The sequence below is a fragment of the Prevotella sp. AM42-24 genome, assembly GCF_003461825.1.
GTDB lineage: Bacteria > Bacteroidota > Bacteroidia > Bacteroidales > Bacteroidaceae > Prevotella > Prevotella hominis.
The window spans coordinates 1-57,671 of record NZ_QTXV01000006.1 but is presented as its reverse complement, the minus strand read 5'-3'; the positions used below and the strand labels follow the sequence as shown (position 1 = coordinate 57,671).

Sequence of the window (57,671 nt, the reverse complement as noted above, 5' to 3'; positions counted from 1 at the left end):
ACTTACGGTCATACGACCATAGATATGAGTAGCACCGCTCAACCAGACCTTGTTGGTCTTCACGACTGCATCTGCTGCAAAAGCAGGTGTAGCGTAGCCCATACAGGCTACGCTCAACATGATGATTGCTTTTTGATATATCTTTCTCATTTTTATTATTTAGTCGGTTTGTTAAAGATACTTTGCATATTACTTGTTCAGATGTTTCTTACCATCCTGGATATAGATACCCTGAGTAGGTTTCTTGCCAAGCTTGACACCATCAAGTCTGTAGATAGGGGAAGAATTTCCTTCCTTCTTATCACCCAGAACTCCTTGGATACCCGTCTCAGCATCCAGGTAGGTCAGTTTGAAGTTGTCGAAACAGCACCAGTCATAGTTGAACATCTGATTGCTCCTGATGCCTAATTTCAAAGTACCATCCGTTACCACACATTCCAATGTATTATGATAGAGGTCATGGGTATTGAATGCCGCATTCGCCTCTGTCACATTGTCTGGATAGGTATAAGGAGAAACGGTATAGATATCCGCATCATAAAGAGAGCATACCGACTTCTCCTCATTGTTGGCATAGAAAAGGGCATTGATGGTCTCTGAACCATTCTTATGAGCAGCCGAAGCATCCTCCTTACCGCCTGCACGGTAGAAACTCTGCACCTCTACACGATAACGGCCATTTGGCAGACCGGAGAGTTGCTGATAGAAATCGAATGTCTTGTAATAATGCTCAGCTACGCCCTGGGCAGCAGCCGTAAAGCCAGTTCCACTCCAGCCTTGGCCTCCCTGAGAGAAGTCTGGATTCTGGAGCAGGAAGGTCATATCAGACAGTTTACCCTCTGCTGCCAACTGGCGGAGATATTCATCATAACCCGCCAAAGCTTTCTGTAAGGCAATATAAGCCTTTTGCATTGCCTCGTATTCTTCATCGAAAGTACCCGATTCGTTCAAAGCCTGTTCTCCCAAGGCGATGGCTTCTGCCAGCATATCAATCGGGCGAACAGCCTGCAACTTCTTTGCCTCATCCAGTGCATTGACCACCTTTTCCCATGTTTCGAGATGGGTATATTCTCGCTCAGTCAACTTCAGGAACGAACCATGCTGAGGGTTTACACTGCCCTTGATATTGGTCATTCCGGTAGGATTCTGACAATGCTCATCCAGATCCAACATACGATAACCACCACCACTATAGTTCACATAAGCCAACTTCCAGGTACGGCTGTTGATCGGTCTGAACAAACTTGGCGCTTCGATAGACTTATTAGGCTCATAGACATCAAAGTTTGGATCCAGCTGCCACTGGCAGGTACCCGTAGTCTGGTCTGTAGGCACCAGGAATTTTGCTCTTGCCTGTTTGAGATGATGCTCCCCACTCTCCGTCTTGTAGATCATGACATATTCGCCATCCACCTTATTATATACGATATCGGCATCAATGATGTCATAGCCCGGATCGAAATAAAGCTTAGGTGCAGAAATCTCAGTCAGATCCTCATTGACCAAAGAGTAATAGATACGATGACGGTCAGGGAAGCCAACAGAATAATAAACCACATACTTCCGGGTCACAGGATCATAGATTACCTGCGGTGCCCAGGCTGCAGTCATATCCTTTACATCAGTCAGACCAAGAGCCTTCATATTTTCCTCACTCTCGAGATCGATGCTAATGCTCTTGTCCCAATGAACGAGGTCGTTGCTGAGCATCAGAACCATGATATGGTTACTGTTCCACCCCAATCGGGAAGTCATATCAGTACCAGCCAACATGTACTTGCCACTTTCCGTACGCATCACATACGCATCACGCATACCTCCCGTCTGCGTAAACTTCTTGGTATCGAAGACCTCACCACCATTGAAGAGATCACGGTAACTATTGCCATAGCGGCTCAGGGCGAAAGAGGTTATTTCCTGAGAACCATGCATGTGGGCATAGAGATAACCATACTTATCTGCATCCTCTGCCAAGACATCGTCCTTCACCTCATCAGCCACCTCACTCACTTTCAACTTGAATACGTTGAGGGAGAAAGCCGGAATCTCCAAGGACTTGACATCAGACAGACTGACTTCTTCTGTAGGAACCACATTGAAAGGTTCGTCCATTGTATTCTCATCTGTACCACTGGCAGAGGTCAGTCGCACCACAGTACCCCCATCAGCCTTCATATTCTTGAGATTCAGCTGGAGCGTGGTTGCCGCCTGATTAGGATTTACCACTTTCAGATAGAGGATACCATTCTCCTCATCCAACTGTGCAGACTGATAAATCTGCTGTTCAGCAGGTATAGTTAACTGATGGACCACCGTACCATCCAACTTGCAGGTAACGGCATTTCCATCCACCTCGATCTCGATATCATACCAGCGGTCGTTCTTGATAGAACAGGAAGCAGTGGCAAGTGTAGATTTCGAACCATTCACACACATTTCTACTCCATGAGACGTATTATTCCAGCCCCCGAGATTCCACCAGCAGTAGTTATTGGCATCCTGATAATTGAAAATAACGAGGAAGCCTTCTCCACCGCCGTTTTTCTTTGCACGAAGCTTGTAGGTATATTTCTGAGCAGAAATCTTTTGCGTATTAACATAAGTACAGTTGGTAGAAGAAGCGGTCTGCTTCAATTCTCCATCACGGACACTCCATAAACCGGTTCCTGCATTCCAGGTATTCTGTGAAGAAGAGAAATCATCCTTCCATATTGTACTTCCGTCATTTCCCTTGACCTCCACATCATCATAAGAGACCTGAGTATTCCAGGAGCCTACTCCCACCTGACAGTCTGGAACTGAAGAAGAAGAATTACCCGTTTCAGTCCATAGCAGATTCTGCTTGCCCAAGTTGTTGCCCAGAAGTTTCTGCACATAATAAGAAGGTGTACAGAAATTCTTTGCAGCATTGAAGTGGATCATATCGTATGCCCACAGCGGGTCTTCCTCGTGGGTAAAGATTGGTGCAAAGCTTGCCAACTTGCAGACATCGGAGTTTTTCTCCATACCCAACATGTAGATGGCCTCTCCCAAGGCGCTGTTCAAGTTGCCATACTTGCCATAAGAACCGGAATTGGCAGCATATTCACCATTATACACACCAATGCTACGGTTGTAACGGTCGTACTTATGATAATTGTTTCTCATCCACTGGTAGGAGCGATAGTAATGCTCATCCACGAGATCAACCGGAGAATCCAAGACCCATGCAGGATTGTCAGTACCCCATGCCTCCACATTACCGATGATAACTATCTCCGGATATTTGGCATGGATGGCTTCATAGAATTTAGCATAGCGGCGACTGTATTCCTCACGAGCCTCAGGCTGGCCATTCTCATTGCCTACCTCTATAAACTTAAGTCCGTAAGGCTTCTCATGACCATTGGCGATACGGCGACGGCCCCATTCGGTAGTCTCATCCCCATTGGCATATTCGATGGCATCCAAGGTGTTCTGCACCAGGGTATCCACCTGTTCAAAAGGAACGGTAAAGCCATGTCCCAGACCTACATTGACCACAAACATGGGAGCAGCATTCAAATCTTCACACATCTGCAGGTATTCATCATAACCCAAGCCATCAGAAGAGCGGTAACGCCAGTTACGGTTCCAATGTCCCGGACGTTCCTCTATCGGACCGAGCGTACTCTTCCACTGGAAGGAATTTTCCAGTGCATCCTGTCCTTCCACGTAACAACCGCCAGGGAAACGGAGGAAGGTAGGCTTGGTATCATCAAGAAGTTGGGCAAGGTCAGGGCGCAAACCATTCTTGCGACCTTTCCAGGTATAAGGCATGAGTGAGACTACATCGATCAGCATGCTTCCATTATTAGAGGTAAGCAATGCGAAACGACCTTTCTCACAAGAAGCATTTGCCTTGATTCGGGCAGTCAACAGAGTCCAGGAATTAGACTTCAAAGAGCCTTCCAACTGCACTTCCTCTGAAACTGCAGTTCCATCATTCTGCTGGAGTTGTCCGTATATTTTTCCATTAAAATCTGTTGAAGCTTTTACCCATACACGGAGCGTATAGGTAGAATCTGTCACAAAGTGCATTCCCCAGAAGCCCGTATTACAGACTCCAGCTTTATGGGTTGCACTTGCGCCGGAAACCGTCAGCTGCAGACAGGTTTGCTGTGCCTTGTTCATCACCTGCTTTTTATTCAGGGAGAGTTTCACGTTCTGTCCGTTTTGCTGGATAGCCGACCAGTATTCAGGGGTTGTATTATGATCCTCAAAAGATCGGTTTCTGATGAGTTCCGCATATAAGCCACCATCTCCCGCATGATTGATTTCCTCAAAGAACAGTCCGTATTGGTGTTCGCTGATAGCAGCCGCACGTTTTTGGGCATCGATGGTCATCGTTACCTGCGCTGTAGCTGCCAAAGACATACAGAGAGAAGAACAAAAGAGTATAGGTTTACTTAAGTTCATGAATGATACAGAGATAGAGTTGATGTAAAAAAAATAAGTTGAATAAAGAAAAGGAAAAAGGCAGACAGAAAACAGAAGGTTTTCACTCTCTGCGTTCCGTCTGCCTTTCAAGTTATGTTAGTTCAAAAACCAGTCGCAATTACTTAACGACTACCTTCTTCACCTTCTTAGAACCATCCTTCATCACGGTCTCAATGATATTGATACCCTTCTGAAGCTTGCCAATCTGCATACCGCTTGCATTGTAGATCTTAGTTGCCACAGCATTTGCATCTGTAACGATCTCGCTGATACCTGTAGGATCAACACCGAGATAATATAACTTGAAGTTCTTAACGATTGTCCAGTCATTGGTTACCGTTACATTCTTGATCAAACCGATACGGAAATCGCTATTGCCATCATAGTTGAAATTCAATGGCTCAGAATCGTATGCACTGCCAGCTTCAGATCTGAAGAATGCCTGAGCAGTAATCATGTTGTCAGGAATGTACATTCCATCCTTCTTCATTTTTTTCAGACCTCCATTATCACTCAAGCCTACGTCATTCCATTTGTCTTCAGCAATCTTATGTGCAGTAATGGTCTTGATAGCCTGCTTGTTCTCAGGGAGTTCAGTAGCTACCTTCTTCCCTTCTTCTGTTGGGATTTCCTTATCAGAGAAGTAGATAAATGCATTCTCGTTTACATCATACTTCAACTCATCGCTACCGTCTTCAGCAGCCTTACCATTACGATAGAAAGCCTGAGTTGTCAAGCGATACATACCAGCAGGAAGACCTACCAATGTCTGCTGCAAGTTGAATGTACAGTTGAAGAACTCACCAGCCTCAACACTATTATTAGCCTGGAATCCCATTGTTCCATCTTTCACATCCCAACCAGTACTACTCATGGTTGCGAAATCACTGTTGGCGATAACCTTGGTGATATCTGCAGGTTTTGCTTCTGAAGCATCAGCAATGACATCATGGATGACGTACTTAGTTACACCTTCATTCAAAGCCTTGATAGCAGCTGGTATCTCAGCATCAGCAGCTGTACCATTATTATAAATATTCTCAGCAGTAGTCTTAGCTGCATTATACAAGCCTTTAGCTACGTCAGAGGTAGTAGAAGAAGCTTCATTTTCATCATAACGGGTCTGAGCATTCTCAATAGCAGTCTGAAGTGGCTTATAAGCCTCAATAGAGGTATTAGCAGCCTCAATGGCAGCACTCAATGTATGAATACCAGGAACTGTTGCTTCTGTTTCAAGAGCAGTCTTAGCAGCCTCCAACTGAGCGCGTACGTCAGCATTCATATTAGAAGCAAGCAAACCATCAGCCTTAGCAATCAATGGTGTAGTTACCGCACCTAAAGCATCACCCTTGCTACCAATATACTTCAATCTGAAGTTATCCCAGATAGCCCAGTCATGCGTGTTAGAAGGACGCGTCTTCGCACGTACACCGATACGAAGCGTACCACCCTCTACCAACATCGGAACTGTTACGGTATAAGCCTTAGGATTTTCTGCAATGGCAGCAGCCATACCCTGCATAGAGTTAGGGATATAAACATCTTCTCCATTCAGATTATATTTATAGTCAGCAGGGTTACCACCAGAAGGTTCCTTCATACCGTATGTATAAGGAGAGGTAAATGGAGTTTCCAAGTCATTTGCATAGATGAACGCAGTGATATTCTCTGTTCCATTGTCATGAGCAGCAGAAGCTACTTCATTCGTTCCTACACGCTGGAAAGCAAGTACTGACAATTCATAAACGCCATCAGGAATATTTGTAATATCCTGATACAAATCAAATGTTTTTTCGTAAGCCTCACAGTTCTTATAGTCCTTACTAACTGTCACATTACCTGTCCAGCCCTCACTTGTACCTGTATCGAATGATGGGTTCACGATCTTTCTTGTGATATCATCACCTGGCTTGATACTTGCATTCTGAGCAGCCTCTAACTTGACCTTCAAGTCTGCCATATACTGTGTCAACTGCTCATTATTAAGAGAGAAAGAGGACAGCAAGTCTGATACACTCTCATTAACTTCATATCCACAATCATTATATAAATCCTCTAATTCATCAACTTCAGTTCCTGCAGGTCCTTCTGATAAGAAATCTCCAATAGTTGCATCCAACTCTGTCAATTCAGCATACAATGCAGAGCTCTTGTCAATCTTAGCAGCGATATCAGCAAGTTGCTGCTTCATTGCATTGATTTCAGCTTCATCAGTATCAGTTGTCATCTCACCTACAGCAGCAATAAGTTCGCTTGCCTTATCGGTATAAGTAGGGCATACTTCCATACCACCCATCTGAGCCTCGAGTTCTGCAGCAGCTTTCTGCACATCTGCCAAGTTCATTGCCTTGAAGCTTGGACCACAATACTCAATCTGGAAATTATCTACGAATACCCAGTTAGCAGTACATTTATCCAGCTTGAAGCCGATAGTCAAATCCTCACCTTCCTTGATATCCAGGAGGAATTCATACTTCTGAGGAACACCAGCCAAAGTAGCTACTGTCTGAGAGTTAGGAGTACTCTTGGTATCTGCGAATACAGAAACACCCTCTACCTTATAGTCATTACCCTTAGACTGCTGGGTTGCCATCGCATAGCAGGTCACCTTATAACCACCCGCAGGCAGGTTGTGCAAAGTCTGAGAGAGAACACCGTCACTGAGACGACCAGCACCATCTACTTTGGTATTTGTTACAGGGTCTGAATTTCCATCCACCCAGCGCTCAATAAATTTCTCTGTCTGATAGCCATCAGGTGCTGTATATACAGAAGAATGTGTCTGCCAATTGGTACCATGACCGCCAGATTCGACATTACCGTCTTTATCATATATACAATCATGAGTCCAACCAGTCAAAGCATCGCAATTGGCGTCTGGAACATATTCTGTAATACCTACAGGAGATTCAGCCGTAGCTTCAGCCATTGCCTTATTTCTTCTTGCATCAGTAATCATGCGAGAAGCTTCCTTCAGCTGCCAATATTCTGCATTAGGATTATTGTAAATAGCTTCTACTGCAGATACATCTAATCCTTCATCATGAGCAGAATTAATCTGATCCTTCAACTTCTCTAAGCGATAGAAATAAGTATAAGGATAAGCAGCCCACTCAAGACCATAACTGGCATCAGCTTTCAAAGCAGGGCGGAACAGACCATCTACTGGAGTCTCACCTTTACCATCTAATCCAGTATCATTAGGATTATAACCGGCATAAGTATCAGGCTGCTCGTTAGACTGGAATCTGAATGTCGTACCATTAGGTGTAACTTTCCAATAGGTTTTCTCTATACCTTGATTATTGTAATCAACATAAGAGTTACCACCATTTTCATCAAATGAGTTAAGGAATATCTTGTTAGAAAAGTCACCAAACTTACCAGATTTATCATTACAGAAAGAATAGGTACCATTAGGCTGACCATCATCGCCCTTATTAGGAACGATAACAAAGCCAAGACCTGATGTGCCCAAACTTGTCTGGGTGCCATAAGCATTACCATTGGTAAGCCACTGGTCTGCCAAGATATTCTTGATAGCTACAGTATCAGTACCATCCAGTTTCAACTGAACTGGATTTGGAAGAACAGGATCATTCACCTGAGCTTGTGCATAATTGGTGCTTAATGAAGCAACCAAAACTGCTGAATAAAGTAAACGTTTGTCCATGCGTTATTTTTTGGTTTAATAGGTTGATGAAGTTATTAGCTTCATTTAATTAAAGTTTTATCTGGTTGCAAAATTAGTAATTTAACCGTAACATACAAGTTTTTAAGCAAGAAAAGTTATTGTTTTTTAGATTATTTAACCTAAATAGGTGTGTAAAATACAAAAAAACAATAGCACACATTATATAATAGCGTAAATTCAACACTTATCGCTCCATAAGTTTAGCAAAAAAAATCCGATAGGCGCACAAGCACTTAGTTAATCTTAGTTAACGCAGAGATATTTTTCAACAAAAATAGCATTATTTATTTAAAGTATTGTTATCTTTGCGCCCAAAATAACTAACGAAAGTATCCTAACAACAAAATTTGATTCAATCAAAATGAAACTGAGCCTATACCCAAATCCGGTAAAGAGTGGTATTTTCTGCCTGCATAAGCTCGATTTGCGGGCTTTATTTGCAGGCAAAATTTCATTTAACAAAGCAAATAACTGTTAAAGGAGAAATCTAATTATCAGATACATCGAAACTTCTAAACAACAAAATAACAAAAATATGAGCAACCGCTTTATCAATCAATCGCGTCATGCGATGCTCGGTATATGCGCTACTTTAGCCATCTCAGGCTTCTATGCATGTACTGACTCTTACGACCTCGACGACAAGGGCAACATCCCGACGAATTTGGGTAAGAGTATCTATGAAGAGCTGGAAAATCCAAGTGAAGCCAGTAGTCTTCATGGTACATTCAAAACCTATCTTCGCCTGATTGATGACCTTGGATACAAGGAGGTCATGTCAAAAACAGGTTCAAAGACTGTGTTTGCAGCTAACGACTCTGCATTCAACGAGTTCTTCAAGAGCAACAAATGGAATGCCAAGTCGTATGAAGACTTGACAGAGTCCATGAAGAAACAACTGTTCTACACTTCTATCCTTGACAATGCCATCCTGACGGAAATGCTTTCCAATGTGGAAAGTTCCAACAGTTCTGTTACCCGAGGCATTGCCATGAAACACCAGACCTCTGCCAACGCTACCGACACCATCTATCATGTATGGGCTTCTGAGTTGCCAGCCAACAACTCTTATTGGACTCCTTATATAAAAGGTGGAATCGACGTAGTAATGGACAACACCCGTCCTATGATGGTTCACTTTACCCAGGAGCAGATGCTCAACAATGGTATCAACAGCGAAGACTTTGCTGCCATCACAGGAAGACCATACGAGTCGGGTGGTACCTTTATCTTCAAGAACAAGATTATAGCTAAGGACGTAACCTGTCAGAACGGTTATGTAAACCAGACTGACGGTGTCATCGTACCTCCGGGCAACATGGCACAGGTGATCAGAGAGAGTAAGGACAGCAAGTGGTTCAGCCGCATGCTCGACCGTTTCTGTGCTCCATACTATGATGCCCAGACCACATTAAACTATAATGACAATGCCCTCCTCAATGGCAAGCCAATGATTGACTCCATTTTCCAGTGGCGCTATTTCAGCGAGCGTTCTCAGGGAGCAGTTGCTCTTCAGAGAGATCCAAAGCAGGTGGCATTGGCACAGGATATGCTTCTCAACTTCGACCCGGGATGGAACCAGTATTACAGCACATACGGCACGATGCTCGCCGATATGGGTGCGATGTTCGTTCCAGATGATAAAGCAGTAGAAGACTATTTCCTCAATCCATCCAATGGTGGTTACAACATTCTTGGACTTTATGCCAAGAAGCCTCTCACCAAGGAGAATTTCGGCGAGAACTTAGACAGTATTCCTGCCAACATCATCCGTTCATTCGTCAACAATATGATGAACGCATCCTTCGTACAGTCAGTACCAAGCAAGTTCGGTACCATCATGGACGAGGCGAGTGACCCAATCGGACTCACCTTGAAAGATGTCATCAAGAAAGAGAATGCCTACGATGTACGTATCGCCAACAATGGTGCCATCTACATGCTCAACCGAGTGATTCCACCTATTTCATATAATATCGTATCTACACCGGCATTGCTCCGCAAGGCAAGAGACTTAGGTGTGATCAACTGGGCTATCCAGGACAAGGACATGCTGAATGTAAACTACTATGCCTACCTGCGTGCCAGCTCAGCCAACTATGCGATGTTCCTGCCAAACAATACTGCTTTCGACATGTATTATGTAGATCCAGTATCATTAGGCAAGAACTACAAGGATGGTCCTCGCGTACTCCACTTCTATTATAAAGATGTGCATAAGGACAAGAATATCTCCGTATCTGCGTTCAAATACAATCCGGCTACAGGTTCTATCAGTTCTGACTCTACAATCGTTCAGTTGGGCGCTGTTACCGACCGCCTGATTGACATTCTGAACTATCATACCGTATCACTTTCACAGTCCGTTTCCAAGGACAACATAGGTGTAACCAATAAATACTACAAGACCAAGCATGGCGGTGAGATTGCCATCCACGGAGGTCACATCGGCGGAAACGTAGTAAGCGGTGGACAGATCAATGGTATTGCAGGCAGCAGCTACAGCTATCCAGTTTCAGAAATCAAGGAAGCTACCAGCTACAGCAATGGTAAGGCATTTGTCATCGACCACCTTATCCAGGCTCCACAGACCAGTGTATATGGCTGTCTCAACGACAACAGCCAGTTCTCTAAGTTCCTGGATCTGTGTACACCAGCCAATCTGAGCAATCTGCTGACCAGCATCGGTATGGATAAAGACGAACAGAAGCAGTTTACCGTATTCAGCGATGTCTTTGCCAACAACACAACAGAAAACAAGAAGTACGACTGTCTCGACCAGAACGTCAACTTCTACAACACATACAACTACACGCTGTATGCACCAGACAATGACGCCATGGAACTGGCATTCAAAAAAGGTCTCCCAACCTGGGAGCAGGTACAGGAAGTGATGGACAATGCTTCAGCAAATGACGAGAATGCCAAGGCTAAGGCACTGAAGATGGCTGAAGCTATCCGAAACTTCATCCGTTATCACTTCCAGGACTTCGCACTCTATGCCGACAACACCATCGACTACGGAGATGCACAGGAAGTAGAAAACGGCAACAGATCATACATGACCTCCTGCACCATCGGTTCTGCCTACAAACGACTCAAAGTCAAGGGCGGCAGCGGCAAGTTGAATGTAACTGACGAAGGCGGTGGTGACCCAGTCATCATCAATGCAAATGGCGACAAGTTGGTCAACTTCATGGCTCGTGACTACATCTTCAAGAGTGGTGCTATAGAAACATCCTCATTCACAGCCATCCATGAGATTTCAAAGCCTCTCTGCTTCAGCAGGAGCAAACGTTACGACGACGGTTTCGCCAGCAATACCCCTGAAGCCAACCAGGCACGCCTGAAGAATCTCAAGAACCTATACTATGCACAGAAGCATGGAATCAAGTTCTACAAATAATTTCACAACCAAGCTTATAACACAATGAACAATATAAGAACATACATAACCGTAGGTGCCTTATGCAGCGCTATGACAATCTCTGCTCAAGACCACCGTATCTCAGGTACCGTATCTGATGAGTTCGGTCCTGTCATCGGCTGTAATGTGATAGAGAAAGATGCCAACAACCGTAACGTGAACGCTACGATTACCGACGTGAATGGTAACTTCCAGTTAGCTATCAAGAACCCGAAGAATAAGTTAGTTGTCAGCTACGTAGGATACAAGACCTTTTCACAGGTCATCGGTTCGCAGACCAATTTCCAGGTACAGCTCAAGGACGCCAACGAGTTGGGAACAGTCACCGTAACCGCCAAGCAGCGTTTCCGCGGTGATGGTTTGAGCATCCCAAAGGACGAGGTATCTGTTGCTACCCAGACCATGAACATGGATATCGTGGATGGTCTTGCCTTCACCAGTGCCGATGAGGCATTGCAGGGTCAGATTGCCGGTCTCGACATCGTAGCCAACTCCGGTAACCTCGGTGCCGGTACTACCATGCGTATGCGTGGTGTAACCACCATCAACGGTTCTTCAGAACCTCTGATCGTTGTCAACGGTAACATCATGGACGTGCCAGATGCCAAGGATACAGACTGGTCAACCGCAACAGAGGAGACCTACAGTTCTTTGCTTTCCATCAACGTGAACGATATCGAGAGCATCGACATCATGAAGGATGCCGCTGCTACCGCTATCTGGGGTGCCCGTGGTGCCAATGGTGTCATCAGTATCAAGACCAAGCGCGGTAAACGCGGTAAGATCCGTATCGACTACAACTTCTCACTTCAAGGCAACTGGCAGCCTAAGGGTTACAACCTCCTCTCGGGTGATGAATATACCATGCTGATGAAGGAGGAACTCTACAACCCTACACAGAATCCTTCTGCTACCACCAACATCAATGAGTTGAACTACAACAAGAGTTGGGCTGAGTACAACAACTGGAACGACAATACTGACTGGGTGAAGGCAGTAACCCAGACCGGCTGGAACCAGAGCCATGGTCTCACCATCTCGGGTGGTGGTGAAAAGGCTGTATTCCGTATCTCTGCCAACTATGACCATCAGACCGGTACCATCATCAAGCAGGTATTGAACCGTTTCTCTACCCGTTTGAACCTGGAATACTACGTGAGTGACAAACTGAAGTTCACCACCGAGTTCCCATTGACATATACCAAGAACCAGAAGAGCTATGCCAACATTTTGGGTAAGGCGCTCTCCATGGCTCCTAACATGAGTATCTACCGTGAGGATGGTAACGGCATCGATACCAACGAGTACTACATCATGCTGCCTTCAGCAGAAAAGGACGAATATGGTTCATCCGTCAGCGGTACTTCTTCTCTCCAGCTGAAGTCTGTACGTGATATCGGTAACCCTGTGGCTATCGCCAACTTGGCATGGAACAACGAGAGTACCTACCGTATCACTCCAGACTTCCGTATCAACTACTATTTCTTAGGCAATGACGACCACAAGACCCGTCTCGACTACGAGGGTCAGGTTTATCTGGACATCTTCTCCAAGAGCAACCCTACCTATTGCCCAGGTTCGTTGAGCACAAACGGTTGGAAAGACAATAGCTACAACCTCTATACAATGGATGACTACAACTCATTCCAGTTCCAGACCCGCCACCAGCTGATCTTCACTCCTAAGTTCAAGAATGAAGATATAGCCTGGATGATGTTGGGCCGTTGGGAGTTGACTTCCGGTACCAGCTACGGTCAGAACGTAAGTGAGCGCAAGTTGCCATTGGGTGCACAATCTCCTACCCTTCCTGCCGAAATCTCCAACATGTCCACCAGCAATGGTGAGTGGCGTAGCATGGCAGGCGTATTCTCTACACACTTGTCTTACAAAGGTCGTTACAATGCCGACTTTACAGTACGTGCCGACGGTACTACCCGTTTCGGTGACAACAACAAGTGGGGTTACTTCCCTGGTATGTCTGTCCGCTGGAATATCAGCGATGAGCCTTGGATGAAATGGTCTCGCAAGGTGCTCTCTATGTTGGCATTCCGCCCATCATGGGGTGTGAACGGTAGAACTCCAAGCAGCGAGTATCTGCAGTATGCGAAATATGCAGCCGGCAGCCAGTATGGTAACGGCAATACCCTGCTTCCTTCTACCCGTGTAGATGGACTGCAGCTCAGCGATCTGAAATGGGAGAAGACCACCTCATGGAACATGGGTGCCAACTTAGGACTCTTCGACGACATGATTGAGGCTGACTTCAACTACTATTATAAGAAGACGAAAGACTTGCTGAACCCAGGTGTTGCCATTTCTTCACAGACCGGTTATACCACTTTGGCATGGAAGAACATCGGTTCTATGGAGAACAAGGGTTGGGAATTCAACATTACTGCCAAGAAGTTCATCAAGGCAGGTAAATTCTCTATGGATGCCAGCTTCAACATAGCCCAGAACTTCAACAAGATCACAGAGATGGACCAGACCGTGCTCGATGGTATCAACGAGGACTGGTCTGCAGATAGCCGCGGTAAGTACTTCAAGCGCATCCAGGTGGGTAATGCCTTAGGTTCTATCTTCGGTTTGCGCCACAAGGGCGTATATCAGTACTCCTATGACTATCTGGAGAACTTACGTCGCCAGGGTTATGTCATGGAGGGCAACGAGAAGATCATGATCAGAGACAACAACGACCTCGTGGATTACCTCAACAACCGCTTCCTGCCATCTGGCAAGACAGCTCCTATCGCCCTGAACAGAGATGGCAAGGTGATTACAGGTGCTGACGGCAAGCCTTTGCGCATGACCTACAACTCCAAGGATGGAGGTGAGACCTACAAGTTTGACGGTGGTGATGTGATTTACGAAGATGTCAACCACGACGGTACCATCAATTCATTGGATATGGTTTATTTAGGCAACTCAAATCCTAAGTTCTCAGGAGGTTTCGGTTTCACCTTCCGTTATGGCAACTGGTCATTGCGTACCAACTTCGTTTACCGTACCGGTTTCAAGGTAGTAAACTTTGCACGAATGGGAGTAGAAAAGATGTATGACACCACCAACCAGAGTACAGCTGTGAACTGGCGCTGGCGCAAGAACGGTGACATGACAGAAATTCCACGCGCACTCTACAACTATGGTTACAACTGGCTCGGTAGCGACCGCTACGTGGAGGATGCCTCATTCCTGCGTTTCAGCTACGTCAGTCTGAGCTACGATGTTCCAAAGAAGTTCCTCAAGAGCGTAGGTCTGAACACCTTGCGATTCGACTTGAGCGGTCAGAACATCTTCGTTTGGAGCAAATATAGCGGTACAGACCCAGAGCATGCAAACAACGGTTGGAACTTTGCTTCAGACAGTTCACAGACACCACGAAGCAAATCGTTCACCCTCCGCATGAGAATCGGAATTTAATCCAACACAAAAACAGAGACTAACAATGAAAAATAAAATAAACAATATCGTCAAGAGTTTAGCCGTAGCAGCCTTAGGTATGCTGTCGCTTAGCTCATGCAATGACTTCCTGACCATCTATCCTACCGACAAGACCATCGGCGAGAACTTCTGGCAGACCAAAGATGATGTCACACAGGTGGTAACTGGCGCTTACACCGCCATGATTAATGGAGGAATCATAGAAAGAATGATTATGTGGGGTGACTTCCGCTCAGACGAGTTGAAGAAACATCCTTCACTGAAAAACACCACATTGGATGATATTTCCAAAGGAGATTTATACCCAAGTAGCGGTTACAACTCATGGGCATGTTTCTATAATGTCATCAATACCTGTAACATCGTATTGGCTCATGCACCAGCGGTGATGGAGAAAGACCCTGAGTTCACCGAGGGTGACTACCAGACAGCCCGTGCCCAGATGTTAGGTTTGCGTGCCCTCTGCCACTTCTATCTGATTCGTGCCTTCCGTGATATTCCTTACGTGACAAAGGCATACGAAAATACAGACGACATGAAGTTGGACGGCCAGCTGGCACCAGATTCTACCCTCCAGCTCTGTATCGAAGACCTGAAAGAAGCAGAGAAGGGTTGCTACAATTACGGTATCTTCGGAGAGGACGACTGGCGAACAACCGGTTTCCTCAGCAAGGATGCCATCAATGCCATTCTCGCAGACGTATATCTCTGGAGAGCTTCTCTCTGGAGCGGTACAGATGCTGCCAAGAGCCAAGAGTATTATCAGGCATGTATTGACCATGCTGACAAGGTCATCAACTCCCACAGAAACTATTTCGAGGCTAACATCAAGGGCACCAGCCAGGAGTCAGTTTACCGCAACAGCAGACAGCAGTACTACTTATATAAAGGTCTGTGGGCTGACTACTATAACTTCGTAAGAGGTAACTCCTCTGAAAGCGTCCTCGAACTTCAGTTTGACGGAGAGAAGAACTCAAACACCCTACTGTGCAAGAGTTACTTAAAGTGGGAGAAGCAGGAGTCTGGCTACGGTATGATGGTAGGTACATCTACAGTGGGTGGTGCCATCGGCGACAATCCATCTCCAGCAACCAAGAGTGCTTCTACGGCAACATACTTCCAGTCTGAAAACGACTACCGCTTCTACAACAGCAGCTATGGTGTGAATGATGACAACTACTCTTCTTATGAGGTGAAGAAGATGATGAACAAAGAAAATGCCATTTACGACATTCCAACCCGAAAGAAAGGTAGTATCTATATCCAACCACTCCGTGACTTCGACAAGTTCGACCAGAACTGGATCATCTACCGCATCACAGACGTCATGCTGATGAAGGCAGAGGCTCAGATTCAGCTGGCAGGTACAGAAACCAACAAACTGAAGAATCCATTTGCCCTGATCCAGGCTGTGAACCAGCGTTCTATCAGTACGACGGCACTCAAGGACACCTTGGTTTATCAAGACAACTACAACAAGGCAGACAAGATGGAATTGCTTTGCCTCCAGGAAAGAGGACGCGAGCTCTGCTATGAAGGTAAGCGCTGGTTTGACCTGGTGCGCTACTGTTACCGCCACATGACGGGTGTAGATCCTACCAAGACACTCTACGAGATAGATCCTAACGGCAGTAATCTGCCAAGTCTTGCCAACAAGGGCAACAATTTCAAGGACATCCTCGCTACCAAATATAGTACAAACCTATACAAGTTTAAAAACGAGGGACATCTCTACTGGCCTATCCTGAACAGTGAGACCAAGACCAACAAGCTGATTCACCAGAATCCTGTTTGGGTAGAGACACAAAGTTCTGAGAGAACAGAAGAATAACATTCAAGAAATTCATAATTAAGTATAGCTTTATGACAAAGTTCATTCATAAGATAGGTGGCATGGTAGCAGGTGTAGCATTCGGTGCACTCGCCTTCACTTCATGCTCCGAGCAAATAGATGAAAGCAACCTCTATACTTTCACCGGTGAAACCATCACCGACTACTTGCGAAGCGATTCCACTCTTTCGGATTTCGCAAAGATAACAGAGTATGCTGGTTTGTCAGACCGCTTGTCTGCATACGGAACCTATACCTGCTTCGCTCCAACCAACGAGGCGGTAAAAGAATATATCAAAGAATTGTGGGAAGATAAAAAGTCTGCAAATCACAATGGACTCTATACAGGTGATGTAAGTGAGGGAAACACGATAGATCGCCTTTGGAAGTCCGAGAAACGTGACTCACTCTGCAAAGATATCGTAGAGGCACACCTTACGGGTCTGAAGAAGACGAGCAATGATTTGCTGGCAGGTTCGGACATCACCATGATGGGCGGTAACACTCACTCACCAAAGCGTGTGGGTGACGACATCACCATCGATGGAACCACCAAGATCATCAACAAAGACCACGAGGTGGAAAACGGTGTGGTTCATACCATCGACAAACTCTTCTACCGCTCTACCAATTATATTATAGACGAAATGGAGAACATGGGTATCTATAGTATCTGGTGCGATGCCTTGAAGCAGACGGGTCTGGATGAGGTATTGAAGGAGCATATCCGTACCAACGGTATCAACTGGTTTACCATCGATCCAGAAACCAAATATCCTTTTGCAGAGTATCCTACAACCTGCAAGGTGGGATTCACCGTATTTGCAGAGACCGACAAGGTACTCCAGAATAAAGGTATTACCAACTGGAAAGAGTTGGCAGCCAAGGCTAACGAGTGGTACAAGGATTGCGCTTCCTGGTACAGCTACTTGGAAGATCATCCAGAAATCAAGATCAGTACAGGTACCGACTATACCAATCAGTGGAATACATTGAACATGTTCCTCCGCTACCACATCCTGAAATATTCACTTTCTATGGATAAGTTGGTTTACTCATACAACGAGTTGGAATATGCAGATGTATATGAATATGTACGTACCTTATTGCCATACACCATGTTCAAGCTGACAGGTGTAAAGGAAAACGGTGCCGTCAGTTCAATCTGGATCAACCGTGTATTGAACAATCCTACATTGACCAGCACACCGGGTGCCAACTCTAAGGATGCATATAAAACTGCAAATACACCTGTAGAAGATGGTATCCAAGTAGCTGGCGGTTCAGCACTCTCCCGCCAGGCTTCCAATGGCTGGATTCATCCTATCAATGGCATTCTACGCTACGAGAAAAAAGTACCAAACAATGTACTCAACGAACGTATGCGTTTCGAGTTCATGTCATTGTTTGATGAAAGTATGACCAATCAGATTAGAGGTTATTCATATCAGGAGCTTTCTTCAAGATACGGTCGCAACGACCGCAAGATTGGTGCCATCCGTATCCCAGAAGGTTATTTTGAGAACATGGTTATCTACAACGGTGAGTCATCCCGTGTATATTATCTGACCAAGGACGAAGCAAAGACTGGTAACAACGGTTTTATCAAAGACTGGGATTGCTGGTTGGACTATCAGGGCGACGAGTTGTTCGTAAGAGGAGCCTACGACTTTGCCATCAAGCTGCCACCAGTTCCAAAAGACGGTACCTACGAATTGCGCTTCGGCTATGTTATCACCGGAAAACGCACCATGGTACAGTTCTCTTTGGGTCACTCTTCAGACCGTTCTACGATGACAACCTGCGATATACCACTCGACCAGCGAGAGGGCATCGAGTCAACCACCATCGGCTGGACAGACCCTGATAAGGATGGCGACTTAGGTGCAGCTACCGACAAGTCTATGCATAACCGTGGATGGATGAGAGGTCCTAACTACTTCAGTAATTACAAGAAGGGAGCTGAGGGTACAGCCCGTACGAACATCAGCCGTCAGCCACATATTCGCCGTGTCGTAACCAAACAGTTCTTCAAACAAGGTGAGGACAACTGGTTCCGCTGCAAGACAGCCATGCCAGAGAATACAGAAGCTGAGTTTGAGCTTGACTACATCGAGATTGTTCCAGCAAGCGTGTATAACCACCCTACTCTGACAGAGGATGTATTCTAATCAGGTGAATGTATTCTAACAAGAAAACAAACATAGAAATACAAAAGATATGAAAGTAAAATATATAATAATGACAGCAGTAGCAGCTTTGGGTTTCCAGAGCTGCACCGACTGGGATGACCATTATGACGTAACTACTGACGGCTCCGGTGCATCAGACAAGACACTGTGGGAGCAAATCAGCAACAACCCAAAGCTCAGCAACTTTGCAGCACTGATGGAAAAGGTAGGTTACGACAAGGCTTTGTCCACCAACCAGAGCTACACCGTATGGGCACCAAGCAACGACGCTTTCGACTTTGAGAAATACAATGCCATGAGCGACAGCTTGCTGAAGGCAGAATTCCTCAACAACCATATCGCCCGCGGTTACCATAGAGCTACTGGTGAGATCAATGAGCGTGTCCACCTGCTCAACAAGAAGGTGATGGCATTCCAAGGCAACGGACGCTATACATTGGGCAATATCGCAATCGACAGCACCAACATGTTAGGCAAGAACGGTATCATACATCTGATGAGCAGTTACATGGACTTCCGCCCTAACTTCTATGAAGAGTTCCTGCGCAATGAGAACACAACCAGTCTTGCCCAGCTCTACAAGAGTGCCATGAAGCGCGAAATCGACAAGGAGAACAGTATCGAGGGTCCTATCAAGGATGGAGCAATGACCTATCTTGATACCGTATATGTAGAGAGCAACAAGATGTTCAACTACCTGAACTCCAAACTGACCACAGAGGACAGTACCTATACCATGATTGTTCCTACAGACAAGGCATGGGCAACTGCTTATGAAAAGGTGAAGTCCTACTATAAGTATCCGAAATCCATCAAGCCTTTCACCGTAAAGAACAACGATAAGACAGGCGTATTGGAATACAATCAGGCTGGTGCCGTAACCTTAGATGCAGATAGTCTGACAGAATTATATACTACAACATCTATCCTGAGACCTCTGATTTACAGTCACACCATCAACCCTGCTTTCCAGAAGGGTGATATTCCTACTGGAGCTACCGACTCCATCAAGAGTACAACAGGCGACGTAATCTGCAACACCTTGAACTACAACAGTGAGAACAGCCGTTTGGTCTATGATGCCAAGGATCTGTTTGTGAATGCAGAGAAGAAAGTGATGAGCAACGGTAACGCATGGATTACAGATTCACTCCGCGTAAAACCTTGGGACAGCTGGTGTCCTATCATTCACCTGAGAGCACAGAACGGTAATTTCCAGGCAGCAGTGGATAAAGTATCCATCAACCAGAACGTAGCAGTAAGCAGCGACAACAGAAACAAGAATGTAGAAGGATCCATGCACGCCAACCAATATTATGAGGTAACATCCAACCTGGGTGCAGTGCCAGAGGTTTACTTCTATATACCAGAAATGTGGTACACTCCATACGCCGTATATCTGACGATGATTCCTGCCAACATCACCAATGAAGAAGCAGAGGTAACCTCACAGAAGCTCCAGGTACGTTCGTTCCAGAACGATGCTGCGGGTGGAACACTGACCAGATTCTCTCCTGTACCATTGAAGAAAGACTTCAACGTTTCTTCCAACCAAGCATCAGTAGTATTCAACTATGGTACGAACGAGAAATCCAAGATTGTGAGCAAATTCATGGGTGTATTCAATCCATCATTCTGCTACCGCAACCTGAGCAACTTCACAGACCCTGCAGCATATCCAGTATTCAACATACGTAGTGGAGACCGTGCAGTCAAAAACCAGAGTGCAGTACTGCGCATCGCAGGCATCACATTAGTTCCTATGGAAGCCGTGAAGTACTATCAGGCTCAGAAAGCATTGAACGGAGAAAGTGGTGAAGAATATAAAGATGAAATGCCAGAAATCTTCTGGGATCTCAATTCATACACCTATTAATAACACGAACTCAACAATTGAAGACAATGATAAATTTCAGAATATTGGCTATAATGGGCTTGATGGCAGTAGCTGCTGAAATCAATGCCCAAGAGACAACCGACAGCGCCGAAAAGAGAGCGAAGGAAACGGTAAACAAAAAGCAGCCAAACTATCCGATGAAAGAGGTATCTGGTACCATCTACGATGCTGCCACCGGCAAGCCTCTTAGCGGTGTGCAGATCCAGGCACTTGGAAATGCTCGCTATGCTGCCATGACCAACGAGGACGGTACCTTCACGATCAAGGTGCCTACCTTCACCACCTCGCTCTATCTGTTTACCTCACAATATGCAAGCCAGCAGGTATCTATCGCAGGTGTCAACAACATCCAGGCGAAGATGCTCAGCGACAAGTTCAACGAGATGTACACCAACGGTACGAAGTTGGGCAACGAGGCAAGCCTGAAAGCACAGGTAAGTACACAGACTTCTATAGAAGACCTCATCGGCGAGAAATTGGGTGCTGATGTACGCACCGTGAAGCGCTCAGGTGCTCCAGGCATCGGTTCTGCCATGTTTATCCGTGGTCTGAACTCCCTGAATGCCAACGCCCAGCCTCTCATCGTGTTGGATGGTGTGCCTATGGACATGCAATATGACGGCACTTCACTTCAGACAGGTATGTTCAACAACCAGTTGCTGAACATCAATCCTGCCGACATCGAGAAGGTTACCGTATTGAAGAATGGTACTGCCATCTATGGTGCCAAGGGCGCCAATGGTGTCATCGTACTGGAGACCCGCCGCGGTAGAACCATCGCTACACGTATCGATGCCAACATCGGTATGGGTGTCAACTTGGTGCCACGCCTCCCAAATGTGATGGATGCAGACCAGTATATGAGCTACGCTACCGAAATGCTCAGTACCTATCCTAAGATTGACAAGTTCTTGGAAAAGGGTTCTCTCAACTTCCTGACCACAGATCCAAACAACTATTATTATAAGACATACCATAATAATACTGACTGGAGCAAGGAAGTATATGAAACTGCATTGAGCCAGAACTACAGCATCAACGTGATGGGTGGTGATGAGGTAGGTATGTACAACCTCTCACTCGGCTATACAGACGGACAGAGCACCGTGAAGAAGAATGGTTTCAACCGTGTGAACATCCGCTTCAACAGTGACCTGAGCATCATCAAGAATTTCTTCTCAACCCAGTTTGACATCGACTATGTCAAGTTGAGCCGTGATGTATTCGACGATGGAGCACCAAGCGATTTCAGCAAGGGTACCGTTACATCTCCTACCCTCCTCGCGCTGATCAAGGCTCCTATCCTGAATCCATACCTCTACAACAATACAACCCGCGAGTTGACCTCTACATTGGCAGATGCAGATGACTTTCTGACTCCACTGAACCAGAACCTCTCATTGGCAAACCCAACAGCCTTGTTGGAAAATGGTAGCGGCAACAACAAGAACCGTATGGAGAACTCTATGTTCCATATCCGTCTGGCTCCTAAGTTCGACTTCAAGGGTGGATGGACATTGAGAGAGAACATCAACTATACACTGAACCGTAACTCCCAGCGTTACTATCGTCCAAAGGGCGGTGTTCCTACCTACTATGTAGAAGGTTTGGGTAGAGTTCAGACGCAGTCAGCTTCTATCTTCGCTAAGGAAGAAACCCTGATGAGTGATACCCGTCTGGACTTCACACGCCTCTTCGGTGCTCACTCACTCAAGGCAATGGGTGGTTTCAGATACCTCAGCTACAACTATGAGATGAACAACCCGACAGGACAGTATAGTACAGCCGGTAATGACAAGTTGCCTAACGTATCCAACAGCATGGACTTCAAGGATGCCACAGGTAACGACTACAAGAACACCTCACTCACCTGGTATGCTCAGGCAGATTACAACTATCGCAACCGCTACTTCCTGCAGGTAGCTGCCTCTATGGAGAGCAGCAGTACCTTCGGTAAGAAGGCTACAAGTCTGCGAATCGGTGATGTGGCATGGGGCTTCTTCCCAAGCATTCAGGCTGGTTGGGTAGTAACCAATGAGAACTGGGCTCCAAAGAACAAGAACTTCAACTACTTGCGCCTCAACGCTGGTTATGAAGTGACAGGAAATGACAACATCAACAACAAGGCTGCCCGTACATCCTTCGAAGTGTTGAAATTCCTGCACAACAATATTCCAGCCGTACAGCTCAACAATATCGGTAACGAGAACATCACTTACGAGAAGACCCGCCGCTTCTATACAGGTTTCGAGAGCCAGTGGCTGGAGAACCGTTTAGGTTTGGACTTCACCTTCTTCTTCAACCATACCACCAACCTTCTTACATTGAAGGACTTCACCACTCCTGTGGCAGGTGTGAAGAGTTACTGGAGCAACGAGGGTAGTCTGGACAACAAGGGTGTAGAGGTACACATCAACGGCAAGCCTATCGTCAGCCGCAAGTTCACTCTGGAATTAGGAGCAAGCATCGGTCATTATCTGAACGTAATCAAGTCGCTTCCTAACAACACAACCCTTGCCCTGAATGGTCAGGAGAATGCAGCAGTAGGCTACACATCCAGCATCTACGGCAACCAGAACATCGCAACACTCGTCAATCACAGTGCAGGCGTATTCTACGGTTACAAGACAGCAGGTGTATTCTCTACCGATGCAGAAGCAAAGGCAGCAGGCAAGGACGGCTATCTCTACCAGGTAGATGAAACCGGAGCCAAGAGCTATTTCAAGGCAGGTGACATGCACTTCGTAGATCTCAATGGCGACGGCATCATCAATGAGAGCGACAAGACCATCATTGGTAATCCAAACCCTAAGTTGTATGGTAACTTCTTTGCTCACGCTACATGGGGCAACCTGACATTATCTGCCATCTTCGGTTACTCTATCGGCAATGATATCTACAACTATCAGCGCAGCATCCTCGAGAGTGGCAATAACTTCTACAACCAAACCAGCGCCATGACAGACCGTTGGAGAGTAGAAGGCCAGGAAACCAATATGCCTCGCATCTCTTATGGAGACGAGATGGGTAACTCACGCTTCAGCGACCGCTGGATAGAGGATGGCAGCTACTTGAAGCTCCGCTCCCTCAACATCAACTACAAGATACCAGTCAACTCTTCATGGCTCCAGGGACTTCAGGTATGGGCAGAGGCAAACAACCTCTTCACCATCAGCAAGTATCTTGGCGGAGATCCAGAGATGTCTGTATCCAATGCAGTTCTTTACCAGGGCATTGACACAGGTTGCGTATCACAAGGTCGCACCTTCACTGTCGGCGTGAAGATCAACCTCTAATAATAGTACAACAATCACAAAGCATAAAAAAATGATAAAAATTAAATATTTTATTGCAGCACTCATGGCTGCTATCACACTCAACTCATGCAGTGATATGTTCGATGATGGATCCAACCGCTACATCACCAATCCATCGCTTGATGATAAAGTGGACTCCATGTTCTACATCAATGGTATATTGAAGGGTGTACAGCAGGCCATCGACCAGAATGTGCTTATCAACGAACTTCGTGGTGACTTATTGACCACCACGAAGGACGCTTCAACCGATTTGCAGAAACTGGCTTCTTTCGATTACTCCGGCACCAACAAGTACGATTCTGCATACGTTTACTACCGTATCATCAACAACTGCAACTACTACATTGCTCACCGTGATACCACGCTGATTACCGGTTCCAGTGAAGTTGCGATGAAGGAGTATGCAGAGGCCAAGGCTATCCGTGCATGGGCTTATCTCCAGTTGACCCACAACTACGGCAAGGTACCATTCTATACCAAGCCGTTGACTGATATCGCCGGCATCGAGAATGCAGCAAGTTCTGAGAAGAAAGATATCTATGGTATTACTGCTGAGTTGGCTCCAGACTTGGAGCAGTATGTAGATCTGCCAGTACCTAACTGGGGTAACTTTGAGGCAGGTACCAACGATGCAGGAAACAACAAGACTGTCAATACAGCGAAGATGATGATTCCTGTAAGATTGATCTTGGCAGACCTGTATCTGGAATCTGGCAACTATGCAAAGGCTGTTGAGCACTACTTCAACTACCTGAAGAAGAACAAAGAGACGGTTAATAACTATATGGCAAGACCTACCTACAGTCCTGATTACAATAGCTACCCTAATTCATTGAAGATGGGATACTACTGTATGGTTTCCAATACATCAGACTGGAAAGTCCGCTATATGAACGACTTGGAAACTGATACTTATGTAGCAATGGCTACCAACAAGTTGCGTGGTGAGATTACAGCTTTGCCAGGCCTCTTCGGTTACAATTACTATACTTCATCAGATGGTACGGTAGTAAACGAGAAGATTTCTCTTGAACCTACCAATGCCTATATGAATTTGAGCAACAGTCAGGACTTCTACTATGCAACTGGAAATGGTAACGGCAGTTCTGAATTCAACATCAAGAACCTGATTTTCGCTAAAGCCTCTATCGGTGATATGCGCTACCACTGTTCATACGAAAGAGTGAAGTTTAGTACACAGGTGGAATTGGCTAAGGTCATCCTGAAGTATTACAATGCCAATATCACATTGTACCGAACTGCAGGTATCTATCTGAAGTTAGCTGAGGCTGTAAACCGTATGGGACATCCTGATGTAGCATTCGCCGTGTTGAAGGATGGATGGAATCATACCTTGGAAGAGGACACCACCTATATGACCCAGGAAGGCATCAAGTTCCTCAAGACCACCTTGCCATTCCTGACTCCTGAAAACCGTGTCGTTTTCAATGATGAAAGTGAGACCAATGGTGTTTCTTTTGGTAATCAGGGTATTCACGCTCGCGGTGCAGGCTTTACCATGGGCAATGGTTCCGGTTATCAGTTCCAGAATGAGATTAACAAGAAGTTGGCTCAGTTGGGCCATGCTTACCCTGCTAATGCAACAGCAGAAGACAGTTTGAGAATCAACCAGGACTGTGTAGAAGACCTGCTCTGCGATGAAATGGCATTGGAGCTTGCCTGGGAGGGTTCCCGCTATGGCGACCTCTGCCGCATTGCACGCCACAAGAACACAGACAGCTATTGGGGCACCAACTACGGTTCACTCTGGCTTCGTGACAAGCTTGCATTCAAGAATCTCAGCATAGACCTCAGCAATCCAGAGAACTGGTTTATGCCATTCAAATAAAAGGCTCGGACATGAGTTATAAAACATCAAGTGGCCACACTTGATATAACAAGTTAGAAACGCTTTCTCGCCTGCGAGAAAGCGTTTCGTTTGTATAAAAGCGCCTCACCCTTCACCTCTGCCACATAAACAACTGACACTCAGACGGTTACTCAAACAATTACTCATTTCCACCCTTCACCACCTTTCATCACCCTTCGTCTTGTAAAAATTTTCGCCATTCTTCACCACCCGTTATTTATTTTAGCATCTTCCGGCTTTCCATGAAAAGTGAAGCAGACTTCTATGAAGAGTGAAGTAGGCTTCTATGAAGAGTGAAGTAAGCTTCTATGAAGAGTGAAGCAGGCTTCTATGAAGACTAAGCGCAGGCTTCTATTAAGGCAGAAATAACATTCTGATGACAAACGGTGAAGGGTGAAGATGGGTGGTGAAGGGTAAATTTTTGCCCTTCACCTCCAGAACTCAAGTGTTTATGGGGGTTTCAGGCAAAAAGATGAAGGGTGAAGGGTAAATGCCTATACGAGTTGAAGAAAAAGGACTAAGATAGAAAAAAAACTTGCCTATGGCGCAAAAGTGCCCTTACTGAGGGCACTTTATTGCCATAGGCAAGCACACGATCTGAATACAACTTATTTAACTAAATATCTCTTTCCATTGACCAATATGATTGTACCAGGAGAGACTGCATCCTTGTGGATGCGCTGACCAGATAAAGTATAGACTATCTTGTCGTTTATACCTTTCACAGAGTCTGATGAAACCTCCCTGATAGCAGTAGGCGTTTCTTTGACATGGAGCACAACAGGCTTCCAGGTATCCAGACGACCATCCCCATCAGCATCAACAAGTCCCGTCGTTCCATTAGGAACAAACAGATGAACTTCCTCAGCCTGTTTTTCACAGACAGGATCCGCAACCGTACCAGCACCCTTGATTACCTTAAAGGTAATTTTCTCATGAGGCGTATCCCCAAAGATAGCCATGATGGCCACGTGATGCAGGTTGCCTGCTTTCTGCGGAAAAGGTTCAGGACACTGATTGCCCACAACATTGCCCTTCGAATCAAAAGCCACAATCTCACAATCTTCCAAGAGAACATCATTCCACATCACCTGACAGTACAAGAAAGAATTGGTATTGTATATGCGATGTTCTCGCTCATAACGGTCAAGATATTGGATTTTGCGCCAGCCGCTCTCCTTCTCCCAACCAATCTGACCAAATTTCTTATATCCGTCAGACTTTCTATAAGTACCATCCTCACAAGCCTCAGACTTGGAAGAATACTTGTCGTGAATGTCGGTCTGTGCGGACATTCCCTGTACCGCACAAACCAGACATAATATTAAAAAGAATTTTCTCATAAATCTTACTTGTTAAGATGAACGAATTTCTTGTTACCACGAATGACAACTGTCTCGATAGCATGCTTAGCCACACGCCTACCGTTTAAGTCATACGTTGCTTCTGAACTATCCTCATCCGTCTTGACAGAGCCAATACCTGTGGTAGAAGCCAAATCGATGACGAGAGGTTGGTCAAGACTACCCACGATAGCATCGTCACGATAGAACATGGTTCCAGGAATCACCTGTTCCATTCCATCCACGCTGACGATGAAGCGCAAGTTAGCACCACTGTTCTCACCAGCAATCGTGATGAAATAAAGATCCGCATGAGCCTCATCAGTCAAGGCACGAAGTTCACCATCACCATCAATCACTCTGACGACGGCATCCGAACGGACAGCACCATGCTTATCTACCACACGGGCAATGACGTTCATGTTGCCTTGATGCATCTGGGCAATCTCAGTTTTCTCATTCACTGCATCATCTCCACCCAGTCTCATGCTCTTAGCCATAGAGGTTTCCCTGGCAGCAGAAGAAGTTGCAGATGGATAATGGAAAGTCTGCTGCTGATTACGAGTAGAATAATACAAGTAACCCTCGCCCGACTTCAAAGCCTCCAAAGAGCCTACCCATTCACTACTGTTCCAAGAAGCAAAAGCAGTCTGACTCTTGACAACATCACCTTCCTGAGGTTCGAGATCAGCAAACGCATTGCCGATAGAAACGTATCCAGGAGCCTTATAGCCAATCCAGTTCCAATTAGGTTTGATGACAACAGGATCGTTGGCAACATCAATAGCATCACCGACAACAGACAGAGATACAGGCGCATTGCCCTGGATTTTGTACATCTCACCAGCTACCACCTCGTTGATGGAATTGCTGGTAGGCGTCCACTGTCCATTTTCACTGATCATATAGTTCACCTGATTCTTGATGCCAGCGAGAAGTTCATCAGCACTGCCATTATCAGGATTCACATAGAAGCTGCTCCATTGCCATCCCTTCTTGAGATTCAGGATCTGCTCTACCTTTTCCTGGGCATTCCAAACGTTAGGTGAAGAGATGGTACCAACGATATTGTCGGTCACAAACATGTTCGCCTTGTCCATGCTCACCTCTACCATCGGAAGAACTCTACCCGTCTTAGCCTCAAATACCTTATAGGTCAAGTCCTTGCCGTTGTCCTCAGCATTACCATATACATTCATGAGCACATAGTAAGCATCATAGCGAGAGAAGTAAGCAGGCTTAGCCACACCCACGCATCTGTCACCTCGGAAGGCAGCCACGATGTCATTCACGTCTTGTGACATCTCACCATTGATTTCAAGCTGACCATTGACATTCATCGTAAATTCGTAATCTGCAGAATTTACGCTCCAGTCTGGAGCCACACTCGTACTGTTCACCTTGATGACCAGAGGTTCTGGTACGCCCAAGTTACCAGTCAGGTAAATCGTAGCCTCCTGACTGCCGATAGCAAGAGCAGGATCAACCGCAAAGGTCAACTTCTTGCTGGAGAGCGCAGGCAGATAGCCCGTTTCATTCTCCAGAGTGAGCCAAGATGGCAAACCGCTTATAGTCCAAGACTCTGTAGTACCACTATTATTATTGATTTCAGCCTCGATACTCACTTTTTCTGTACCATGCTTCACGGTTTCCACTTCATCCTGTTTCCATACCAATTGGTTTTGACGAACATAGACATCCCATGTCACATTCTCAGAATAGTTGTTGTGACTGTCACGTACATTCTTGACCGTTACAGTCAGCGTGCATCCCTCGATACGTTGTGGTTGCTCTGTGAGATTTACCAGAATCTTACGCTCGCTTGCCACATATTCGAAGCTTACATTCTGCTTATCAGGTACAGACTTCAATGCCGGTACATTATCAGAAGTTGGCGCAAGAGTTACAGGCACATTAACAGGCTTAACTTCCCCAGAGCATGTAGCACTCTGGTCAGAGAGCGTTGCCAGGATGGTAGGCGCATTACCTTCATCAAGCCCACCCTCCTCGAAAGGATAGTAAGCTATCAAGCCATCACTTGCCTTATTGACACGGGCATACATATTGTTCTTGATGACATCACCCATGCGGCGGCCCTTCCAGATACGGATTTCATCTATCGCACCCTTCAGCATATCCGTAGCCTGAGCACCATCATACTTACCACCCAAGAGCAACTTACTTGTCTGGATGGCAGGAAGAACAGAAGCCATCATCTGCTTCTTAGCCACACCATCGAGATAAACCGTAGCAGAACCAGATGTACTCTTCAGCACATTGACAGCTACATGGTGCCACTGGTTGTCAGTCACCTTGTCAGAACCGATTGCATAATCAGCGCCATTCACATTCATCTTGAGCAAACCAGCCTCATCAACAAATATGTCGAACTTATCCTTGTTATTGAATCCGAAGACATTCGCCTTACCATTCTGTTTTTCCTCAGCACGGAACCAGAATTCAGCCAAATAGCTTTCCTCATGGGTTGTGGCAATCTTGGAAGCATCCACAGCCACGACGGTCTTTCCGTCCAAGGCAAGTGCATAATTCTTGCTTGCCAAATACCAGGCTGTAGCAGAAGGCAAAACGAGATTACGACTGCGAGCATAGTCGGTAGCCAAACCACCATGACCTTCATCCAGTCGCCAATAGCCCATCAAGCCATCGCTATAACGGGTCTTCCGCTCGTACATTTCATTCTGAGCCTCACTCCAAGGACGAGCCTGATTCCAAAGACTGACATCATGTATCTGACCTTGCATCTTCTCACCCAATGTGACAGGACCATTGCCTTTGTACTCACCAACCTTTAAATTGTTGAACAAGACAACATCAAAGGCATCATAAGCATAATTGGCATTGAAGGTCTGCTTCTCTGCATCATAACTGAAGCTGACAAACTGCCAGGTATTCTTCTTGAAAGCATTGTCGCTGGTAAATTTCTGTCCATTGACATCAACTACCATCTTGTCATCATCAGCCACGCTCACGGTCATTCTGCCAGCCTTCGTGCCATGTGAGAATATCTCACCCTTGGCAGAGTAACGCATCCACATATTGACGGCAAACGACTTATTGCTTAAATTGAAGTTGGCATTGGTCTTGGCACCTTCGCCACCTGTCAGATTCAGAGCCACATCATGAGCCACCTGTGCATCATTCAATTCTCCCTGGATAGAGAAGTTGTCAGCCTTGCTCATCGCCCCAGAACGAATATCCTCGTTGAAAGTCAAGGAGATTTCGCTGTCTGCGGTAAGTACGCCATTAGATGGATTAGGATTGCTAATCACCTGTGGGCGAGCCATATCCTTATAGAAGGAAATGACCTCAGAAGACTTCGTCACCTCTTCACCACCGAAGTTGCTCACCGTAATGGTACGGATGTTCCATTGTCCATCAGGATAAGTATCATTGTTTGCCATACTGAATACATAATTGAATGTACCTTCATCAGGCAACAAGCCCTTGTTCTTATCAGCAGCCGCTTCCTTCTCGCTGACTACCCACTCTTTCACGGTAAGCCACTGCGGATTGCCCTGCTGCTGTACCTGCAGGCGAACGCTCTTCATACCACGAGCATTCTTATCATAATTGCTGATGGTAAGATGCATCGAAGTACCAGTCTCCAAATTGATGGCACTCTCAGCTGACTTCAGAGAGACATCACTGCTCGTCTGCTGGAAGTAGGCACTGAGTTTCAGGATTTCCTCGATATTGCTATCACAGGTGCTTGACATACGAAGCTGCAAATCCTTATAATCATAAATGTCAGGATTGGTCTGTGAAATCTGCAAAGTCTTGGTTACTGTCTCACCTGCTGGTACGAGAATGGTACGGCCAGCGGTCACATCCTTACCGTCCATCTTGACAGCAGCACCATTTGGATTGGAAGAATCGACCACATTCAAGTTGAAGTAACTGTCGATATCAGCCTCACTGGTATTCTGCAAGTAGATGGTAAATGTAGCAGGTTTGCCACTTGGTACACCTGTCACAGAAGTTTCCTTGGCACTGAGATGAGGCTGCTCCACCTGAGCAGTCTTTGTCTGGATGGTAGTACCCGGTCTGTAATACTTGGTCTTCACCTCATCCTCGTATGGGCAACTGGTTTGTCCGGCACGAGTATAGAAGATAGGTCCAAATCCATCAGGAGCATCGATGACATCAATAGAAAGTGCATCGGCATCACCAGTCTCTACAAGCGAGAAGCCCACTTCACGAGAAGACTCCTCGGTGCTGCCATCACTTGTTGTCGCGCCACCTCCCTTTTCATCGTTTGTCAAAACCTCAACACCATTTCCATCAAATGCAAATCCAAGTTTTCCACTACCTACAATCAGCAGCGAAGTCTCGCTTTCCACGGTGAAATCCTTACTGTTCACCGATTGGGTAGAACTGGACACACTTGAACCGGCATCAAAAGAATAGTTCGTACGCTTGTACTCAGCATTCTCGATGGCAGTCACCTTTGCCTTCTCATTGTTGGCCAAAACCTGTGTCCATGCAGAAATCTGCGCATTATACCAGGCGATGGTATCGCTTGCCACATAGTCGTCCTTCAATTGAGAACCATTGTATGCACTCTTTGGCAAGACCATCTTATAAGACTCACCGCTAAGTTCACCAGACTTGGAAGCCTTGGCTCCCCAAACTTTCTTATCACTATTGTTGGAGCCTAATCTGGAATCAGTATTAGACAACTTGGTGATATAAACTGGCTTGTCTGTGTTATTGACATAGCCATCATAGCTGTTCACATGTACCAAGCAAGAGTTACGCAACTTCTTGAAGTTTGGCAGCAGTACGTTCTCCACATAGTTCTGAGTATAGGAGAACTCAGTACCATATCGAGTACCCACGCTCATCACATCGCGTTTCTCCAGTGCTGGCACACTATTAGCATCAGCCGCATAGATACCTACCTGTCGGGCATTGCCGAAATTGTAGTTCACAGAAGAACCGATGAAGACGTCACCCTGATCGCCTACATACTCCGGCTGATCGCTGGTAGAGATACGCTTGGTAGTGGTAATGGTCTGAACAGTGGTATTTCCCATTCTCACCTCTTCGTCAATCTTGACTCCCACTTCCAACTCGTTCTTCACTTCTATTTTGGTATCTTTAGTTACCAAAGCACCCATACCTGCCGTACCGGTTGTAATGGTAGTTTCGCAACCCATGCTTGCCTTGACGCTCGTCTCATTGGCATATTTTATAGTTCCACCACGCATCTTGGTGGTAGAGAAGGACTGTCCTTCCTCGATATAAGCATTTGATCCGGAGCCTGCTGGGTCACGAAGAATCATAATCACCTCGTCAGGACCAGAGGTCACGAAGTTGCTACCCGAAGTCAACTGTCCCAAGACAATGCCCTGGAATCCGTTGCCACTCCAGTTCTTCTCCACACCATCTATAGGATAGCTCATCGTGAGCGTACGGGTGTAAGGAGTCAGGATATTAGGAGAACCGGCTTGCCAAGAGTAGGTTCCATGACCTAAAGAGTCGAGCTCGATTTCAGTCTGAGAAGACTCATATACCTCACCGTCCTTGTCACCAGTGACATAGACAGAAGTACCAAATCCCATCTGGTTGGTGATGTTCACCGTATTGTTTGCCAATGGCACCTTTGACTCCTTGACAGGAGCATCAGCGTCATGGTTGAAATACTTTTCATACAAACTCAGGTCGAACTCGTAGTTGCCTCTCTGAACGAAGACAGGATAACCGAAGGTATAGGCATCCTCATTTGCAGTCTTTGGCAGAGTAAACGTTTTCTCCTTATTATATAGTTCTATCAATCTCTTGGTGCCATCTTCAGCAACCAGCTCATAGGTTGGTTCACCAAAGGCACCTTCAGCCTCTACATTCTTCTGTACCACATCCAGGATAGCCGGACTGCGGTAACTCTTCTTCAGCGATGCTACATATTCAAACTTCTTATAACCATCCTCTACTTCGATAGAATCGACAGATGTATTCTGTGGATCAGTAGCATTGATGATTTCAGCCGTATTCCAACTGATATCGCTGTTGCTGTCAATATTAATTCCAGTCACAGTATATTGAAGCGGTGGAACCATAGCAGCAAACTCACCGGTCTTAGGGTCGGTCTTGATGGTAATGATACGTGCATTATCGGCAGAACCGGAACCCACAGTAGTAGTAGAGTTACAAACAGCATCAGCAGGAACAGCAAATACTCTATCGGTCTTTGCCGTCACATATTCATAAGCCTGTCCATTCTTTTCCACACTCACATTCATACTATAAGTATCAGAAGCCTTCAGGGTCAATGTAGCCTGACCAATGTTGTTGACAGACTGTCCCAAACCAAGCGGTTTTTCATTCTCTACCGCACCACCCGTCACACGACCTACGATAGGTACAAGCGTGGTGTCGTAGAAAATAATATTAGGCATCGGCTTAGTAAACTCGAATGTCTCCATCTTATTAGCATCCTCATTCTGGGTAGGATAATATCCCATACCCTTATACGACTTGCCATCTGCATTGCAGAACTCATGACCGATCTTGCTGGCACTGATATAGTGATAGCCGATAGGCACGCTGATGGTATATTCACCCTTTTCGTTGGTTTGGATAAACTCACCATCCTTGGTGCAAGACACACCATCCACGGCAAACTGCACACCCTCTACAGGGATTGTAGTACCTTGATAATATACGACACCGCTGACAGAGAATGAACTGACATCCTGGAAATCGACACCATTGTGAACGAGCGACTGTGCACTGACAAAGCGGTTTGCCTTGGCAGCAGAGAACTCATGTGTGCCCTTGGAAGGACGGATAGTATAGCTGGTACCATCGCCAGAGAAAGGCACGCCACTGATGGTGTAGTTACCATTCACGTCGGTATATGCCGACAAGGAGAGCTGATCCTCCGAAGGCACGTCATCGGTGATTTCCATGTCGACGATTTTTCCATGGTTTCCATTAGAGACACCACCCGTCTTCGAGTAGTCATAAGCTATGGTTTGATTAGTAATACCCTCATCAAACTTATAATACAAGTAGAGACCATCCTCACTGCCCGACAGCGTGTGATTATAGTTCTTCTTGATTTGGTCGTCTGTCAATTCCTTTGTCCAGAAGCGACATTCGTCGATGACACCAGAATAAGTTTGGTTATCACCTCTGCTATCTCCATACCAAAGTCCAGATTCAGGCAAGTAATCCCTATTTGCAGACAAAATGGCATCAACCATCTTATATGCACTTGGATCTGAAATCTGCACCTTGGCACTTTGGATTTTTCCGTTTTCCCCTATAACACGCACTGTATATGTCGCATTTCCATCGAAAGAAACAGATGCATTATAGAACTTGCCCGTCGCTATTGTAATTTTCTTGTCCAAATAACGGCGGTCAATCTCTAGATTGTTATTTTTAAGATAAGATAGTCCTATACTGAGATCACCTGTAGGTCCAACTGCAAAATAGAAAAAATTGGTAGCGAAGACGTGCATACCATTTTCCGGGAATTGGTCTATCTTGATATACGTCTGTGCAGTCCATGGATTACCGAACAAAGATGCCATCGTCTCTTTAGGCTTGGCAATACCCACCTGACAGGTCACATCTTTGGTAGTGCTGAGCGCATGGAATGCCGTCAGTTTTTCTCCATCAGCATTATTTGCTTCCGCTATCACTTTCACACCTTCCACTGCCGTGCCTGTATCATAAGATATACGACCGCTGACAACTCCCGTAGCAAGAGCAAAACCATCCGTTTCTTGTGATGCACCAGGACTAATAGTTCCTGTTTCCTTACACTTGCGATAACATTCCACCTCATACTGGTAGTAAGAGCCTGGTTGAGCAGAATTATCCTCGTATGTATAAGTCTCAGCCACACCAGAAGTAGTATATATATTTTGATATTCCGCATCGCTTCCTAAGAGGCGACGGCGCACATTGAAATAGGTCAAGTCTGTACCTACTTGCTTGACATCCCAGTTGACACGCACTGTACCGCTGTAAGCTCCACGGCTTGCATTGACACTAGTCACCTCAGAGTTTCCATCAATACCACCATCACATATGTTACTTGTGAAAGTTGTTTCTTGTGCTGCAACTTTCATCATATATTGGTATTTCACGCAAGCATTGGCAATTTTGGTATCATCAAAGGAATGACTTGTGACGTTCTTGTCACTAATAGTTGTCTCATGGAAGACTTCTCCCCAATCCGTAGTACCTTTTGCACGGCGATAAACCAGAAGTTTATAAGGGTTAGAAGACGTAGCATTTTCGAAAGAATAGAAACTACAAGTCACTGTAATTTTATTATCCAAATTATTCGATGCCGATATAGACTTCAGAGGGTTGCTCGTTGATATAGACGTATAAGTACTCTTATACAAATTGGTAGCATCCTCTGGCTTCATTATGGAAGTATTCCATTCATTCGGTTGGAATGCCACATAATAATAATAAGTAGTATTGTAGTCCTTAGTATCCTCATCTGTATATGATACCTGCTTGTCAATATATGCCAATTCCTTCAATTTTTCATAAGTGCTCGAACCACTCTTCCTGCGGAAAACCACCCATTTACCCTGTGTGGTCACATGTCTAGGATCAGCAATTTCCGGTGTCCAAGAGAGGATCACATTCTTTGTCCAGGAATTGGTAGAAGTAGAAATCGACTTTGGACGTGGATATCCATTGACCCAATGGTCCCTCTCATAACTTCTATTAAAATAGACATTGTTCTCTATACATTGGCTTCCGTTAAGAGGATATGACCTATAATTGGGCGCAAAACGAGTGATAAAAGGATGCAGGCAATGAGCCTCAAAATTGTCAAGTTTCATTGTCACATAAGCCGAAGTTGCAGATTCTGTACAATCCACAAAATCCGTTTTCACCTTCTTGGGAGTAGAATTGAGATTATCCCAATAAGTTTCAATCTTGATCGGTGCGCTTGGCCAATTTACGTTTCCCTCATATTTCTTCGAGAAACGATAAGCATACCTTAAAGTACCCGATTTATCTTTACCTCCACAGTTATTATATTTTTCTTGTAGCAAATTCGTGGAATAAGCCTGAACTACCCCATTGGCAGTACGCTTAAAATCAATGTCAGGCCAAGACATCGAAGGGAAGTTGAATGTTCCGACTTTGACTTTTAGGTCATTACTGGTAGAGTTGTCCTTATATCTCCACTTTCCTCGAATCGTAATCTCATTTGAATTATTGTAAATCCAACGTTCCAGAATAAGATCAACTGTAGTACCCATCCATTTGCCTCCTGTATTTCGAATGTTACTGAGAGCGACCGTGCCTCTATAGCCATTTTTGGAAAAAGATTTTGGAGTACCAACTACCCAGTTATAATTTTTCTTCTTCAGGTTATCTTCGTTGTTACGACTACCCGAAATAAGACTCCATACTGTTTTAAGATTGATAACATCTTTACCGTTCACCTGGAGCCACACCTCATCATCGTATGCACCATTATCTCCATCCCAACAGAAAAAGTTGAAATTGAAATAAACGTGCAACGTTCCTGGAAAATTTTGTCCATGCACATCATACACCCAAGGCGTTTGCGCCTTGGCTGTTGAACCCACAAACTGTAACATTACCAATAGCAGCAGGCTCAATGCCCAATGCCGCATAGCCCAAGCTCTTCTTGGAGGAGCCAGGGCATCTCTTTTCATTTGTTGTAGAAAATGCTTCATAAAAACTATTATTAGAATTAATATATATCGAAGAACTTTATCATTCACTCTTGCCTATATCAAAGAACATGACCATTCACTCTTACTGGAATTCAAATTCAGACTGGAATCAAACACTCTTTTACTGTAATTTAAAAACGCTGTCTGGAATCATTAACAAATTCAATCAATAGGTTTGGTTGACAAATTTAGAGAAAAAAAACGAAAAAAGGTGTTGCATTCCTATGAATGCAACTATATTTTCGACGAAAAGGGGACAAATTCCTGATCATCTGCCCAATACTTCCCGATGACTTTCATTAAAACTTTTAAGGAAATTCCTTGTAGTTTTAAAAATAAAAGGTGTATCCCATTTGCTGAGATACACCTTATTATATATATATTCGAAATGATATATTCGAATCGGATGATGATTAACCCATCATTTTCTGAAGATGATTAATCATTGTTGTGGTCCAAAGAATCGTTGAAATCCTTAGGAGCCTGCTCATCGTTACGATGCTCGTAACGGCGTGGCTGACGAGCTGGACGCTCACCACGACCCTCATGACGGTCATCACGACGAGGGCGACGCTCACCACGCTCAGGACGTGGACGACGCTCACGCTCAACATAACCCTCTGGCTTCTCCATCAACACACGGTGAGAGAGCTTGTACTTGCCAGTCTTAGGATCAATCTCCATCAACTTCACCTTGATCTTGTCGCCTTCCTTGATGCCAGCCTCTTCAACTGTCTCAAGACGCTTCCAATCAATCTCAGAGATGTGGAGCAAACCATCCTTACCAGGGAGAATCTCTACGAAACAACCGTAAGGCATGATAGAACGAACAGTACCCTCGTAAACCTCACCAACCTCAGGAACAGCTACGATAGCCTTGATCTTACCCAAAGCAGCATCGATAGAATCCTTGTTAGGAGCAGATACCTGTACGTGACCCTTACCATCAGTCTCCTCGATAGTGATAGTAGCACCCGTATCCTCCTGCATCTGCTGGATAATCTTACCACCAGGGCCGATAACAGCACCGATGAACTCCTTAGGAATATCGAATGCTACGATACGTGGAACCTGTGGCTTCATCTCAGCACGTGGCTCAGAGATAGTCTCCATCATGCAGTTGAGGATGTGCTCACGACCAGCCTTAGCCTGCATCAAAGCCTCCTCAAGGATCTCGAAGCTCAAACCGTCACACTTGATATCCATCTGTGTAGCGGTCAAACCATCGCGGGTACCTGTGGTCTTGAAGTCCATATCACCCAAGTGGTCCTCATCACCGAGGATATCACTGAGGATAGCGTACTTGTCCTCACCAGGGTTCTTGATAAGACCCATAGCGATACCAGAAACTGGCTTCTTCATAGGAACACCTGCATCCATCAGGGCGAGTGTACCTGCACAAACAGTAGCCATAGAAGAAGAACCGTTAGACTCCAGGATCTGGCTTACCAAACGTACGGTGTAAGGGAAGTCTGTAGGAATCTGACCCTTCAAACCACGCCATGCCAAGTGACCGTGACCAATCTCACGACGGCCTACGCCGCGCTGAGCCTTAGCCTCACCTGTAGAGAATGGAGGGAAGTTATAGTGAAGGAGGAAGCGCTGGTAGCTCTTCTCGAGCACACCGTCGATCAGCTTCTCATCCATCTTTGTACCAAGAGTACATGTAGAGAGAGACATAGTCTCACCACGCTGGAAGATAGCGCTTCCGTGAGGCATTGGGAGTGGAGACACCTCGCACCAGATAGGGCGGATATCTGTAGTAGCACGACCATCAAGACGCAAGCCCTCATCGAGGATGCAACGACGCATAGCATCGCGCATTACGTCATCATAGTAGCGGGTAGCCTCAGCGTGCTTCTCCTCCAAGTCTTCCTCAGAGAGATCGGTATGAGCAGCGTCATACTTCTCAAGGAAGTCAGCCAAAACCTTGTCGAAAGCATCCTGACGAGCATGTTTCTCCAAAGCCTGGTGGTTGATATCGTAAGCTGGCTTGTAAAGCTCAGACTTGATCTGCTCACGGAGTTCCTCATCGTTGATCTCGTGGTCGTACTCACGCTTCACGTCAGTACCCTTCTCCTTAGCCAACTCATACTGGAGCTCGCACATAGGCTTGATAGCCTCGGCAGCAGCCTTGAGGGCACCGATCAGATCCTGCTCAGCAACTTCCTTCATCTCACCTTCCACCATCATGATGTTCTCCTTGGTAGCACCAACCATGATATCCATGTCAGCCTCTTCCATCTGCTGGAATGTAGGGTTAACAACATACTCACCATTGATACGAGCTACACGAACCTCAGAGATGTAGTGCTCGAAAGGAATATCTGAACAAGCCATGGCAGCTGAAGCAGCGAAACCTGCAAGGGCATCTGGCTGGTCAACACCATCGGCAGAGAGCAACATTACCTGTACATAAACTTCTGCATGGTAGTTAGAAGGGAAAAGTGGACGCAAAGCACGGTCCACAAGGCGAGAGGTAAGGATCTCCTCGTCGCTGGCTTTGCCTTCGCGCTTGGTGAAACCACCAGGGAAACGACCTGCAGCACTGTACTGCTCACGGTAATCTACTTGCAAAGGCATGAAATCTGTACCCGGAACTGCATCCTTTGCTGCACAAACAGTTGCGAGGAGCACTGTGTTACCCATGCGGAGAACCGCAGCACCATCAGCCTGTTTTGCAACTTTTCCGGTCTCAATTGTGATGGTTCTTCCATCAGGCAACTGAACACTTTTTGTAATTACGTTCATCTAAAATTTAAAAACTTATTGTTTTGTCTAACATCTAATATCTAAAACGCTGCAAAGATACCTTTTTAATTATTAATAAACGAATAAATGTGCAACTATTTTCTGCTTTTTTAAATATTTTATCTATCTAAGAGAGCTTATTCACAATTTTATTGCTACCTTTGCAGTCGATAATTTTGCAAAATACAGAAATTCATGAAAATAACCAGAATCTTTTCAGTGGCAGTGATCATGGTTGCTGCACTGGCTTTCACTTCTTGTCATAACAAGAAATTTCATATCAACGGCAACATTACTGAAGCCAAGGACTCCATGCTCTACCTGGAGAATATCGGTCTGAACGGTCCTGAGAAAATAGACTCGGTGAAGTTGGGCGAAGACGGTTCCTTCGCTTTCGAAGAAAATGCCATGGACTCTGTTTCTCCTGAGTTCTATCGCCTGCGTATTGCCAACCAGACCATCAACCTCTCTATTGACTCTACGGAAACCATCCTCGTAAAGGCTGCATACCCTACGATGGCTTACAAATACGAAGTGGAAGGTTCGGAGAACTGTTCTACCATCAAGGAACTGTCGCTCAAGCAGATGAACCTGCAGGCTACCATCAACAGTATCACCAAAAATCCAAACATGGGAGTTGACTCCATGAACGTGGCAATAGCTCAGGTGATCAACAGCTACAAGCAGGACATCAAGACCCAGTATATCTTCAAGGCTCCAATGAAGGCTTCTTCCTACTATGCTCTTTTCCAGACCATTCAGATAGGTGGCACCAACTCCCTGCTATTCAATCCACGCAACAACAAGGATGACATCAAGGTGTTTGCTGCCGTGGCTACCAGTTGGGATACTTACTATCCTAACGCTGAGCGTGGCAAGAACCTCCACAATATCGCCATCCAGGGCATGAAGGACGTTCGCATCATGGAAAACCAGATGGCAGAGCGACAGATTGATGCCAGCAAGGTGAGCGTAAATGGATGCATCAACCTCTCGCTGACAGACAACAAGGGTGTGGTACGCAATCTTACCGACCTCAAGGGCAAGGTAGTGTTGCTCGACTTCCATCTCTTTGCCAACAGAGAGAGCACCAAACGTATCATGATGCTGCGCGACCTTTACAACAAGTATCATGCTGCAGGTCTGGAGATTTATCAGGTATCCGTAGATCCAGACGAGCATTTCTGGAAGACTTCTACTGCCGGAATCCCTTGGATTTGCGTGCGCGACGAAGATGGCGTTCAGGGACAAAGCCTGGCAAGCTATAATGTGCAGAGCATCCCTACCTTCTTCCTGATAGACCGCAACAATACCTTGCAGGCTCGCGATGCACAGATCAAGGACATCGATGCAGCTATCAAGAGTCTTCTGTAAGACCTTCAAGGGTCTTCTATAAGAAAAGGTTTCTAACTAACTTACTCTATCAACATTCATCAACATGGACAGATAAAACCATTAAAATTATAAACTTAATACACTAAAAAATGAACAAGAAATTCTTTTCTTTAAATGACAAATGACAAATGAGAAATTTCTAATTTCTAATTAAATTATGCACGTTTTAGACAAATTTCAGTATTGTCCGATATGCGGTTCTCCGCATTTCGAGATCAACAACATCAAAAGCAAGAAATGCAAAGATTGCGGTTTCAGTTATTACCTCAATGCCAGCAGCGCCACAGTTGCCCTCATCGTCAATGAGAAGGATGAACTCTTAGTTGTCCGCCGTAAGAATGACCCAGGCAAAGACATGCTCGACATGCCAGGCGGTTTTGTCGATATGGACGAGACGGCTGAGGAGGCTATGGCACGCGAGGTAAAAGAAGAGACGGGTCTGGAAGCTACGGAAGTCAGCTATCAGTTCAGCTATCCCAACACCTATCTTTATTCCGGCTTCTTAGTTCATACGCTCGATATGTTTTTCAAGGTGAAGGTCAAGGACTTATCTCATATAGAAGCCATGGATGATGCAGCCGCCTACTACTGGATTCCATTCTCAGAAATAGATATAGACAAGTTTGCTTTTGATTCCATCAAAAAGGGACTTACCAGATTCCTAAGGGATCTTCGTTAAGCCACAGATAAATCTTCGTTCCATGAGGGTGTGTCATAAGCCAAATCCCTATACGCATAAAAAGTCCCACAGATTTCACAGATTACACAGATTTTTTTTGCTTCAAAAAGATTTGTATAATCTGTGAATCTGCTCCTTTCATCTGCTTTTTGCAGCAACGCATGGTGAGCCTCATCAGTCCTCCCCGTTTTACATCACTCCATCTGTATTTTGCAAATGTAGTGAATTTCGCTCTGTCAAACCATCTTTTTTCTCGCAAAACATTTAAAAAACTAAAAAAAAACACTATATAATAAGGTATAAGCAAAAAGTTTATTTACTTTTGCAACCAAAAGTAATTGTGTAGAAGCTTATGCAAGAAAATTTAGTAATCGTCGAGAGCCCTGCAAAGGCAAAGAAAATCGAAGAGTTTTTAGGTAAAGACTATAAGGTGATGTCTTCTTACGGTCACATTCGTGACCTGAAAAAGAAGGAACTTAGTATAAACGAGCAAACCATGGAACCAGACTACGAGATTCCTGATGAAAAGAAAAAGCTCGTTACAGAATTGAAAGCAACTGCGAAGAAAGCCAAGAAGATCTGGTTGGCTTCCGATGAGGACCGCGAGGGAGAAGCCATCAGCTGGCACCTTTGCGAAGTTCTCGGATTGGATGAAGAGAAGACAAGCCGTATCGTCTTCCACGAAATTACAAAACCGGCTATCTTGGATGCTATTCAGCACCCACGCCACTTGGACATGAACTTAGTGAATGCCCAACAGGCTCGCCGTGTCCTCGACCGACTGGTGGGTTTCAAGCTTTCTCCAGTACTTTGGCGCAAGGTGAAACCTGCTCTCTCTGCTGGTCGCGTACAGAGCGTAGCCGTCAGACTCATCGTAGAACGTGAGCGCGAAATCCAGAAGTTCAAGAGCGAATCTTACTACCGCGTTTCCGCCATCTTCGCATTGATCAACGAAAACGGAAATGCTACGGAAGTGAAGGCTGAACTGGACAAGCGTTTCAAAACACATGAGGAAGTAGAGGCTTTTCTAGAAAAATGCAAGGATGCCAAGTTTACAGTAGAAGCTGTCAACAAGAAACCTCTGAAGCGCACACCAGCCCCTCCTTTCACAACCTCTACCCTACAGCAGGAGGCTGCCAGAAAGTTGGGATTCACCGTGAGCCAGACCATGATGATTGCCCAGAAATTGTACGAAAGCGGACGCATCACCTACATGCGTACCGATAGCGTCAACCTCTCCACCCTCTGCACCAATGCCAGCAAGGATGAAATCATCAAGGTATATGGAAGCGAATACAGCCAGCCACGCGCCTACCACACCCATTCCAAGGGAGCACAGGAAGCGCACGAGGCTATCCGCCCTACCTATATGAATGAGACTTCTATCGATGGAACCAGTCAGGAGAAACGACTCTATGAACTGATCTGGAAACGCACCATCGCCTCTCAGATGGCTGATGCGCAGATAGAGAAAACAACGATCAACATTCATATCGACAATGCTGAGGAGAAATTCGTTGCCAATGGTGAAGTCATCACCTTCGACGGATTCATCAAGGTTTACCGCGAGTCAACTGATGATGAAGATGGTACAGAAGATGCAACACACATCCTCCCTGCCATGAAGGTAGGAGACGAACTGCAGCGCCGCGAAATCACCGCTACAGAGAAATTCTCGGCAGCACCTCTGAGATATACCGAGGCCAGTCTGGTAAAAAAACTCGAAGACTTAGGAATCGGCCGTCCTTCTACCTATGCGCCAACCATCAGCACCATCCAGCAACGTGAATACGTGCAGAAGGGCGACAAGAAGGGCGTTGAGCGTTCCTATACCATCGATTCGCTGAAGGGAATCAAGGTGACACAGAGAGTGAAGAAGGAAATAGCAGGCAACGAAAAGGGAAAACTGCTGCCTACAGATATCGGAATCGTTGTCAACGACTTCCTGATGGAAAACTTCCCTGGCATCATGGACTACAACTTCACAGCCAATGTGGAACAGAAGTTTGATGACATTGCCGAAGGAAAGACCGAATGGAACAAGTGGATGAAGACATTCGACAAGGACTTCGAGCCGGAAGTAAGCAAGGTGATGAATGCCCGCAGCGAGCACAAGGCTGGCGAAAGAGAATTGGGAACAGATCCTAAGACAGGCAAACCGGTATTCGTCAAGATAGGCCGATTTGGTCCTGTGGCACAGATCGGTTCTGCCGAAGACAAGGACAAGCCACTCTTTGCCCAGCTCCCTTCCAACCTGAGTATCGAAACCATTACGCTGGAAGAGGCACTGGAACTTTTCAAGCTTCCTCGCGAACTCGGAGAGTTTGAGGGCACCAAGGTGAGCGTAGGTACAGGTCGCTTCGGTCCATACGTGCAGCACAATCGCAAGTATGTTTCCATTCCTAAGGGAGAAGATCCGATGACCATCACTCTCGACAGAGCCATCGAACTCATTCAGGAGAAGAGAGAGACTGAGCAGAAACGTCACCTCAAGAGCTTCGCCGAAGATGAGAAGCTGGAACTTCTGAACGGAAAATATGGTCCTTACATCGCCTACGATGGTAAGAACTACCGACTCCCAAAGAACAAGATGGAGAATGTAGAAGCACTCACCTATGAAGAGTGCATGACCATCATCAAGGAAGCACCGGAGCCAAAAACGGCACGTCGCAGGAAATAAAAACGCAGATAGAACAACAAGAGAGAAATGAAATCAATCATCATCATAGGATATATGGGCGCCGGCAAAACAACTGTCGGCAAAGCCCTTGCCAAGGAACTCGGCGTCATGTTTTATGACCTGGATTGGTATATAGAAAGCAGGATGCGCAAGACCGTGAAGCAAATCTTCGACGAAATGGGAGAAGAGGGATTCCGACAGATAGAGCACAACATGCTGCACGAAGTGGCTGAGTTTGAGAATGTTATCGTCAGTTGCGGTGGAGGCACACCTTGCTTCTTCGACAACATAGACTATATGAACCAATGCGGAGAAACCGTCTATCTGAAGGCATCCGCAGAAACACTTTACGAACATCTGAAGATGGGCAAAGGAGTACGCCCTCTGCTGCTCAACAAGACACCAGAGGAGGTTCAGGTATTCATCAGAGAACAGCTCAAGCAGCGCGAGCCTTTCTACAGCAAAGCAAAGCATATATTCGACATCAGCGTGATGGATGATTTCGATAAAATCAATGATACCGTCCAGCAGTTACGCAAGCAGTTGGGCATTTAAAAAAGAATGAGCAGTAAAGGTAAGCACCCGCAGAAAAAGGTAGCTTACCTTTATCACGTCAATATCAAAACAACATTTATAATACAGACTAATAGCAAGAACAAGAACAGAAAATGAAGAAATGGACTATTGAAGACTCGAAGGAGCTCTACAACATCAGCGGTTGGGGCACTTCTTACTTTGGCATCAACGAAAAGGGTGATGTCTATGTAACTCCATGCAAGGACAATACGCAGATAGACCTGCGCGACATCATGGACGAGTTGGCTTTACGGGACATCAACGCTCCTGTATTGCTCCGTTTCCCAGACATCCTCGACAACCGCATTGAGAAGACAGCCAGCTGTTTTCAGAAAGCCAAGGAAGAGTATGGATACAAGGGAGAAAACTTTGTCATCTATCCTATCAAAGTAAACCAGATGCAGCCTGTCGTGGAGGAAATCATCTCTCACGGTAAGAAGTTCAACCTCGGACTGGAGGCGGGTTCCAAACCAGAACTTCATGCTGTCATTGCCGTGCAGGCTCAGAGCGACTCGCTCATCATCTGCAACGGTTACAAGGACGAGAGTTATATCGAACTTGCCTTGCTGGCACAGAAGATGGGCAAGCGCATCTTCATCGTGGTGGAGAAACTCAACGAGCTGGACATCATCGCCAAGGTGGCTAACAAGCTCAATGTAAAACCCAACATCGGTATCCGCATCAAGCTCGCTTCTTCAGGCTCTGGCAAATGGGCTGAGAGTGGTGGCGATGCATCGAAGTTCGGTTTGACAAGTGCCGAACTCCTTACCGCCCTCAACAAGATAGAGGAGATGGGCTTCCACGACTGCCTGCGCCTCATCCACTTCCACATCGGAAGCCAGATTACCAAGATCCGCCGCATCCAGACTGCCCTCCGCGAAGCTGCACAGTTCTATATCAACCTCCACAAGATGGGCTACAATGTAGATTTCGTAGATTGTGGTGGTGGTCTTGGCGTGGATTACGACGGCACCCGCTCTTCCAGCAGCGAAAGTTCCGTGAACTACTCCATCCAGGAATACGTGAACGACTGCGTCTATACCTTCGTGGATGCAGCCAACAAGAATAATATCGAGCATCCTAACCTCATCACCGAGAGTGGCCGTTCGCTTTCAGCCCACCACTCCGTATTGGTCATCGACGTATTGGAGACCGCTTCCCTGCCGGAAATGCCAGAGGAGTTTGAGGCAAAGGAAACCGACCACCAGTTGGTCAAGGACCTGTATGAGATATGGGACAATCTGAATCCACGCAACATGCTGGAAGACTGGCATGATGCAGAGCAGATACGTGAAGAGGCATTGCAGCTCTTCTCTCACGGCATCGTAGATCTGAAGACCCGTGCAGAGATTGAGGCGATGTACTGGAGCGTGTGCCACGAGATCAACAACCTTGCCAAGCACATGAAGCATGTGCCTGAGGAGCTCAGAGGATTGGACAAGATTCTTGCAGACAAGTATTTCTGCAACTTCTCCCTGTTCCAGAGCCTGCCAGACAGTTGGGCAATCGACCAGCTCTTCCCTATCATGCCAATCCAGCGCCTGGACGAGCGTCCAACCCGTAATGCCACCTTGCAGGACATCACCTGCGACAGCGACGGAAAGATAGCGAATTTCGTGACCGACGGACATATCGGCAATGTTCTCCCTCTCCATCCATTGAAGAAGAATGAGCCATACTATCTCGGTGTGTTCCTCGTAGGAGCTTATCAGGAAATCTTGGGTGACATGCACAATCTCTTCGGCGACACCAATGCAGCCCACATCTCTGTGAAGGACGGCAAGTACTGCATCGACCAGATATTCGACGGCGAGACCGTAGAGGAGGTTTTGGACTACGTACAGTACAATCCTAAGAAACTCGTCCGTCAGTTGGAGCAGTGGGTGACCAAGAGTGTGAAGGAAGGCAAGATTTCGCTCGATGAAGGCAAGGAATTCTTGGGCACCTATCGCAATGGTCTCTTCGGATACACTTATCTTCAGTAAGTGAAGAGTGAAGAACGAAGTGTGAAGAGTGAAGAATTCAATTGCTTTTCTATTAAACATTAAACACTACACATTAAACATTATAACAATGGAAAAAGTAACAGTAGTAAAGGTAGGCGGTGCCATTGTAGAAGACAGCGAGCAGTTGGCACAGCTCCTGAAGGATTTCGCAGCCATTCCTGGCAAGAAGGTATTGGTGCATGGCGGTGGTCGCCGTGCCACTAAGGTAGCTGCAGCCCTTGGCATCGAGAGCAAGATGGTGAACGGTCGCCGTATCACCGATGCAGACATGCTGGAAGTGGTGACCATGGTTTATGGTGGACTGGTCAACAAAAACCTGGTGGCAAAACTCCAGGCAAACGGTGTGAATGCATTAGGTCTGACAGGAGCCGATATGGATGTCATCCACAGTCATAAGCGCCCATTGAAGGACGGTATCGACTTCGGCTTTGTAGGCGATGTGGAACGTGCCAACGGCAAGATGCTCCAGACATTGCTGGAAGAAGGCATCACCCCAGTAATGGCTCCGCTGACCCATGACGGCAAGGGCAATATCCTCAATACCAATGCCGACACCATCGCCAGCGAGACCGCCAAGGCACTGGCACCTTACTACGATGTTACATTGATATACAGTTTTGAAAAGAAAGGCGTGCTCAGCAATCCAGACGATGACGATAGCGTGATTCCTGTGATTACCCATGCCGATTTTGAGAGATACAAAGCAGACGGAACCGTAGCAGGTGGCATGATTCCAAAATTGGAGAATGCACTCGCAGCCATCGATGCAGGAGTAAAGGAAGTGATTATCACCCTCGCTACTGCCATTGACGGAAAGCACGGAACGGTGATTAAGTAAAGAGTGAAGAACGAAGAGTGAAGAATTCATTTGCCCTTCATTTCTTAACAAGAGTTAAAAATAGAAATAATTTAAGATTGGTTGTAACTTTCTTATAACATAGTCGTCATTGATAATAGAGGGATGAAAGAAATCAGTTTCCGAAACGATGTTTTGCCACTGAAGAATAAACTCTTCAGACTGGCTCTGCGCATTACTCTCAACAGAGAGGAAGCAGAAGATGTCGTGCAGGATACAATGATTAAAGTCTGGAACGCCCGCGAAAGATGGCAGGATTTGGAATCCATCGAGGCATTCAGCCTAACCATCGCCCGCAATCTCTCGCTCGATCGCATCAAGAAGAAAGAAAATCAGAATGATTCGATAGAAAACGAGAAGATAGAGCAGCCAGACACCGCTTCTACCCCATCCGAGCGAATGATTCAGAAAGACAAGCTGGACATCGTGAGGAAAATGATAGACGAGCTGCCAGAGAAACAGCGCTCCTGCCTGCAACTGAGAGATATCGAAGGAAAAGCATACAGGGAAATAGCTGAAATCCTGGAAATAACCGAGGAACAAGTAAAAGTAAATATCTTCAGAGCTCGTCAGACAGTAAAACAAAGATTTCAACAATTCGACAGATATGGATTATAAGTACATCAACCAACTTTTGGAACGCTACTGGAAGTGCGAGACCTCTTTGGAAGAAGAGAACATCCTCCGCACATTCTTCAGCCAGGATGAACTTCCTGCCGAGCTGGAGCCGTATAAGTCTCTCTTTGCCTATGAGTTGAGCGAGACCAAGAACGAGGCTTTGGGAGAGGAGTTCGACCAGAAGATGATGGCTATGATCGAAGACGAATACACCAAGGAGCCTAACAAGGCAAAGGTTGTATCGCTGACAGAGCGCCTGAAGCCATTATTCAAGGCTGCCGCTGTCGTAGCCATCTTCCTCACTTTGGGCAATGCTGCTCAGGTTCCATTCCAGGAAGATTCTCAGAATGTTGAAAACGTGGGAGTTATCAAGGCGACAAGAGGCGCTTCTGTTGCATTGAGTGGAGATTCTGCAAAAGTAGATTCCATGCAGCACACCAGCATCGACAAAATGACTGTTGATCAAGCCTCTCCCACCATATTAAAGTAGTAATTTCTATGCTTTCTCTATATAAAAAGAATCATGTTTAGTAAAACAATTCGAAACTGTGAAGTTTCATTTCTCTCAAATTTTTCATAACATACTAACGTAATAGGGCTGCCAGAATATTCTGGCAGCCCAACTTATTTTTATTCGTTTCTCACAGGTTGCACAACATATCCTTAGCTACCATTTTCGAGTCATCCACTCCTTTATGAACTAAAGGTTGGTTGAATACTTAGTTGTAGAGATGATGAATGAGGTTTCTTAGACTTATTTAATCAGGGATACGGCATGAGCGCTATAGTCGTACAACATATTCCCACTTGTGAGAAAGCAAGAGCAGGCATCAAAAGAAGCAAAATTGCACTGAGTTTAGTGCAATTCTTTATAAAAAGTGCACTGAACTCAGTGCAATTTCATAAAATAAATCACGTTTCTTTCATAAGTAAGAGCCCGCCATTATCCGTACTATTATTAATAGGAGAAAAGGATATGAATAAGAAACTGACATCATGGCTCTTTTCGGGCTTCTTACTTGCTGTACCCTTGTCACTCCAAGCCCAGTATCATTCACAGGTTTGGAATCCCGACAATGGCAACGGCACTTATACTAATCCCGTGATTTATGCCGACTATAGCGACCCGGATGTGGTGGCTGTAGGCGATGATTATTATCTCACGGCAAGTTCGTTCAACTGCATTCCCGATCTGCCTATCCTTCATAGCAAGGATCTGGTGAACTGGGAAATCATCGGCTATGCCCTGCAGGAACAGGAACCCAAGGAACTCTTCGACAAGCCTCAGCATGGCAAGGGTGTTTGGGCTCCAGCCATCCGCTACCACAATGGAGAGTTCTATATCTATTGGGGTGACCCCGACCACGGCATCTTCATGGTAAAGACCAAGGACCCATGCGGTACTTGGGAGAAACCCGTCTGCGTTATAGCAGGAATAGGCATGATTGACCCTTGTCCGCTCTGGGATGAGGACGGCAGATGCTATCTCGTGAACGGATGGGCAGGAAGCCGTTCTGGATTCAACTCTGTACTCACCATTAGAGAACTTTCAGCAGATGGCACGAAAGTGATAGGAAAACCACGCATCGTATTTGATGGAGGACAGAAAAACCATACTACTGAAGGTCCGAAATTCTATAAGCGTGACGGCTACTACTGGATTATGTGCCCTGCAGGAGGCGTACAAATGGGCTGGCAACTCGCCATGAGAAGCAAGAACGTATATGGTCCATACGAGGCGAAGATGGTGATGGCGCAAGGCAAGACGAAGATTAACGGTCCGCACCAAGGCGCATGGGTTCATACATCGCAGGGAGAAGACTGGTTCTTGCATTTCAATGACAAGTATGCCTACGGTCGTGTCATCTTCCTGCAACCCGTGAATTGGAAGACAGGATGGCCTGTCATGGGACAAGACAAGGACGGCGATGGATGCGGCGAACCTTATCTTACTTATCGCATGCCAAAGTCAACCTCTCATACGAAAGTGAATCCACAGGAATCAGACGAATTCAACAGTACAGAATTAGGATTGCAGTGGCAATGGCACGCCAACTACAACCAACTTTGGGGAATGCCAACCAACAATGGTTGCATGCGCCTCTATACGGCTGATCTTACGGCTACTGACAAAGCGGGCAAGCCACAGCCATTCAAGAGCCTTTGGGAAGCAGGCAATCTCCTGTTGCAGAAGACCCCAGCCGAGAACTTTACAGCCACAGCAAAAATCCGTTTTGCATCAAAAGAAGACGATCAGTATGGCGGCATTATCATGATGGGCATGAACTATCAGGCATTGGTGGTACGAAGAATGGGTGATAAGTTCCTATTGCAACAGCTCTACTGCAAGGGCGCAGATACAGGTGGTATAGAGACAGAGAAGACCCTCGCCACCTTGAAGCCAACAGAGATGGACACCATTCCATACTCCCCAGCCATCTATCTCGACATCTATCTCCAGATGAAAGTCAAGGCAGGGAGATGCCAGTTTGCCTACAGTTTAGACGGCAAGCGCTACAAGGATGCAGGCGATCTCTTCATGATGCGAGCAGGCAAGTGGATAGGAGCCAAGATGGGATTCGTGAGTGAGCGCAAGAACACCCTGGGTAATCGAGGCTGGATAGATGCAGACTGGTTTAGAGTTACAAAATAAATTTATATTTACCGCACAAATGGGCATGGGAAAGAAAGTCTTGCAGAAAGCCTCCCATACCCCACTTTCATTTTTCCCTCGGCAAGAAAAAATTTTTCTCTGCCCAGGGAAAAAATTTTCTCTCGGGATTTATCTATGCTTTAGCAACAAGAAAAAACAGTCAACAGATTTGACAAAACCTATTGACTGTTCTGGTTGTCATCCTTTGACAATCTACAAAACCAAACTAAATAATTTTAATATATAAACCTAAACCTTAGCTACAAGTCTCAATCATTTCAATGCCTTTGCCCTCATCAATGCCTCCAGATAATAGTAGTCGGCATAGATGATACTGGCATCAATCTCACTTCCTGCAGGATGATGACCTGTACTGTGCATGAGGAAAGCTACATTCTTCTTGCCACTCTGGTATCGGTCTGTACTCAACTGAGCCAAAGACTGCAAGGCAAACAGCTTATATTCCTCACCTTTCTCACCTCCCACATACTGCTGGAGTTCCAACAAGGCATCTGCCACAACACAAGCAGCACTGGCGTCCTTAGGAGCGCCACCTTTCACCCCACGTGGACCATCCATATCCCAGAGAGGAACGAGATCGTCGCTCGTTTCCTTCAATCGCTTGATATAGATATCGGTCACTTTCTGAGCGAAGTCCAGGAATACCCTGTTGTGCGTATAGCGATAAACCATCGTATAGCCGTAGATGGCCCAGCTCTGTCCTCTTGCCCACATCGAATAGTCAGCATAGCCCTGATGGGTCACACCTTTGATGAGATCGCCATTGATGGTATCATATACTGCCACATGATAGCAGCTACCATCCGGGCGGAAGTGATTCTTCATCGTGGTCTTGGCATGAGTCACCGCCAAATCGTAGAGCAGTTTGTTGCCTCCGTTCTTGGCAGCCCAGAACATCATGTCGAGATTCATCATATTGTCCATGATGGTATTGTGAGGCCAGTTGCGGGGTTTCACCTCTCTCGGCCAGCTCAATATCGTACCTACGACAGGATTGAAAAGCGTAGCGAGTGAATCAGCAGAAGCGAGAATCACATCTTTATATTCCTGAGAATGATTTACCTCATATCCCTTGCCGTAGGAGCAGAATATCAGAAAGCCGATGTCATGGTCGTAGCAAGGACGGTAAGCAATACCCTTCAAAGATTCCGTATAGCCCTCAGCAGCCTTGCGTACAGCCTCATCCCCAGTGTTCTGATAATCCATCCAGAGAATGCCCGGCCAGAATCCGTCGCACCACTCCTCAGAAGTTGCCTTGCGGCAGTTCCATCCCTTCTGTCTGTCGCCCTTCAGGATATTGCGCGGTTCCATCGAGAAGTCATAACTGCCATCCTTCTGGCGCAATTCATCCAGGGCTCTACCCACTTGCTTGTGGCAATATTCTAATTGCTTATCCACATCAAGCACCCACATCTTGTCTGCCGCAGAGTTCTTATCCGAAGCCTGATGATTTGCCATTCCCGCTTGCGAGAAGGCAAGAGCAGACATCAAAAAAAGTATTCTTCCTATTTTCATCGTTATTGTTTATTATTAATACGAATCAAATAAGAAGAATACTTATTAACAAATTCTTTTGGATGCAATAAATGATTGATTTTCCCTGCAAGACGACAGAAACGGGCATATATCCTATTCAATCACCCAGTCCAAAGTGCTAACCTCCTCGGTAATGGTATAGTTGATACCAATCTTTATCACAGGCTTACCTTTCAAGGCAAAGGCATCGGCATAATGCTTGTCTTTGATTTGTTGCAAAGCCTCTTCTGCAGTCTTATTGAACTTCAGTTCTATCACATAGATGGTATCATGAGTTTCCATCGTGAGATCGGTTCTGCCTTTAGCAGTATGTTGCTCTACGAGAATACAGAAGTTGGTGAGCAAGGCGAAGATGATGTACATCATTTGCTGATAATGCCCCTCGTAATTAGTGTTGTCGCAATAAGGAACGGTTTCCAAGAAAGTCTTGAGCAGCAGCAAGGCTTCATCCATTTTGCCTTGATTGATGAGTTTAGACATCTTGGCAATAGTCGTATTTCCCATTACTGACATTCTATTCAGATAATGAGGAAGGAGACTTCTGAACAAACCTATGTGAATTTCCTTGTTAGGGAGTGCCAAGGTGTAAAGTTCCGTATCCTCGTCATAGTCTTTGATGGTAATATAACCGCTCTGGTAAAGCAATGGCATAATGGTGGTCATGGTTTCTGTAGCTGCATCAAAGTCATCCTTTCCAGCTTCCATCTTTTCTCCTAAGTTGATAGGAGTAAAAGCATACTTACGCATCATGTTGAGCAGATAAGTTGGTGTTCCTGAACCGAACCAGTAGGCATTGAATTTTCCTTCGGCAAAACAATTCAACAGGCTGAATGGATTGAAGACATCTGGTGAAGGCCACGTAAAGTGATAACCATCATAGTTCGATTTCAATCTATCTACAGTTTTCTCATAGGAAATCCTATTCTTTTCTGCAAGGCGATTAATGTCATCACTCATCAGAGTCAACAACTCATCCTTTGTAATACCACAGATTCCAGCATACTGTTCTTGCATACTGACATTGGTAATATTGTTCAATTCACTGAAGATGCTGAGTTGTGAGAACTTAGTGATACCTGTGAGGAAGACAAAACGTAGCATTTTCTCGCAACCTTTCAATGGACTGTAGAAATTACGCATGATATCACGCAAGGCATCTAACTGGGTATCTTCATGCGCCACATCAAGCAAAGGGGCATCATACTCATCAATAAGAACGACCACTTGTTTTCCGGTTTGCTCAAAGATAGTCTGCATCAAGTTCGCAAAGCGCACATTTGGGTCTGGCAAATGGGATTCCACCCCATACCGCTTCTCGTTATTTTCGATAATGAAGAGGAGGTATCTTTTTAATTGTTCTATATCCATGTGCTTACCAAGGCTCATGTCAAAGTGTAGCACAGGATATTCTTTCCATTCTTTCTCCAGTTTCTCAATGGCAAGTCCTTCAAACAATTCCTTTTTACCCTCAAAATAACTTTCGAAGGTAGAAACGAGAAGCGACTTACCAAAACGACGTGGACGGCTGAGGAAGAAATATGTTCCATCAGTATGGGTCATACGATATACATATTCCGTCTTATCCACATAGAACTTGTCTTCTTTGCGGATGCGTTCAAAGGTCTGTATGCCTATAGGATATAATTTTCTTGCCATAATCTCTTGCTTTACTTAATGCGATGGCAAAGATAAGCATTTTTCTTGAAAGTAACAAGTCTATATGGATTATTTACAATTGGAATTCCCTATTGCGGTCATTTTAGTTCCTACTATAGGCGAGGCTTGGTCGCTAATATCCTATCATACATTTTCTTATTATATTCCGCCACAAATAATAAAAATAAACGATTTGGCGGTTTTCATAGGTATGAAAACCGCCAAATTATAACATATTGTATATTCTACGGCTGGATATAGCATAAACATTGCCATACCTTTACAGCGTAAAACGATAGCCCACAGAAACCGTAAAGGCATTCGTCTTAGACTGGCTTGGCATATTGGCCATCTTATCCACCTTGCTCAATCCTAACTGATATCTCGCATCCAATATCACATTCTGATACTCGTAAGCCACGCCAATCGGAATAGCAACATCACATTTCTTAGCTGGCCATTTCTCATCAAAGGATTCTTTCTCCTCATACACCGAATGACCGGAATTATCAATCGTAATTTCCGAAGAATCCCCCTTATATTTAGCATCACCCAAGAGGAAGCCAGCCTGTACGCCCAGCAGCAAAGCCAACTGGCGTGTGACGTAGGCCTTCACCATCAGAGGCACTTGAATATAGTTCAGGTCCACGTGCTGGTTGTTATACCCCGTCAGCACCGTCTTGCCATTGTCCTTACTTTCCGTCTGATAACTTGGCCATCGGAAGCCCTGTTTGGCATAATAAACTCCCAAGCTGATGCCCACCTGTTCAGTAGCCCGATATTCGAAATCAACACCGCCCATAAATCCAGCTTGATATTTGGATTTCATATAGTCAGCATTTTCTTCAGTCGTGAAATAGATTTTATTATTACTCCAATTAGAGAGCACCACACCAATGCGAGGGATAACAGATATTTTCCCCACAGGATTTTCTACATCTTGCGCCACGGCTGTCATTACAGAAAGCACCATCAAGGCGACTGCCATCATATACTTTTTCATACTATTCATATTTTGAGAATGATTATATAAGAAAAACGGCACAATTCCATAAATATTGCATCAAGAATCTGCAATTTTTCTTATGACGCATTCCCCATATTTCTTAAGTTTCTTATTCGTTATGCAAACGAAGCTGATTATCCAAGCAAGTAACTTTAGTTAAAGTTCAATAATAAATATCACTTTAATTATCAGACATTTGGAAATATCTTTGAAAAAGATTATCTTTGTGCAAGATATTTCTAACGCAAAGCTTATGGAATTTAAGAAACTCATAGATAGAGGGGCAGAATTAGAGCGAATGAATGAAGCCCTTCATAGAGAAGATACTCAGTTTATCGTCATTTATGGTAGGCGTAGAATCGGTAAGTCAGAGCTTATCAAACGCATCGTCAAAGCACGGCATAAGGCGATTTACTTTTTGAGCGACACTTCGTCAGAGACTGTTCAACGTGTAGCTTTTTCCAAAGTTGCAGCTTCTGTAATAGATGGTTTTGACAAAGTGATTTACCCAGATTGGGAAACTTTGTTTAGAAGTTTCAACAATCAGCTCTCTGAGCGTATGTTGGTCTGCTTGGATGAGTTCCCTTATTTGGTGAAAAGTTGTGATGTACTTCCCTCCATCATTCAGAAACTTCTGAATGAGAAAATATTGAAGTTTGATTTGGTATTGTGTGGCTCTTCTCAGCAGTTGATGCATGGGTATGTACTCAACCGACAGTCGCCCCTCTATGGTCTTGCCAATGAAATTATGAAGATGCAGCCTATTCCTGCCCAATATATGAGTATGGCTATGGAATGTGATGCTGTGCAAGCCGTGGAGGAATATGCTATTTGGGGAGGAGTGCCTCGTTATTGGGAATTGCGTAGGGATTATCCTGATAAGGAAACGGCCATTCGTAAGGTATTGCTTGATCCGCAGGGACCTTTGATAGAAGAACCTCAACGCCTACTTCGTGATGATATGAGAGATACAGTGCAGGCATCTACTTTGTTGACTATTATAGGCAATGGTGCCAACAAATTGTCTGAAATTGCAAATAGGGCAGGTAAAGATAGCAGCACGATTTCTGAACCTTTAAGCAAGTTGCGAGAACTTGGCTATGTTAGTCGAGAGGTTCCTTTTGGTGAGAGTCCTAAGAAAAGTAAGAAGGGAATTTATCATATCAATGATTCTCTTTTACGTTTTCACTATCAGTTTATTGTGCCTTATCGTTCTATTTTGGAATTAGGAAGAATGGATATGGTGATGCAAGTGGTTCTATCTCAACTTCCACAATTTATAGGTCAATGCTGGGAATTACTTTGTCGTGAATATGTTAGTGGAAATATTATAGATGGCATAGCCTACAATGTCGCATCTCGTTGGTGGGGTAAGATATTTCCGCCAGAAAATAAGGATGGAAAGATGGTTGAGTTGGATGTTGTGGCAGAGTCTATTGATAAGAAGCATATCTTGGTAGGAGAATGTAAATGGACGCACGATGAAGATGCCGACAGGCTCATGAATGTTTTGGAGCAGAAAGCTAAGTACTTGCCTTTTATTAAGAAAGGGCAGGAAATTCATCTTGTGCTATTCTTAAAGGAGCCTCCAACTCATTGTGCTAAGGATATGCGAGTATTCCTGCCAAGTGATGTTATGAAGGTTTAGTTGGAGTAAAAATAATGATTCAACCAGCAATTCTACCACAAGTATTCCCTTGCTCACGAGATGAAATCGCCTTTATAATGGCTTGGCTATACAACAAGAACAATCCCTATAGCGATGATAAACCATTGCTATAGGGATTGCTTAAAAATTAGCTTGCCGCATCCATCACCTTCTTTCGGCTGCGGAATACATCGATGTAATAACCGCCCTTATCGCTGGTCTTCACGATGGCGGTAGTACGCTGCTGCTCTGCCTGAGTTTCTGGTTCAAGGAAGCTTACAGTAGCATAGGTCATCTGTCCTTTTGTTTTACTAATAATACTATTGGGAAGGAGGAAATACGTAGCCTTTTATAGAGTTCTTAATTGTGTCTTGTCCTAGAAAAAGTTGACACAGTATAAATCAACT

The 57,671-nt window shown here is 45.4% G+C and carries 27 protein-coding genes (1 of these 27 running past the window's edge); 17 read left to right on the top strand and 10 right to left on the bottom strand.

Translation table 11 applies throughout. The annotated features are described in order from the left end of the window. The 3 genes from DW917_RS03480 to DW917_RS03470 form a co-directional block, all read right to left on the bottom strand. Window positions 1-150, bottom strand: partial view of a hypothetical protein gene (locus tag DW917_RS03480; RefSeq protein WP_118116533.1) — the 5' portion only. It extends 2,193 nt beyond the left edge of the window; 150 of the gene's 2,343 nt are visible here — the first part of the coding sequence; its start codon is at window positions 148-150; its stop codon lies off the left edge, out of view. Window positions 151-189: 39 nt separating this feature from the next. Next, on the bottom strand, window positions 190-4,437 hold the full coding sequence (locus DW917_RS03475; protein WP_118116531.1) for an alpha-L-arabinofuranosidase C-terminal domain-containing protein: 4,248 nt from the start codon (window positions 4,435-4,437) through the stop codon (window positions 190-192). A gap of 139 nt (window positions 4,438-4,576) precedes the next feature. Continuing rightward, window positions 4,577-8,131 carry a hypothetical protein gene (locus tag DW917_RS03470; protein WP_118116529.1) on the bottom strand — a complete coding sequence of 1,185 codons (3,555 nt, stop codon included), beginning with the start codon at window positions 8,129-8,131 and terminating at the stop codon, window positions 4,577-4,579. A gap of 556 nt (window positions 8,132-8,687) precedes the next feature. Here DW917_RS03470 and DW917_RS03465 point away from each other — a divergent pair. From DW917_RS03465 to DW917_RS03435, 7 genes are read left to right on the top strand one after another with little or no spacing between them, the layout of a single operon-like run. Continuing rightward, window positions 8,688-11,558, top strand: a complete 2,871-nt coding sequence (locus DW917_RS03465) for a hypothetical protein (protein ID WP_147344110.1) — start codon at window positions 8,688-8,690, stop codon at window positions 11,556-11,558. 24 nt (window positions 11,559-11,582) lie between these two features. Then, a complete protein-coding gene (locus DW917_RS03460) occupies window positions 11,583-14,999 on the top strand; it encodes a SusC/RagA family TonB-linked outer membrane protein (RefSeq protein WP_118116524.1) in 3,417 nt (1,138 codons plus the stop codon). Window positions 15,000-15,024: 25 nt separating this feature from the next. Next, the gene (locus DW917_RS03455) at window positions 15,025-16,851 is read left to right on the top strand and encodes a RagB/SusD family nutrient uptake outer membrane protein (RefSeq protein ID WP_118116522.1); all 1,827 of its coding nucleotides are present in this window, start codon (window positions 15,025-15,027) and stop codon (window positions 16,849-16,851) included. 32 nt (window positions 16,852-16,883) lie between these two features. Continuing rightward, the gene (locus DW917_RS03450) at window positions 16,884-19,022 is read left to right on the top strand and encodes a fasciclin domain-containing protein (RefSeq protein WP_118116520.1); all 2,139 of its coding nucleotides are present in this window, start codon (window positions 16,884-16,886) and stop codon (window positions 19,020-19,022) included. A 49-nt stretch (window positions 19,023-19,071) separates the two neighbouring features. After that, a complete protein-coding gene (locus DW917_RS03445) occupies window positions 19,072-20,919 on the top strand; it encodes a fasciclin domain-containing protein (RefSeq protein WP_118116518.1) in 1,848 nt (615 codons plus the stop codon). Window positions 20,920-20,945: 26 nt separating this feature from the next. Further along, window positions 20,946-24,236 carry a SusC/RagA family TonB-linked outer membrane protein gene (locus DW917_RS03440; protein WP_118116516.1) on the top strand — a complete coding sequence of 1,097 codons (3,291 nt, stop codon included), beginning with the start codon at window positions 20,946-20,948 and terminating at the stop codon, window positions 24,234-24,236. 31 nt (window positions 24,237-24,267) lie between these two features. Then, window positions 24,268-26,109 (top strand): RagB/SusD family nutrient uptake outer membrane protein, encoded by a 1,842-nt coding sequence (locus DW917_RS03435; RefSeq protein WP_118116513.1) that lies wholly within the window; start codon window positions 24,268-24,270, stop codon window positions 26,107-26,109. 629 nt (window positions 26,110-26,738) lie between these two features. Here DW917_RS03435 and DW917_RS03430 read toward each other — a convergent pair. The 3 genes from DW917_RS03430 to pnp all read right to left on the bottom strand — a co-directional run bounded on the left by DW917_RS03430 (window position 26,739) and on the right by pnp (window position 39,934). Beyond that, entirely contained in the window at window positions 26,739-27,473 is a 735-nt protein-coding gene (locus DW917_RS03430) for a hypothetical protein (RefSeq protein WP_147344109.1), read from the bottom strand. A gap of 5 nt (window positions 27,474-27,478) precedes the next feature. Further along, window positions 27,479-37,162, bottom strand: a complete 9,684-nt coding sequence (locus DW917_RS03425; protein WP_158570065.1) for a LamG-like jellyroll fold domain-containing protein — start codon at window positions 37,160-37,162, stop codon at window positions 27,479-27,481. A 459-nt stretch (window positions 37,163-37,621) separates the two neighbouring features. Then, on the bottom strand, window positions 37,622-39,934 hold the full coding sequence (gene pnp, locus DW917_RS03420; RefSeq protein ID WP_118116507.1) for a polyribonucleotide nucleotidyltransferase: 2,313 nt from the start codon (window positions 39,932-39,934) through the stop codon (window positions 37,622-37,624). 195 nt (window positions 39,935-40,129) lie between these two features. Here pnp and DW917_RS03415 point away from each other — a divergent pair, with 195 nt between their 5' ends. From DW917_RS03415 to DW917_RS03375, 9 genes are all read left to right on the top strand, one after another. After that, on the top strand, window positions 40,130-41,308 hold the full coding sequence (locus DW917_RS03415; RefSeq protein WP_118116504.1) for a TlpA disulfide reductase family protein: 1,179 nt from the start codon (window positions 40,130-40,132) through the stop codon (window positions 41,306-41,308). Between the two features lie 178 nt (window positions 41,309-41,486). Further along, a complete protein-coding gene (locus DW917_RS03410) occupies window positions 41,487-42,008 on the top strand; it encodes an NUDIX domain-containing protein (protein WP_199545483.1) in 522 nt (173 codons plus the stop codon). 352 nt (window positions 42,009-42,360) lie between these two features. Beyond that, window positions 42,361-44,688 (top strand): type I DNA topoisomerase, encoded by a 2,328-nt coding sequence (gene topA, locus DW917_RS03405; protein ID WP_118116500.1) that lies wholly within the window; start codon window positions 42,361-42,363, stop codon window positions 44,686-44,688. Between the two features lie 27 nt (window positions 44,689-44,715). Further along, on the top strand, window positions 44,716-45,243 hold the full coding sequence (locus DW917_RS03400; protein ID WP_022109807.1) for a shikimate kinase: 528 nt from the start codon (window positions 44,716-44,718) through the stop codon (window positions 45,241-45,243). 113 nt (window positions 45,244-45,356) lie between these two features. Next, entirely contained in the window at window positions 45,357-47,249 is a 1,893-nt protein-coding gene (gene speA / locus DW917_RS03395; RefSeq protein ID WP_118116498.1) for a biosynthetic arginine decarboxylase, read from the top strand. An 88-nt stretch (window positions 47,250-47,337) separates the two neighbouring features. After that, a complete protein-coding gene (gene argB, locus DW917_RS03390) occupies window positions 47,338-48,108 on the top strand; it encodes an acetylglutamate kinase (protein ID WP_118116496.1) in 771 nt (256 codons plus the stop codon). A gap of 123 nt (window positions 48,109-48,231) precedes the next feature. Continuing rightward, on the top strand, window positions 48,232-48,744 hold the full coding sequence (locus DW917_RS03385; protein WP_022109804.1) for an RNA polymerase sigma factor: 513 nt from the start codon (window positions 48,232-48,234) through the stop codon (window positions 48,742-48,744). Beyond that, window positions 48,734-49,234, top strand: a complete 501-nt coding sequence (locus DW917_RS03380) for a hypothetical protein (protein ID WP_022109803.1) — start codon at window positions 48,734-48,736, stop codon at window positions 49,232-49,234. Before DW917_RS03385 ends, DW917_RS03380 begins: the two co-directional genes overlap by 11 nt. Before the next feature lie 486 nt (window positions 49,235-49,720). Beyond that, complete coding sequence (locus tag DW917_RS03375; RefSeq protein WP_118116494.1) at window positions 49,721-51,397, top strand: glycoside hydrolase 43 family protein; 1,677 nt, start codon at window positions 49,721-49,723, stop codon at window positions 51,395-51,397. Between the two features lie 273 nt (window positions 51,398-51,670). Here the strand turns inward: DW917_RS03375 and DW917_RS03370 are convergent, their stop codons facing one another. The 3 genes from DW917_RS03370 to DW917_RS03360 form a co-directional block, all read right to left on the bottom strand. Then, entirely contained in the window at window positions 51,671-52,876 is a 1,206-nt protein-coding gene (locus DW917_RS03370; RefSeq protein ID WP_118116603.1) for a glycoside hydrolase family 88 protein, read from the bottom strand. Window positions 52,877-53,047: 171 nt separating this feature from the next. After that, window positions 53,048-54,610 (bottom strand): ATP-binding protein, encoded by a 1,563-nt coding sequence (locus DW917_RS03365; protein ID WP_118116492.1) that lies wholly within the window; start codon window positions 54,608-54,610, stop codon window positions 53,048-53,050. A gap of 280 nt (window positions 54,611-54,890) precedes the next feature. Next, a complete protein-coding gene (locus DW917_RS03360) occupies window positions 54,891-55,622 on the bottom strand; it encodes a porin family protein (protein WP_118116490.1) in 732 nt (243 codons plus the stop codon). Between the two features lie 247 nt (window positions 55,623-55,869). Here DW917_RS03360 and DW917_RS03355 point away from each other — a divergent pair, with 247 nt between their 5' ends. After that, window positions 55,870-57,264: an ATP-binding protein gene (locus DW917_RS03355; RefSeq protein ID WP_118116601.1), complete on the top strand. Its 1,395-nt coding sequence runs from the start codon at window positions 55,870-55,872 to the stop codon at window positions 57,262-57,264. Between the two features lie 148 nt (window positions 57,265-57,412). On the opposite strand, the gene DW917_RS17155 is transcribed toward DW917_RS03355, so the two are convergent. Beyond that, a complete protein-coding gene (locus tag DW917_RS17155; protein ID WP_158570064.1) occupies window positions 57,413-57,559 on the bottom strand; it encodes a hypothetical protein in 147 nt (48 codons plus the stop codon). Window positions 57,560-57,671 lie beyond the last annotated feature (112 nt).

What these genes read in the sequence shown, in the direction of transcription:
- DW917_RS03475 (WP_118116531.1), bottom strand. Translation starts at nt 4,437, where the DNA reads ATGAACTTAAGTAAACCTATACTCTTTTGTTCTTCTCTCTGTATGTCT.
- DW917_RS03470 (WP_118116529.1), bottom strand. Translation starts at nt 8,131, where the DNA reads ATGGACAAACGTTTACTTTATTCAGCAGTTTTGGTTGCTTCATTAAGC.
- DW917_RS03465 (WP_147344110.1), top strand. Translation starts at nt 8,688, where the DNA reads ATGAGCAACCGCTTTATCAATCAATCGCGTCATGCGATGCTCGGTATA.
- DW917_RS03460 (WP_118116524.1), top strand. Translation starts at nt 11,583, where the DNA reads ATGAACAATATAAGAACATACATAACCGTAGGTGCCTTATGCAGCGCT.
- DW917_RS03455 (WP_118116522.1), top strand. Translation starts at nt 15,025, where the DNA reads ATGAAAAATAAAATAAACAATATCGTCAAGAGTTTAGCCGTAGCAGCC.
- DW917_RS03450 (WP_118116520.1), top strand. Translation starts at nt 16,884, where the DNA reads ATGACAAAGTTCATTCATAAGATAGGTGGCATGGTAGCAGGTGTAGCA.
- DW917_RS03445 (WP_118116518.1), top strand. Translation starts at nt 19,072, where the DNA reads ATGAAAGTAAAATATATAATAATGACAGCAGTAGCAGCTTTGGGTTTC.
- DW917_RS03440 (WP_118116516.1), top strand. Translation starts at nt 20,946, where the DNA reads ATGATAAATTTCAGAATATTGGCTATAATGGGCTTGATGGCAGTAGCT.
- DW917_RS03435 (WP_118116513.1), top strand. Translation starts at nt 24,268, where the DNA reads ATGATAAAAATTAAATATTTTATTGCAGCACTCATGGCTGCTATCACA.
- DW917_RS03430 (WP_147344109.1), bottom strand. Translation starts at nt 27,473, where the DNA reads ATGAGAAAATTCTTTTTAATATTATGTCTGGTTTGTGCGGTACAGGGA.
- DW917_RS03425 (WP_158570065.1), bottom strand. Translation starts at nt 37,162, where the DNA reads ATGAAAAGAGATGCCCTGGCTCCTCCAAGAAGAGCTTGGGCTATGCGG.
- pnp (WP_118116507.1), bottom strand. Translation starts at nt 39,934, where the DNA reads ATGAACGTAATTACAAAAAGTGTTCAGTTGCCTGATGGAAGAACCATC.
- DW917_RS03415 (WP_118116504.1), top strand. Translation starts at nt 40,130, where the DNA reads ATGAAAATAACCAGAATCTTTTCAGTGGCAGTGATCATGGTTGCTGCA.
- DW917_RS03410 (WP_199545483.1), top strand. Translation starts at nt 41,487, where the DNA reads ATGCACGTTTTAGACAAATTTCAGTATTGTCCGATATGCGGTTCTCCG.
- topA (WP_118116500.1), top strand. Translation starts at nt 42,361, where the DNA reads ATGCAAGAAAATTTAGTAATCGTCGAGAGCCCTGCAAAGGCAAAGAAA.
- DW917_RS03400 (WP_022109807.1), top strand. Translation starts at nt 44,716, where the DNA reads ATGAAATCAATCATCATCATAGGATATATGGGCGCCGGCAAAACAACT.
- speA (WP_118116498.1), top strand. Translation starts at nt 45,357, where the DNA reads ATGAAGAAATGGACTATTGAAGACTCGAAGGAGCTCTACAACATCAGC.
- argB (WP_118116496.1), top strand. Translation starts at nt 47,338, where the DNA reads ATGGAAAAAGTAACAGTAGTAAAGGTAGGCGGTGCCATTGTAGAAGAC.
- DW917_RS03385 (WP_022109804.1), top strand. Translation starts at nt 48,232, where the DNA reads ATGAAAGAAATCAGTTTCCGAAACGATGTTTTGCCACTGAAGAATAAA.
- DW917_RS03380 (WP_022109803.1), top strand. Translation starts at nt 48,734, where the DNA reads ATGGATTATAAGTACATCAACCAACTTTTGGAACGCTACTGGAAGTGC.
- DW917_RS03375 (WP_118116494.1), top strand. Translation starts at nt 49,721, where the DNA reads ATGAATAAGAAACTGACATCATGGCTCTTTTCGGGCTTCTTACTTGCT.
- DW917_RS03370 (WP_118116603.1), bottom strand. Translation starts at nt 52,876, where the DNA reads ATGGCAAATCATCAGGCTTCGGATAAGAACTCTGCGGCAGACAAGATG.
- DW917_RS03365 (WP_118116492.1), bottom strand. Translation starts at nt 54,610, where the DNA reads ATGGCAAGAAAATTATATCCTATAGGCATACAGACCTTTGAACGCATC.
- DW917_RS03360 (WP_118116490.1), bottom strand. Translation starts at nt 55,622, where the DNA reads ATGAATAGTATGAAAAAGTATATGATGGCAGTCGCCTTGATGGTGCTT.
- DW917_RS03355 (WP_118116601.1), top strand. Translation starts at nt 55,870, where the DNA reads ATGGAATTTAAGAAACTCATAGATAGAGGGGCAGAATTAGAGCGAATG.
- DW917_RS17155 (WP_158570064.1), bottom strand. Translation starts at nt 57,559, where the DNA reads ATGACCTATGCTACTGTAAGCTTCCTTGAACCAGAAACTCAGGCAGAG.